General features: G+C 58.4%; 51 protein-coding genes and 1 tRNA gene (2 of these 52 cut by a window edge). 20 read left to right on the forward strand and 32 right to left on the reverse strand.

Annotated elements, in window-relative coordinates:
- From FNT36_RS21275 to FNT36_RS21310, 8 genes are all read right to left on the reverse strand, one after another.
- On the reverse strand, positions 1–283 hold the 5' portion of the coding sequence (locus tag FNT36_RS21275; protein WP_144851907.1) for a YybH family protein. 218 nt of this gene lie to the left of the window's left edge; only the first 283 of its 501 coding nucleotides appear in the window; its start codon is at positions 281–283; the stop codon falls past the left edge of the window.
- A 99-nt stretch (positions 284–382) separates the two neighbouring features.
- Complete coding sequence (locus FNT36_RS21280) at positions 383–934, reverse strand: glycine zipper domain-containing protein (protein WP_144851909.1); 552 nt, start codon at positions 932–934, stop codon at positions 383–385.
- 145 nt (positions 935–1,079) lie between these two features.
- Positions 1,080–3,419, reverse strand: a complete 2,340-nt coding sequence (pbpC, locus tag FNT36_RS21285) for a penicillin-binding protein 1C (RefSeq protein ID WP_233636126.1) — start codon at positions 3,417–3,419, stop codon at positions 1,080–1,082.
- Positions 3,420–3,512: 93 nt separating this feature from the next.
- Entirely contained in the window at positions 3,513–4,646 is a 1,134-nt protein-coding gene (locus FNT36_RS21290) for a sensor histidine kinase (protein WP_144851914.1), read from the reverse strand.
- 12 nt (positions 4,647–4,658) lie between these two features.
- Entirely contained in the window at positions 4,659–5,108 is a 450-nt protein-coding gene (locus tag FNT36_RS21295) for a response regulator (RefSeq protein ID WP_144851916.1), read from the reverse strand.
- A 4-nt stretch (positions 5,109–5,112) separates the two neighbouring features.
- Positions 5,113–7,428 carry an ATP-binding protein gene (locus tag FNT36_RS21300; protein ID WP_144851918.1) on the reverse strand — a complete coding sequence of 772 codons (2,316 nt, stop codon included), beginning with the start codon at positions 7,426–7,428 and terminating at the stop codon, positions 5,113–5,115.
- On the reverse strand, positions 7,404–7,964 hold the full coding sequence (locus tag FNT36_RS21305; RefSeq protein WP_144851920.1) for a biliverdin-producing heme oxygenase: 561 nt from the start codon (positions 7,962–7,964) through the stop codon (positions 7,404–7,406). Before FNT36_RS21305 ends, FNT36_RS21300 begins: the two co-directional genes overlap by 25 nt.
- Before the next feature lie 122 nt (positions 7,965–8,086).
- Positions 8,087–13,594: an alpha-2-macroglobulin family protein gene (locus tag FNT36_RS21310; RefSeq protein WP_233636127.1), complete on the reverse strand. Its 5,508-nt coding sequence runs from the start codon at positions 13,592–13,594 to the stop codon at positions 8,087–8,089.
- 201 nt (positions 13,595–13,795) lie between these two features.
- Here FNT36_RS21310 and FNT36_RS21315 point away from each other — a divergent pair, with 201 nt between their 5' ends.
- From FNT36_RS21315 to FNT36_RS21325, 3 genes are all read left to right on the forward strand, one after another.
- Positions 13,796–14,704, forward strand: coding sequence for a LysR family transcriptional regulator (locus tag FNT36_RS21315; protein WP_144851924.1), 909 nt, complete (start codon positions 13,796–13,798; stop codon positions 14,702–14,704).
- A gap of 65 nt (positions 14,705–14,769) precedes the next feature.
- Positions 14,770–15,975 carry a threonine synthase gene (locus tag FNT36_RS21320; protein WP_144851926.1) on the forward strand — a complete coding sequence of 402 codons (1,206 nt, stop codon included), beginning with the start codon at positions 14,770–14,772 and terminating at the stop codon, positions 15,973–15,975.
- Positions 15,976–16,068: 93 nt separating this feature from the next.
- Positions 16,069–17,910 carry a polysaccharide deacetylase family protein gene (locus tag FNT36_RS21325; protein ID WP_144851928.1) on the forward strand — a complete coding sequence of 614 codons (1,842 nt, stop codon included), beginning with the start codon at positions 16,069–16,071 and terminating at the stop codon, positions 17,908–17,910.
- A 50-nt stretch (positions 17,911–17,960) separates the two neighbouring features.
- Here FNT36_RS21325 and FNT36_RS21330 read toward each other — a convergent pair whose 3' ends face one another.
- From FNT36_RS21330 to FNT36_RS21365, 8 genes are all read right to left on the reverse strand, one after another.
- On the reverse strand, positions 17,961–19,175 hold the full coding sequence (locus FNT36_RS21330; protein WP_144851930.1) for a tetratricopeptide repeat protein: 1,215 nt from the start codon (positions 19,173–19,175) through the stop codon (positions 17,961–17,963).
- Between the two features lie 29 nt (positions 19,176–19,204).
- Positions 19,205–20,221 (reverse strand): tetratricopeptide repeat protein, encoded by a 1,017-nt coding sequence (locus FNT36_RS21335; protein WP_144851932.1) that lies wholly within the window; start codon positions 20,219–20,221, stop codon positions 19,205–19,207.
- Positions 20,222–20,225: 4 nt separating this feature from the next.
- On the reverse strand, positions 20,226–21,581 hold the full coding sequence (locus tag FNT36_RS21340) for an ATP-binding protein (protein ID WP_144851934.1): 1,356 nt from the start codon (positions 21,579–21,581) through the stop codon (positions 20,226–20,228).
- A 59-nt stretch (positions 21,582–21,640) separates the two neighbouring features.
- The gene (locus FNT36_RS21345) at positions 21,641–21,907 is read right to left on the reverse strand and encodes a DUF167 domain-containing protein (RefSeq protein ID WP_144851936.1); all 267 of its coding nucleotides are present in this window, start codon (positions 21,905–21,907) and stop codon (positions 21,641–21,643) included.
- Between the two features lie 50 nt (positions 21,908–21,957).
- The gene (locus FNT36_RS21350; protein WP_144851938.1) at positions 21,958–22,716 is read right to left on the reverse strand and encodes an endonuclease III domain-containing protein; all 759 of its coding nucleotides are present in this window, start codon (positions 22,714–22,716) and stop codon (positions 21,958–21,960) included.
- A gap of 65 nt (positions 22,717–22,781) precedes the next feature.
- On the reverse strand, positions 22,782–23,798 hold the full coding sequence (locus tag FNT36_RS25695) for a hypothetical protein (protein WP_233636128.1): 1,017 nt from the start codon (positions 23,796–23,798) through the stop codon (positions 22,782–22,784).
- A gap of 98 nt (positions 23,799–23,896) precedes the next feature.
- The gene (locus FNT36_RS21360; protein WP_144851940.1) at positions 23,897–24,307 is read right to left on the reverse strand and encodes a response regulator; all 411 of its coding nucleotides are present in this window, start codon (positions 24,305–24,307) and stop codon (positions 23,897–23,899) included.
- A gap of 127 nt (positions 24,308–24,434) precedes the next feature.
- Entirely contained in the window at positions 24,435–25,946 is a 1,512-nt protein-coding gene (locus FNT36_RS21365) for a sensor histidine kinase (protein WP_144851942.1), read from the reverse strand.
- Positions 25,947–26,105: 159 nt separating this feature from the next.
- Here FNT36_RS21365 and FNT36_RS21370 point away from each other — a divergent pair, with 159 nt between their 5' ends.
- Positions 26,106–26,936 carry a TrmH family RNA methyltransferase gene (locus FNT36_RS21370; protein WP_144851943.1) on the forward strand — a complete coding sequence of 277 codons (831 nt, stop codon included), beginning with the start codon at positions 26,106–26,108 and terminating at the stop codon, positions 26,934–26,936.
- A 19-nt stretch (positions 26,937–26,955) separates the two neighbouring features.
- Here the strand turns inward: FNT36_RS21370 and FNT36_RS21375 are convergent, their stop codons facing one another.
- Positions 26,956–27,561, reverse strand: coding sequence for a Crp/Fnr family transcriptional regulator (locus FNT36_RS21375; protein WP_144851945.1), 606 nt, complete (start codon positions 27,559–27,561; stop codon positions 26,956–26,958).
- Between the two features lie 167 nt (positions 27,562–27,728).
- Here FNT36_RS21375 and FNT36_RS21380 point away from each other — a divergent pair, with 167 nt between their 5' ends.
- A complete protein-coding gene (locus FNT36_RS21380) occupies positions 27,729–28,295 on the forward strand; it encodes a hypothetical protein (protein WP_233636129.1) in 567 nt (188 codons plus the stop codon).
- A gap of 62 nt (positions 28,296–28,357) precedes the next feature.
- Here the strand turns inward: FNT36_RS21380 and FNT36_RS21385 are convergent, their stop codons facing one another.
- Both FNT36_RS21385 and typA read right to left on the reverse strand, forming a co-directional pair.
- Positions 28,358–28,867, reverse strand: a complete 510-nt coding sequence (locus FNT36_RS21385; RefSeq protein ID WP_144851947.1) for a DUF6630 family protein — start codon at positions 28,865–28,867, stop codon at positions 28,358–28,360.
- A gap of 130 nt (positions 28,868–28,997) precedes the next feature.
- Positions 28,998–30,809, reverse strand: coding sequence for a translational GTPase TypA (gene typA, locus FNT36_RS21390; RefSeq protein WP_144851949.1), 1,812 nt, complete (start codon positions 30,807–30,809; stop codon positions 28,998–29,000).
- Positions 30,810–31,013: 204 nt separating this feature from the next.
- Here typA and msrB point away from each other — a divergent pair, with 204 nt between their 5' ends.
- Positions 31,014–31,580 carry a peptide-methionine (R)-S-oxide reductase MsrB gene (gene msrB, locus FNT36_RS21395; RefSeq protein ID WP_144851951.1) on the forward strand — a complete coding sequence of 189 codons (567 nt, stop codon included), beginning with the start codon at positions 31,014–31,016 and terminating at the stop codon, positions 31,578–31,580.
- Positions 31,581–31,651: 71 nt separating this feature from the next.
- Positions 31,652–32,005, forward strand: a complete 354-nt coding sequence (locus tag FNT36_RS21400; protein ID WP_144851954.1) for a hypothetical protein — start codon at positions 31,652–31,654, stop codon at positions 32,003–32,005.
- A gap of 103 nt (positions 32,006–32,108) precedes the next feature.
- On the opposite strand, the gene FNT36_RS21405 is transcribed toward FNT36_RS21400, so the two are convergent.
- The gene (locus FNT36_RS21405; RefSeq protein ID WP_144851956.1) at positions 32,109–32,810 is read right to left on the reverse strand and encodes a hypothetical protein; all 702 of its coding nucleotides are present in this window, start codon (positions 32,808–32,810) and stop codon (positions 32,109–32,111) included.
- Between the two features lie 251 nt (positions 32,811–33,061).
- On the opposite strand from FNT36_RS21405, the gene metG reads away from it, so the two are divergent.
- Positions 33,062–35,104, forward strand: coding sequence for a methionine--tRNA ligase (metG, locus tag FNT36_RS21410; RefSeq protein ID WP_144851958.1), 2,043 nt, complete (start codon positions 33,062–33,064; stop codon positions 35,102–35,104).
- 88 nt (positions 35,105–35,192) lie between these two features.
- On the opposite strand, the gene pth is transcribed toward metG, so the two are convergent.
- From pth to FNT36_RS21425, 3 genes are all read right to left on the reverse strand, one after another.
- Positions 35,193–35,759 carry an aminoacyl-tRNA hydrolase gene (gene pth / locus FNT36_RS21415; protein ID WP_144851960.1) on the reverse strand — a complete coding sequence of 189 codons (567 nt, stop codon included), beginning with the start codon at positions 35,757–35,759 and terminating at the stop codon, positions 35,193–35,195.
- Between the two features lie 255 nt (positions 35,760–36,014).
- Positions 36,015–36,587: a 50S ribosomal protein L25/general stress protein Ctc gene (locus FNT36_RS21420; protein ID WP_144851962.1), complete on the reverse strand. Its 573-nt coding sequence runs from the start codon at positions 36,585–36,587 to the stop codon at positions 36,015–36,017.
- A gap of 101 nt (positions 36,588–36,688) precedes the next feature.
- A complete protein-coding gene (locus FNT36_RS21425; protein WP_144851964.1) occupies positions 36,689–37,618 on the reverse strand; it encodes a ribose-phosphate pyrophosphokinase in 930 nt (309 codons plus the stop codon).
- An 877-nt stretch (positions 37,619–38,495) separates the two neighbouring features.
- Here FNT36_RS21425 and FNT36_RS21430 point away from each other — a divergent pair.
- From FNT36_RS21430 to FNT36_RS21440, 3 genes are all read left to right on the forward strand, one after another.
- Complete coding sequence (locus FNT36_RS21430) at positions 38,496–39,341, forward strand: chromate resistance protein ChrB domain-containing protein (protein ID WP_144851966.1); 846 nt, start codon at positions 38,496–38,498, stop codon at positions 39,339–39,341.
- A gap of 98 nt (positions 39,342–39,439) precedes the next feature.
- Positions 39,440–40,291 (forward strand): DUF2490 domain-containing protein, encoded by an 852-nt coding sequence (locus FNT36_RS21435; RefSeq protein WP_144851967.1) that lies wholly within the window; start codon positions 39,440–39,442, stop codon positions 40,289–40,291.
- Positions 40,292–40,715: 424 nt separating this feature from the next.
- A complete protein-coding gene (locus FNT36_RS21440) occupies positions 40,716–41,009 on the forward strand; it encodes a hypothetical protein (RefSeq protein ID WP_144851969.1) in 294 nt (97 codons plus the stop codon).
- Between the two features lie 138 nt (positions 41,010–41,147).
- Here FNT36_RS21440 and FNT36_RS21445 read toward each other — a convergent pair whose 3' ends face one another.
- From FNT36_RS21445 to FNT36_RS21455, 4 genes are all read right to left on the reverse strand, one after another.
- Positions 41,148–42,779, reverse strand: a complete 1,632-nt coding sequence (locus FNT36_RS21445) for an AAA family ATPase (protein ID WP_144851971.1) — start codon at positions 42,777–42,779, stop codon at positions 41,148–41,150.
- Positions 42,780–43,478: 699 nt separating this feature from the next.
- The gene (locus FNT36_RS21450; RefSeq protein WP_144851974.1) at positions 43,479–43,832 is read right to left on the reverse strand and encodes a site-specific integrase; all 354 of its coding nucleotides are present in this window, start codon (positions 43,830–43,832) and stop codon (positions 43,479–43,481) included.
- A gap of 23 nt (positions 43,833–43,855) precedes the next feature.
- Positions 43,856–43,984 carry a hypothetical protein gene (locus FNT36_RS25865; protein ID WP_262712189.1) on the reverse strand — a complete coding sequence of 43 codons (129 nt, stop codon included), beginning with the start codon at positions 43,982–43,984 and terminating at the stop codon, positions 43,856–43,858.
- A 100-nt stretch (positions 43,985–44,084) separates the two neighbouring features.
- Positions 44,085–44,157 (reverse strand) — tRNA-Gln (locus FNT36_RS21455).
- A gap of 229 nt (positions 44,158–44,386) precedes the next feature.
- Between FNT36_RS21455 and atpD the strand changes: the two genes are divergently transcribed.
- The 7 genes from atpD to FNT36_RS21490 all read left to right on the forward strand — a co-directional run bounded on the left by atpD (position 44,387) and on the right by FNT36_RS21490 (position 51,387).
- Positions 44,387–45,889 (forward strand): F0F1 ATP synthase subunit beta, encoded by a 1,503-nt coding sequence (gene atpD / locus FNT36_RS21460; protein ID WP_144851976.1) that lies wholly within the window; start codon positions 44,387–44,389, stop codon positions 45,887–45,889.
- Between the two features lie 116 nt (positions 45,890–46,005).
- Complete coding sequence (atpC, locus tag FNT36_RS21465; protein WP_144852524.1) at positions 46,006–46,248, forward strand: ATP synthase F1 subunit epsilon; 243 nt, start codon at positions 46,006–46,008, stop codon at positions 46,246–46,248.
- A 166-nt stretch (positions 46,249–46,414) separates the two neighbouring features.
- Positions 46,415–47,539 (forward strand): AI-2E family transporter, encoded by a 1,125-nt coding sequence (locus FNT36_RS21470; RefSeq protein ID WP_144851978.1) that lies wholly within the window; start codon positions 46,415–46,417, stop codon positions 47,537–47,539.
- Positions 47,540–47,584: 45 nt separating this feature from the next.
- Positions 47,585–48,727, forward strand: coding sequence for a trans-sulfuration enzyme family protein (locus FNT36_RS21475; RefSeq protein WP_144851980.1), 1,143 nt, complete (start codon positions 47,585–47,587; stop codon positions 48,725–48,727).
- Positions 48,728–48,906: 179 nt separating this feature from the next.
- Complete coding sequence (locus FNT36_RS21480; protein ID WP_144851982.1) at positions 48,907–49,857, forward strand: DoxX-like family protein; 951 nt, start codon at positions 48,907–48,909, stop codon at positions 49,855–49,857.
- 55 nt (positions 49,858–49,912) lie between these two features.
- On the forward strand, positions 49,913–50,593 hold the full coding sequence (locus FNT36_RS21485) for a DUF4166 domain-containing protein (protein WP_144851984.1): 681 nt from the start codon (positions 49,913–49,915) through the stop codon (positions 50,591–50,593).
- A 47-nt stretch (positions 50,594–50,640) separates the two neighbouring features.
- Complete coding sequence (locus FNT36_RS21490; protein WP_144851986.1) at positions 50,641–51,387, forward strand: fatty acid desaturase; 747 nt, start codon at positions 50,641–50,643, stop codon at positions 51,385–51,387.
- Positions 51,388–51,391: 4 nt separating this feature from the next.
- Here FNT36_RS21490 and FNT36_RS21495 read toward each other — a convergent pair whose 3' ends face one another.
- From FNT36_RS21495 to FNT36_RS21505, 3 genes are all read right to left on the reverse strand, one after another.
- The gene (locus tag FNT36_RS21495) at positions 51,392–52,546 is read right to left on the reverse strand and encodes a DegT/DnrJ/EryC1/StrS family aminotransferase (protein WP_317129626.1); all 1,155 of its coding nucleotides are present in this window, start codon (positions 52,544–52,546) and stop codon (positions 51,392–51,394) included.
- Between the two features lie 77 nt (positions 52,547–52,623).
- On the reverse strand, positions 52,624–53,325 hold the full coding sequence (locus FNT36_RS21500) for an acetyltransferase (RefSeq protein WP_144851988.1): 702 nt from the start codon (positions 53,323–53,325) through the stop codon (positions 52,624–52,626).
- Between the two features lie 44 nt (positions 53,326–53,369).
- Complete coding sequence (locus tag FNT36_RS21505; protein ID WP_144851990.1) at positions 53,370–54,686, reverse strand: ammonium transporter; 1,317 nt, start codon at positions 54,684–54,686, stop codon at positions 53,370–53,372.
- A 236-nt stretch (positions 54,687–54,922) separates the two neighbouring features.
- On the opposite strand from FNT36_RS21505, the gene FNT36_RS21510 reads away from it, so the two are divergent.
- Positions 54,923–55,159, forward strand: a complete 237-nt coding sequence (locus tag FNT36_RS21510) for a hypothetical protein (RefSeq protein WP_144851992.1) — start codon at positions 54,923–54,925, stop codon at positions 55,157–55,159.
- 77 nt (positions 55,160–55,236) lie between these two features.
- Here FNT36_RS21510 and FNT36_RS21515 read toward each other — a convergent pair whose 3' ends face one another.
- Both FNT36_RS21515 and FNT36_RS21520 read right to left on the reverse strand, forming a co-directional pair.
- Positions 55,237–55,542 (reverse strand): hypothetical protein, encoded by a 306-nt coding sequence (locus FNT36_RS21515; protein WP_144851994.1) that lies wholly within the window; start codon positions 55,540–55,542, stop codon positions 55,237–55,239.
- A gap of 132 nt (positions 55,543–55,674) precedes the next feature.
- Positions 55,675–56,898, reverse strand: a complete 1,224-nt coding sequence (locus FNT36_RS21520; RefSeq protein WP_144851996.1) for an S-adenosylmethionine:tRNA ribosyltransferase-isomerase — start codon at positions 56,896–56,898, stop codon at positions 55,675–55,677.
- A 127-nt stretch (positions 56,899–57,025) separates the two neighbouring features.
- On the opposite strand from FNT36_RS21520, the gene FNT36_RS21525 reads away from it, so the two are divergent.
- Positions 57,026–57,671: the start of a peptidylprolyl isomerase gene (locus FNT36_RS21525; RefSeq protein ID WP_233636130.1), read on the forward strand. The gene runs 1,412 nt beyond the window's last position; 646 of the gene's 2,058 nt are visible here — the first part of the coding sequence; it begins with the start codon at positions 57,026–57,028; its stop codon lies off the right edge, out of view.

Raw genomic sequence — 57,671 nt, forward strand, 5'->3', positions numbered from 1 at the left:
TGGTATTGATAGTGGGAGTAATCCACTTGTTGGTGATTTCTGACTTTCCACTAAAGTGGGTTTCACCTTGCAGAAACTGCGCATCGTCGGCTAGCAGCGAAGTCGCTTTGGCGGCGTCCTTGCTATTCCAGGCACCTAGGAACTGCTGGTCGAGCTCGCTCACGCTCACGTTGCCAGTGGTAGTGGTGGCAGCGCCAGTGGCACTTACGCTGTCTTTGTTGGTATTGCCAGAGCACGAAGCCAGCAAAGCGGCGGCGCACACCAGCGACAAATAAGATTTCATAAAAGGGGTTTTGGGAAAAAAATAGAAGAGGCGAGAAGTACGAAAAACCCAGGCCGGTGGACCTGGGTTTTTCGTACTTTAATTAAACTCAGGCTATGCTTACCAGCTTTTGCGCCGCACCTCGGCGGTTGGGTAGGCGACATCGCTTTGGCCATACTGCGGGTTGGGCATGAAGCCCGAAGCTACCATGGCATTCGGCTCGGTGCTAGGTGCCAGGGCTTGGGCACCGGCCACACTAGCCGCGGCTAACGTGGTAGCACCCGCCACGCGGCTAATGCTACCGGGGTTGCTAGCTACCGAGCGGTGCTCGGCAGCGGCGGCCCGCTCAGCGGCGTCAGCCCGAGCGTTGGCGGCCGCAATGCGGCGGTTGGCGGCAGCGCGCTCAGCGGCCAGGGCGGCAGCTTTCTTACGCTTGTTATCAATGTGCTTGCCTACGCCGTAGCCAACGCCAGCGCCAGCTACCCCACCGATGGCGCCGCCTACTACGCGGTTGCGCTTATTAATAAGGGCACCACCTAGGATACCGGCTGCGCCTCCGATAGCGGCGCCTTTGCCCTGCGGGCTCCAGCCGCGCTGGGCCTGGGCTTGATGGCTATACACGAAGCTGAACAGCAGCACCGGAACGAGAAATAACCAAGAAGTACGTTTCATGGGAAGAGTAGTGGGAAGCTGAAAGGAAAGTCAGAATGATGATAGGTGTTTTACAAGCACTGTGCCAATTACGACTTAGGTCAATAACTGGTTTGCGGAGACCAACTCGGCTCTATGGCAGCGAGCAGGCAAGTAGCTAGCGGCTTTACAGTTGGCGCACTAGCACGCGCACGTCTACATTGCGGCCATGGTCGTCGGCGCAGGAGATTTTGACCTCACCAGTAGGCGGCCGAAAAAACACGCGCTCCGTAGCGTTGGCCGCGCGCAAAAACTGGTCGTTGACGTACCAGTACACCTGACGCACTTCGGCCGCGGCGGCGCAGCTTAGCAATAGCTGCTGGTCGGCGGCATCGAGCACATACTCGGCGTGGGCGGCCGGCGAAGTAATGGCAAGCGGAGCCGCTGCCTCGGAGCCATCGGTGCTGCTGCCGCGCACGAGGCGGCAAGCGGGGTTGTGGGGCGGCAGGCGGCGGGTGGGTTGGCCCTGGGCTTCGCGGTAGGCTAGCACCTCGGGCAGCACATTGGGGTACAGTGCCCGCCGGTAGCCGACGGCGGGCACGCAGGCGCGGCAGTAGCTAAAGGTGCCGTCGGCGGCCACCAGTACTTCCTGCTGGTGCTGGCAGCGGTGGCTGGTAGAGGCACCAGGCAGGTAATAGTCAATGAGCTGATTGTCGCAGTGCTCGCCGGGTACCAAGCCGGTTTCGGCGCATACCAGTCGAAAGTCGAGGCTGGCTGGCGGCGCAAACCACTCATTGCTGGAGTTATAGGCCAGCGCATTGAATAAGTCGAACAGTAGCGGCGAGGCTACATCGGCGCCGGTGAGGGCCGGGCTACCCTGCCCACTAAAGTTGCCTACCCACACCCCAATGGTGTAGTCTTTATTATAGCCAATGCTCCAGGCGTCGCGGCGGCCGTAGCTGGTGCCGGTTTTCCAGGCAATGCGCGGCAGATGGCGGCTGCTGGCCGCATCTACAGGCAAGTCGGGCCTGGTACGTTGGGCCAGAATGTCGGTGAGCAGGTAGGCGGACGCTTCGCTAAGTAGCTGCCTAGGGCGTGCGCTCGCACCTACAGCGCCTTGAGTGGTGGTTAGGGCCGGCGGCGTCCATCTGCCCTTAGTGGCCAGCGCCGAGTACAGCCCCGTTAGTTCTTCTAGTGTGGCGCCGCAGCCTCCCAAAATGGTACTCAGGCCCAATCTAGGAGCATCGCGCGCCACCTGCCGGAAGCCCGCTTGCCGCAGGGTACTTGTGAAGGCTGGCACGCCCACTTCCGACAAAACCCGCACGGCCGGGATGTTGAGCGAGTAAGTCAGCGCTCGTTCCATCGTCACCTCGCCCTGGCAATGCTTGTCGAAGTTTTCGGGCCGAAAGCCCTGAAAGTTGGTCGGCACATCGGGCAGTACGGTTTTGGGCGTGAGCAGGCCGCGGTCGAGGGCCAGGCCATAGAGCAGCGGCTTTAGCGTGGAGCCCGGCGAGCGCACGGCTCGCACGCCATCGACCTGCCCGCTGCTGCCTTGGTCGCCAAAGTCGGCCGAGCCCACGTAGGCCTCCACAGCGTGGGTGCGGTTATTAACTACTAGCACGGCCGCTTGCGAAATGCCCAGCGTGGCCAGGCGGCGCACGTAGTTGCGGGCCAAGTCCTCGGCCTTGGCTTGGGTGGCCGGGCGCAGCGTGCTATGGATGAGCGGCGTGCCAGGCTGCGCCTGCACCAGTCGCCGCGCCAAGTGCGGGGCTAGGGTAGGGGCGGGGTGGCGCCGCGCATCTAGGGGCTCTAGTAGCGCGTCGGCAATGTCTTGCGGCGGAAAAAGATGCTCCTGCCCAAAATACCGCAGCCAGCGGTTGCGCTCTTGTAAAATCTGGTCATTATTTCGGCCCAGCACCAAGCCGCTAGGTCGGTTCGGAATGATGGCCAGCGTCACGGTCTGAGCCAGCGAGAGGTAGTGAGGCGGCTGCTGAAAATAAAGCAGTGCCGCCGACTTCACGCCCTCGATGTTGCTGCCGTAGGGCACTAGGTTGAGGTAAAGCTGCAAGATTTCAGCCTTGCTATAGTGCGCTTCTAGCTGCGTGGCGCGCAGCATTTCGAGCAGCTTATTGCCGAAGGTGCGCTCCTTAGGCTCGAGCAGGCGTGCCACCTGCATGGTGATGGTGCTGGCCCCAGTGGTGCGGCCGTGGCCTAGGAGGTTGCGCCCCGCTGCCTGCACCAATGCCACGGGGTTCACCCCAAAGTGGTAGCGAAAATACTGGTCCTCCTTCGCGATAATGGCTGTTTGCAGCGCCGGCGTAATCTCGGGCAGCTCCGTCTTCATCCGCCACTTTTGGGTCGGGTTGAGGTAGGCGTGCAGCACGGTGCCGTCGTGGGCTAGCACCAGCGGCGAATATTGTGGGGCTAGCGGCAGCGGAAAAAGGCGGTCGAGCACCAGTGCCAGTAGGCCCAGCAGCAGTAAGCCACCGCCTAGCTGAAGAAACCACCGTTTTCGTGCGCTGCGCATCCTCAAAAATAAGGGGCTGCCAGCGCGAATACGGCATATTTTGGCCGCGGCCGACGTCTTAATTACTGATAGCTGCGGCCTGGTTGGTACGCGCTATTTTGCCGGCCCTAGGTGCACCCGGAACGTAGTGCCTTGGCCTTCCTCACTTTCCACCTCAATGTGGCCTCCCTGGGCCTGTACCAGCCGGTTGACCAAAAACAAACCAACCCCAGTGCCCTCGGCCGCGGTCGGGTGGAAGCGCCGAAATAGCTGAAACAGCTCAGCTCCGTGTTGGTCTAAATCGAGGCCTAGGCCATTGTCTTGCACCTCCAGCACGGGTTGGCTCGCTGCCCAATACGAGCGAATGCCCACGCGCGGAACCCGCTCGGGATGGCGATACTTAATGGCATTAGCAACCAGGTTGAGCAAGATGGTGCGCAGGTTACTGCGCACACAGGGCATTTCGACTAAAGCACCGAAGTCGAGCTCAATGACTGCTTGGGTATCCTGCACTTGCGGGCGCAAGGCTTCGAGCACATCGGCGGCCAGCTCGGGTAGGGCCACCGGCTCGGGTGCCTGCTCGGTGGGCTGGCGGTGCTCTTGCACCACGGTGGCTAGGTCGTCGATGGTGGTGCTCAGCGCGTGCAGCGACTTACCCATGTAGTGCAGCAGCTGCGCATCGGCGGGGTTCGCGAAGGTCGCAGTTCGGCGAATTTCTTCGTACAGCCCGCGCAGGTTGTTTACTGGCTGGCGCAAGTCGTGCGAGGCAGCGTACACAAAGTTGTCGAGGTCTGCATTGGTGCGGGCCAGCTGCTGGTTGGCCGCTTGCAACTCGTGGTGGTAGGTGGCTTGGTACTGGCGCCACTCGTTTTTCTCGATGGCATGGCGCACTGTTTTGCCCAGTAGCTCGCGGTCAAAGTGGCCCTTTACTAAGTAGTCGAGGGCGCCACTGTTGAGGGCACGCACGGCCAGCGCCTCGCTGCCACTGCCTGTTATCATCACGGCGCACAGGCCATTGGCCGGGGCTAGGTCGCGCAGCTGGCCTAGGAGAGCCAGGCCATCGGTATCGTGCAGGTTGTGGTCGAGCAGCACACAGTCTGGCTGCAATTGTTGGAATAGCGCTATGGCCTCCTCGCCCGAGGTAGCTTCATGCAGCTCTAGGCGCTCTTCTTCTGCCTGAGGTTTCAGGTAGCGCTTGTAGAGCATTCGGTCGTGCTCGTTATCATCGACCAGCAAGATTTTCTTCACCGCAGCCAGCAACTAAGAGTGGAGCACGGGTAATTCCGATACTCCCAACCAATAATCAATAGTAAGCCGAATTTTTTCTTCTAGCTCGCTATAGGAGATGGGTTTGGTCAGGTAGCTGTTGGCCCCCAGGCGGTAGCAGTCGTTTACATCGCGGCTGCTAGAAGAGGTACTGAACATGATAACTGGGATGTTATGCAGGTGTGGGTCGTGCTTTACAATATCGAGCACCATGCGCCCATCTGTACCGGGCATATTTAGGTCGAGCAGCACAATGGCGGGCAGCGTTTTGGGCCAAGCGGGGTGCTTGCCATAGCCCTGTAAGTATTCCAGGGCTTGATCACCGTCGGCGCAGCGCAGCACGGGGTTTTGCAGCGCATACTTGCGAAAAGCCCGGCCTAGGGCCAGGAAATCTTCGGCGCTGTCTTCCACCACCAGGATAGGCAGGAGAGAGTTGTTAGACACGTCGCTAGGTAGGTTTAGGGATTGAGAAATAAAAGGTAGCTCCTTGGCCTACTACGGATTCCACCCACAATTCGCCGTCGTGCTTTTCTATCATTTTGCGGGCAATGGCCAGGCCGGCTCCCGTGCCACCGCCAAACTTGTCTTGCGCGTGCAGTCGCTTGAAGATGCGGAAAATGCTTTCGTAGTGCCGTGCGTCAATGCCAATGCCATTGTCCTGCACGTAGAAAACGTAGTAATCAGCAGGGTTGATGGCTCCGCGGGGGCCCACCTTGCCCGCCGGGGCCTCGCCTATTACCACCAGCTTTTCGGGCTTGTCGTTGTATTTTAAGGCGTTGCTAATTAGATTATTAAACACCTCGCTCAGCCGCGTAGGGTCGGCCATGATAGTAGGCAGCGGGTGGCGCACCTCCACGGTAGTATTAGTTTGCTCGAGGCGGGGCTGTAATAGCTCGCATACCTCGGCTACCACTTGGTTGAGGTTGATGGGCTGCAGCTCTAGGTCGAGGCGGCCTACGCGCGACATCATGAGCAGCGAGTCGATAAGCGATTCCATGCGCTGGCTTAGGCGCACCAGCGTTTGCAGCTTGCTCACGCCCTCCTCGTCGAGTAGCTCGGCGTAGTCTTCGAGCAAGAAAACCGAATAATTGTGAATGCCCCGCAGCGGCTCCTTCAAGTCGTGCGATGCCACGTAGGCGAAGGAATCCAGCTCGTCGTTGCTGCGCGATAGCTCGGTGTTGAGGCGGCTGAGGCTGGCGGCGCGAGTTTGCAGCTCATTGAAAATCTTAAGCCGCACATCGGCAATGTGCAGGCGCAGCTCTTTGGCCGCTTCCAGCTCCAAGGGCTGCCAGGCTAGGGCGGTGTTCTCCACTTCCTGGCTCCAGGCCGCAAATGACTGCCTAGGCGACAAGAAAACCTGGCCGTCTTCCATTTTCTCCACCTTCTCGTTTTTGCCGGCCCAGTTCACGGTTTGCAGCCGCTCGGGCCTGAACCAGAAGATGTAGTCGCCCGGCTCTTGGGCCAGCGTAATGGCCAGAATGCCGCTGGCCGTGGCGCGCAGGGGGCGTCCTGCCGGGTTGAGCCGGGCATACGAATCGGTATGAAAAACGTCTTGCGGAGCGCGCACTTTCAACCAAGCCGCCAGCTCTCTTATTTCGGAGTCAGTAGGAGTGTTGCCTAGGGTAATTAATTCGCCTTCAAACAGAATGGCTGCCCCACCGCAGTCAAATACATCGAGCAGCGTAGTGTGCTGCTTGTACAAGCCTTCGAGGAAATTGGCTTGGTGGCTCACCTGCTCAAATAGCCTCACCTGCGCCTGCTGAATACGCAATTGGTAGGCGTGCTGCTCAAGCTGCTCCTTAGTACCTAGCAGCGCCGAAAAGGTCTTGCCGATGAAGAGGCACATTTCGCGTAGCTCGTAGCTCACCAGGCGAGGGCTGTCGTGGTGGCACATTATCATGCCCCACAGCCGGCCATCTTGGATAACCGAAATGGTCATGGTGGCCGCCACGCCCATGTTTTTGAGGTACTGAATGTGGATGGGCGACACCGAGCGCAGCACTGCGTACGTCATGTCGGGCGGCCGGCCGGTGCTAGGGTTGCGCACTGGCACCAGTGGCGCAGGCGAGTAGTCGACATCCGGAATAAAGCGCAGCCAGTTTTTGAGGTACATGGCCCGCGCCTGCTGCGGAATATCGGAAGCTGGGTAGTGCAGTCCCAGTAGTGGGTCAAGGTCGTCGCGCTTGGACTCGGCTATCATCTCGCCGCTCTCGTCGGGCGCAAAGCGGTACATGCCCACCCGCGCAAACCCCGTAAGGGCGCGCACCTCTTCTACAGCGTGCTGGCAAAATTCGAGCACGGTCGAAGCCGTCAGCATCTGGCTGAGCGTGGCATTGAGGGCGGCTAGGTCAAGCGGAGTAGCTTCCTTGTCAGCCACGGGCTCAAACTCGAGCCACACCAGCCCATCGTAGCGGTGCAGAATGAGCTTGAACAAGGGCTTGCCCGCCACGTAGTCGAGGCGCACCCCTAGGAGCTTGGCTGCCTCCGTGAGAGTGGGCCACAGCTGTGATACCTCGGCCATCTGGGCAGGGTTGAGCAGGCGCTCTAAGCCCTTGCCTAGTAGCTGGTCGACCGAAATACCGACGTGAGCTTCTACGTTGTCACTGACTTGTACTATCTGCTTCGAGGCCTCGTCGAGGCACAGCACAAAGCCGTAGGGCTGCACCAGTCCCGGAATATGGATGGGCTCACGGTCGCAGTTGGTGAGGGTAATAGGCTGGCCGAAAAGATTCTCGTCGGTCAGGCTGACGGCTGGTTGAGCCATGCGTCTAGTTTTTGAAAAGTAAGGCTGGCCGACTGCACAATTTCGGCCTGGTTCTCTGAGGTAGCTTCCCGGTCTAGGAGCTGGCAAAACTCTTTCCACAGCGGCCCGGTTCGCTCGGCGTAGCCCGAAAAATACGAACGCAACGGAATGTTAACCTTAGCCAGTTGCCGCGCTATCACCTGCCCACCCAGCGTCGAGCCCTCCATCACGTACATAGCGCCCAGCAGCCGCGGCCAGGTATCTAGGGGTGGCATATCGGAGCAAGTAGCTATTCCTGAGGCCGAAAGATGTAAGTCTTGCAGAATAAGGTGTGCCCGCTGGCGGGTATTGATTTCCCATTCTGGCCCTAGGTCCTGCTGCCGCAGCCGCGCCTCGTAAGGTGCCAGAAAGCCATACATCTTAGCCAGAAAATGCTTCGCAACGGCCTCCGTAATAGTGCCAGCCGTGAGCTGCTGATTGAAGGTGTTCTGCTCTAGATGGTCGTGCGCAGGTCGGGTTTCGAGGCGTAGCGCCTGTAAAATGGGTGAAGGAGACATAATAACGAAAATACGAACGTGGCCTTACGCCAACGCCTTCGCCTCGGCTCCCTTTTGCAAAAAGCAAAGAGAACCAAAACGAAGGCGTTGAGAACCAAAACGAAGGCGTTGGGGCCAAGACGCTACCGCACGCGCACTACGCCGGCTCCGTTATACGAATGGTATTCCGCGTTATACATGGCATCGGCGCTCACTGGCCCCAGCTTAAACGTGCCTTTCGACACAGCCCGCGCCAGGTAGTAGAAGGTCTTGGGCGAGGTCGAAGCCGTGGTGAAGAGGTTAATGCGGTCGTCGCGCACGTCGAGGTAATCGGGCGTGCTGGCGGCTTCCGTGCCTTTCACCTCGCGCTGCGGACCTAGGCGCGGGTTTTCAATCTCGAGGCCGGCGGGCAGCAGGTCGGTGATGGCCACGTTCTGGACTTCGCCGGCTGCGTCGGCGGCTTGCAAGGTTATTTTCATTACCACTAAGTCGTTTTGGCGGATGCCGGTGGGCGAGATAGGCTGGCCGTCGCGGTTCAAAAACTGGCGGCGCACTTTGAGGTAGCTGTCTTCCTCATGCACCCGGCCGCCGGCCGAGATACCTTCCATCTCCCAGAAGTAGTAGAGTTGGCCCGCGCCGATGGCTTTGAGCAGCAACTGGTAGTTAGCCACGTTTTGCACTGTCAGGTCTTTGCCATCAAACTTACCCAATTGCTTGCCGGCCGCCGACAGCGTAGCCGTGACCGTACTGGCGCGAGCGCGGCGGGCGATTTTACCCAACGATAGCAGCGCAAATGCCGATTCCTGGGTATTCATGTAACGCTCGGCCTTCACCTGCCGGCTTAGCTGCCGGGCTATGCTTGCCACTTGCGGGTTGTTGGGGTCGGCCTCAAACAAGGCATTGAGGGCCAATGCCTCGTCGCGGATGGGCGACGAGAACGAGCCGTCCAACTCGCGGCGGGCCTTCTCGGGCGTGAACTGCCGGGGCAGTATCTCCTGGAAGTTCTTTTGCTGCCCGCCTAGGGCGTAGGTGCAAGCCAGCAGGAAGCGCGCATCGGCAGTGAGCAGTGGGCGGTTAGCCTTGTAGTAGTTGAGAGCTACGGCATCTTGGCGGCCGGCCAGGGCCAGCACGTAAAGCGAATATGTGATTTCGCGTTTAGCAATGTTGCGTTGCCGGGCGATATTGTTGGCGTCGAAGTAATAATATAGCTCTGTCTCGCGCTGCTTGATGCGGAACTGCATATAGTTCAGCACCTTGTCGAGTAGGTTCTTATTTACGGCGAAGCCGGCTTGCTTGGCTTCGAGCAAGAAGTGGGCAGCGTAGGCCGTGGCCCACCAGTTGTCGTAGTCGCCGCCCGGCCAGTAGCTGAGGCTGCCGTTGTAGAGCTGCATGCTCTCGATTTTGCGAATGGCCTCCTGCACGTGGTAGTTAGGGTTGTATCGCTGCACGTGCGGGCCGGGCTTCTGGTTGAGCGTGGCCGCCAAATCGCCGAAATACAACTGCGGAAACGCTGCCGACACGGTTTGCTCGAGGCAGCCGTAGGGGTATTGCAGCAGGTAATCAAGGTTCTTGGAAAACTGCGTAAGCGGCGAGCGGCTAAGCAGCATCTTGCTCCGCAACGAGGTAGGTAGGAAGTCAGTCCGCAAATCGAGCGTAGCTGGCGAGCCGGCCGTGGCATCGCCGCTGCCAGTGCGCTTTTCGAGCGGTGCAGCGGGGCGAACGGGGATTTCAATAAATTCAGAGAAGGTTTCAGTTGAGCCTTTCACTCCAACTGCGACAATCTTGATGCTTCCGTTACCAATAGTTTGCTTAGCACCGATGTGGAAAGTGACTCTGCTCTCTTGATTGGGAAGTAGTGGCACAGTCAATTCCTCAACTTTTGCTACGGGTATTGACGACTCAGCAGAAACGAGTGGGCCAGTAAGTTGCTTGGTGACTTTGACAAAAATTTTATTGCTCGTCGTATTCGTCAGCGTCACCGGTACGTCAATCGTATCGCCGGGCGACATAAACCGTGGCAGCGCCGTGCTGATTACCACCGGGTCAGCCACCTTCATGGTCTGCTCGGCGCTGGCAAAGGCGTCGTCTTTGTAGGCCACAGCCATCACGCGCAGCGCCCCGCTGAATTGCGGTAGCCGCACTTTATACTGTACTAGGCCGTTGGCGTCGGCAGTCAAAATGCCGCTCCACTTGGCCATTAGCTTCACGCGGCGGCTGGGCACGGGCGTGGTGCGGCGGCCTAGGTCGCCGGCGTCGCCGCCGCTGCTGCTAGTGCCCAGTTCGGGCAGCAGGAAGGGGTAGATGTCGAAGGCGCCGACTTCAAGCGCCCGCTTCTGGTAGAAGTAGGCGTGGGGGTCGGGCGTGCGGTAGTCTTTGCGCTGCAAAATGCCCTCGTCTACCACCGCCAGCGTTACCTGGGCGCCGGGCGCGGTGCGCACCTCTATGGTCTGGAACACCTGCGAGCGGCTTTGCGCGGCGGCTTTCAGGGTGAGGGGTAGGTGCGTGCTGGACTTCTCCACCGTCAGCGGCACGAAGCCCCGTGCCACCGTCAGGGGCAGCGAGTTGTCGGTAATGGACCGGATGGCGGTGGCCGTAACGTAGATATTCGGCACGTGCCCGCCGCGAATGGGAATGCTCACCCGCGCCGATTTCTGGTCGGTATCGACGTAGAAATGGTCGAGCACCCGGTTTCGCTCCACCGTCACCAGAATGCGACCGGGGAAGGGCGTTTTCAGCAGTAGCTGGGCCGTTTCGCCGGGCTCGTACTTAGGCTTGTCGGCCTCGATGATTACTTCGCCTTCGTTGTTGACTTCGAACGAGTTACCGGCCGTGTCGCCGCTGCCGTAGGCGTAGAAATACTCGGCCACGTAGCTGCTCGCCTCGGGCCGCATAATGCGCACCTCGTACTCGCCCGAGTATTGCGGCCGGAAGCTGATTTTGCACACGCCGCTTAATTTCATCTGCTTGCTCAGCAGCACTTCCTCGCGCTTTTGTGAATTGTAGACGTAGCGGTCGCCCTGGCGCTCCAGCACGGTTTCCCAGAGCTTGCGCACGATGGTGACCTGCGCGGTGGCCGCCGTGGGCTTGCCCGTCGGCGTGAGGGCCACGAACAGCATAGGCACATCCTGGTGCGTGCCCACTAGGCCACCGATTCGCTCGATGCCAAACATAGCCTTTTGGGTCTGCACCTCGAAGGTAGCCAGGCGGTTAACTGGCCGGCCGGTTTCGTCGAATATCGTGGCGAAGGCCGTGCCTTGCAGCGTGCCCATGTCGCGCACGTCGGGCAGCACGTAGGCGGCCGTGCCGCGCCCAGCGGCGTCGGTTTCGCCCTCGCGCCGCTCGTGCGGAAACTGTTCGGCTAGGTCAGCCAGCGCGCTGCGCCCGCTGCCCGCCTGAATATCGAAGTTGTAGCCAGGGTATTCCTTAGCCGAAAATGACTTGGCTTTCAGCGAAAATTCGACCTCGAACTTGCGCCCCGCTGCTGGCGGTCCAAAGAGGTTCAGAGCCGTGATTTTGGCGTTCACCGTTTCGGTCGGGTGCACCACAGCGGGCGCGGCGGTTACAGTCACTTTCAGCCGGTCGGGGATGAATTCTTCCACGCTCACCTGCCGCGAGGTCAGCAACACGTCGTTGCCGGTCAACACCTCCAGCGTGTACAGCCCAGTCATGATACTGGGTGGTAAAATGAAGCGCGACGCCACTGCGCCGGTTGCGTTCAGGCGCTCGCCTAGGTTCACGTATTCCTTGCCGGTGGGCAGCAGCAGCCGCACCTTAATGGGCAGGCCCGCTGGGGGCGTGCGCCAGTCGTCGTTGCGTAGTACGGTGTTGGTATAAATGGTGTCGCCGGGCCGGTATAGGTCGCGGTCGCCGTACATAAAGGCCTGGTAGTGAGCCGCATTACTAGTCAGTCCGCCCACCTCGAAGCGCGAGGTCTCGACCCGTGTTTGGGGCAGGTTGATAAACGAAAAATCGGCGTCCTTTACCACTGTCACCATGCCTAGGCGCAGGCGCGAGCCGGCCACGCTGTCGTAGCGGGCCACGCCCTGGCCGTTGGTGGTGGCGGTGCCCATCACCTGGTTGCTGGTGCTAATAAAGCGCACTGTGGCCCCGCTTATGGGCTGTGCCGTGCGAATGGAATTTAGGAAAACTACCGCATCGCCATCGACATTTTGCCGCGCAATCAGCCCTAGGTCGGTCAGCGCCACCAGCTTTTCCTCACGCAGCCACAGGTGCTCGGTGTCTTGCACGCGCACCACGTAGAGGCCTTTTAGGGGCGCGTTAAATTCTAGGTCTTTGAGATTGAGGGTCAGCAGGTGCAGGCCGTTTTGCTTTTTGAGCGCCGCTGTGGTGTAGGCGCGCGTGAAGAGCACGTCGCCCCGGTTTTCGAGCTCGTAGTATTGGTAGCCATTGCTGCCACCATCGTTGTCGGGGTCGCCGTCGCCGCTGTATTCGCCGCCTTCTTCGCTCTCACCGTCATTGCTGTTTTCGTAGCCATACTGCTTGCCACCGCGCAAAAAGTCCTGCACGTTGCTGGCGTACACTTTGGCCACGGTAACCTGCACTTTTTCTACCCCGCTCAGGCGCAGGCCTAGGTTGCGCGCGCCCATCGAGCTGAGGTACATGGCCTTTTCGGCACTGGCAAAGCTGATGCTGGGCTGCGTATTGGCAAAACTCACGCCCTGGCTAAATCGCTCGATGAGCCGCCCGCCTAGCGCCCCGCGCACCCCCGGCTCGATGATAATCTGGTATTCCTTACCTATCTCAAACCCCCCGCGCAGCAGCAAGCCACTCTCTTGGGCTTCAATCGAAAACGCTACCTGCGGCTCCACTTTCAGCAGCGGCTGAATATCGGCCACCGATACTGGCTGGTTGGTGAGCAGGCTCACCACCGGCTGCCCATCGAGCACCGAGCCGGTTAGCTCGCTCACTTGCAGCGTCTCCTGCTCGGGCACCATGGCCGAGGCCGTGAGCGGCGCCGTGGTAGCCTGGCTGCCGGCCACCGCCTTCAGTCCCGGCGCCACTGTGAATTGCAGCGGCTCACCGGGCTTCACCTCTTGGTTGATGGTGATGCCGAGCGTTTTATCGGGCTCTACGGCAGTGAGGGAGAACGCCACCGGCCGGCCGTTCTGGCTCAGCGAGAGGCGCGGGCGCAGGTCGGCGGGCCGCACGGGGTAGTTGAACAGCACGTTGGCCCGCAGCTCGGCGGTGCCCACGGCCTGCTCGCTGCGCCCGTAGAGCACCTGCGCGCCACCTAGGGCCACCAGCGGCGTGTGAAACTTAGTGCGGTCGAGCGTCAGTTTTTGCTTGCCCGACGGCAGCGTGGCCGGCCGCAAACTGGCCGCGAATATCGTGCTCGGCCGCAGCGGCTCGTAGGGCGAAAACACCAGCTCGCGTCCCTCATTGGCCCACTTAAACTTGCCCCGGATGGCGGGCTCAAACTGCACGTAGCGGGTGGTGTCCCACTGGCCCTCGGGCGTGGCCGGCGCCACCGGCTCATCGAAGGCGAAGGTGATGTTCTGATACGGGTCGATTTCCTCGCCCTCAGCGTTGGTAGCGGTGGTTTGGGTTTGTTCCTGGTCGGCTTTTTTGGAGCAGGAAAAGGTGGCGAACAGCGGCAAAAGCAGCAGCGGCAGCAGGCGACAGAGGCGCATAAATGGGCCGGGAAAAACGGCGCAGAAAGGTAGGAAGCGGCTGCCCAAAATCACGCTTTTTTCATCACTTATGGCCATATATAATGTAGCTCGAATGCTAGGGACTGATGGGCCGGAAAGACAGCCCCGCGCGGTGCTGCTACCCGCCCCTAGGCCACGCGGGCGGCGCCTTGCCGTTTCTTTGAAGAAAAAACCAGTTGCATGCTGTCGCACCCTCACGAAGTATTTCTCGAAGTGGCCCAGCGCTTGAGCTTTACCAAGGCCGGGCAGGCGCTGTTCATCAGCCAGTCGGCGGTGAGCAAGCAGGTGAAGGCGCTGGAAGAGCACTACCAAACGGGCCTTTTCGAGCGCCTAGGGGGCAGCGTGCAGCTCACGCCGGCGGGGCAGAAGCTCTACCAAAAGCTCTTGCAAGCCAAGCAGCTCCAGCAAGAGCTGCAACAGGAAATGAGTGAGCTTAGCCCCGGCTTTGCGCCGGCCGTGCATTTGCTCATCGGGGCCAGCACCACCATCTCGCTCTACGTGCTGCCGCCGGTGGTGGCGGCCTACCTGCAGCAGCACCCGCAGCACCAGCTCAGCCTCAAAAACCGCAACAGCGACAACATACTCAAGGCGCTGCTAGAGCACGAGATTGAGCTCGGCATCATCGAGGGCATTCATAAAGTGAGCCGCGTGACCTACACGCCGCTGCTCACCGACGAGGTGGTAGCCGTGTGTGCGGCCAGCAACCCCCTAGGTGGCCGCGAGCTGGCCACCGCCGACTTGCTCAGCATCCCATTAGCACTGCGCGAGGTGGGCTCGGGCACGCTGGCTGTGCTCGAAGAAGCTCTGGCTGCGCAGGGCATCAAGCTGGCGGCGCTGCCGGTGCGGGTGCGCCTAGGGGGCACCGAAGCCCTCAAAAACTTCGTGCGTATCGAGGCAACTTGTCTGGCTTTTTTGCCGCGCCAAGCTGTGCTGAAAGAGCTGGCTACGGGCGAATTGAAAGAGGTTAAAATCAAGGATTTGTCGCTGTTCAGGCAGTTCAATTTTATTCAGCGCAAGGGCACCGAAAACAACGGCCCGTACCGTGAATTTTTGCGTTTCACCCAGCGCTACTATTCCAGTAAGGAATAGGCTATGCGAAAACTCCATTTCGCTAGGGCATAGCTGCGCGTATAGCACCGCCAGAACTTTGCCCCATGAACCTGACCGTCGCCCCGTCGCTTTCCCGCATCCACAGCCTGCACTGCGCCCGCTGCCACACGCCCTACTCGCCTTTCGAATTGCAAAGCGTGTCGGCCTGCTGCCAGCAGCCCCTGGTGGCCGACTACGACCTGCACTACCCGCCCACGCCCGCCGAGGCCATCGACCAGGCTGACAGCTCGATGTGGCGCTACGGCGCGTTGCTGCCGTTGCTGGCAGAAGCCAACAAAGTGACCCTAGGCGAAGGAATGACGCCGCTGCTACAACTGCCGCGCCTAGGTAGCAAATACGGCTTCAGCGCACTCACGCTCAAGGACGAAGGGCAAAACCCGACGGGCTCCTTCAAAGCCCGCGGCCTGAGCATGGCCATTTCCAAGGCTAAAGAGCTGGGCGCGCAGGGCTGCATCATTCCCACGGCGGGCAATGCGGGCGTAGCTATGGCTGCCTATTGCGCCCGCGGCGGCCTCAGCGCCACTGTGGTAATGCCGCGCCACACGCCCGAGGCGTTTAAGGAGGAATGCTACTGGTACGGCGCCCAAGTCGAGCTGGTCGATGGCCTCATCAACGACTGCGCCGCCCGCGTGCGCCAGCTCAACGCGGGTGGCGAGCTGCTCGATATCTCGACCCTCAAGGAGCCCTATCGCCTCGAAGGCAAGAAAACAATGGGCTATGAAATAGCCGAGCAACTCGGCTGGCAACTGCCTGATGTGCTGCTCTACCCCGCCGGCGGCGGCACTGGCCTCATCGGTATTTGGAAAGCCTTCCAAGAAATGAAAGCGATGGGCTGGCTCGCGCCCGAAACTGCCTTGCCGCGCATGGTGGCCGTGCAAGCCGAAAATTGCCGCCCACTCTACGATACCTACTTCGGCTACCAAGCCAATAGCCTGAACTACAATGGCCGCCCTACCCTCGCCAACGGTCTAGCCGTGCCGCGCCCCCTAGGTGAGCCATTGATGCTGGACGTGCTGCGCGAGTCGCAGGGCACAGTGGTGAGTATCAGCGAAGAAGGCATGCTGGAAGGTATGCGTGAGCTAGGCCAGCAAGAAGGTCTCTTCGTGGCTCCCGAAGGTGCTGCTGTGTGGATGGCTGCCCGCCAGCTACTCAGCACCGGCTGGCTGCGCGCCGACGAGCGCATCTTGCTGCTCAACACCGGCAGCGGCCAGAAGTACATGAGCAACGTGGCCGGCCGCGCCTGGGCCTAGGTGCCGTAGCGCGGACTTTGCAGGCCGCACGCTGATACGCTCGGCACTCGCAGACTGAAAGTCCGCGCTACTGCCCGGTACCTTTGCCGGCCCATGCGCATCCTGCACGTCCTTTCTGCTAATTTCTTTGCTGGCTCAGTAGCCTACGCGGTGGCCTTGGCCGAAGCCCATCGCCACCAGGGCCATCAGGTATGGCTGGCTTCGGACGCGGCCAACTTGCCGACGGCGGCTACGGTGGTGCAATTGCCTATTAGCCAGCGCAAGTACCGGCAGCGGTGGCACAATATCCAGGCTTTGCGCCAGCTGATAAAGACGCACGCTATCGACGTAGTGCATGCCCATTCGCGGGCGGCGAGTTGGGTCAGCTATTTTGCCGTATGCGGGCTGCCAGTGCCGCTGGTAAGCACCGTGCACGGGCGCCAGCATTTACACACTTCTACCTCGCTCTTCGATGTGTATGGCGATAAAGTCATCGCCATCTGTGAAAACCTGGCCGAGCACCTGCGCACGGAGGTGAAAATGACGCCTAGCAAGCTAGCCGTAGTGCCCAATGGTATAGCTTTCGCAGCCTTAGGTGCTCAGCCGCAGGAAGAAGCAGCTGAAGTGTCACGCCTAGCTTTCATCGGTCGTTTCAATGGCCCCAAGGGTGAGCAAGCTGCGGCGCTGTGCGTGCACGTATTTCCGCCGCTGCTGCGTGAGCACACCGACCTGCGAGTGGCCCTCATTGGGGGCGAGCTCGATTACTTGCCCGCCGCTGGCAAAGCAGCCCTAGGTGCCTTGCAAACCGAATTTGGCGAGCGCATCGAAGTAGTGGGCTTCACCGACGACGTGCCCGGCTGGCTCGCAAAAACGGACCTCGTCATTGGGGCTGGCCGCGTAGTGATGGAGGCGCTGGGCGCGGGCCGGGCGGCCCTAGCCCTGGGCGAAGCCTGCTACGCCGGCCGCGTGACGGAGGCCAACTACGCTGCGGCCGCCGCGTCCAACTTTGGCGACATCCTGGCGCAGCAAGGGACGCAAGCTATTGACTGGCAAGTGATATTGCAGGATGCCCGGGAATTTTGGCAGCAGCCTAGTCGGGTTGCCCCGGCCTTGCAACAGCGCGTGCGAGCCGACTATGACCTACCCACCATCGCGGCGCGGATCCTAGGGGTATACGAGTCGGCACGCATGAAGAAAGCAGTGCCCAGCTTCATCCCGGTGCTGATGTACCATAAGATTCCGGACGCGCCACTGGCTTCCAAGCATCAGATTTTTGTGACCAAGGAAAACTTTGCTAAGCACTTAGCATACTTCCAGCGGCAGAAATTCACACCGATTACGTTTCGCGATTATCAGGAGTTTGCTAGTGGGCGCCGGTCGCTCGCCGAGTTCCCGCGTCGGCCCATCATACTCACTTTTGATGATGGCTACGTTGATAATTATACCAATTTGCTTCCTTTGATGCAGCAGGCGGGCTACCGGGGGATACTCTACCTCCTGGGTGATTTTGGGGTGCGCTACAACTACTGGGATGTAGAAGCCGACCCCACCGAGCCGCGCGCCGATATCATGGACGCTGCTCAAAAGCAGGCGTTTGTGGCGGCCGGCTGGGAAATCGGCGCGCATACTATGCACCACCCCAAGCTGCCGGAGCTATCACCTATGGAATCCGCGGCTGAAATTCAACAAAGCAAAACCGCACTCGAACAAGCCCTAGGTACCGAAATCATCTCCTTCGCCTACCCCTACGGTGCCCTCACCGAGCCAATAAAAGCGCAGGTAGAGCAAGCGGGCTTCAGCTATGCCGTAGCCACTGACACCGGCGGTATGCACCTAGAAGATGACCGAATGCAGATTTTTCGGGTCAATATGTTTCCGCACGAAACCACGAGCAGCCTCTTCAAAAAAACCGCCCCCTGGTACCGCCGCTACTACCGCTGGAAGCGTGGCAAGTAGCCAAAAACGTGCGGCGTATAGTAGCTACCTAGATTCAGCAATGCCTGAGGCTAGCGTAAAGCGAAAATCCAGGTATAGGCTAGGGTGCCGAGTAAAAAGGCCATAAATAAGAGGTTGGTAAAGCCGCCGCCTATACCGGCTAGCTTTAGCACCACACTGAGCACGCCGCAAGCCGCCAGCGCCCAGCCAGCCCAGCGTGAACGAGCCTGCTGCGTGGGCTGATGCCCCAAGCGCTCGGTGCCCACCAACGGAAACAGTAGGCCTAGTGCCACGAAGCAGAGGCTAGGCAGTCCTGCCACGGTGGGCAGCGCCAAGGCAGCACCACCCGCCACCGCCGCTACCCCAAGCAAGAGTAGGAAGTGGTTGGAGTGCCGGCGCTGTGCTTCGCTGAGGGCGTAGCGCCCGTAGCGGTTGAAGCGCAATAGCGACTCGAAGAGCACGTCGCTAAACCAACTGAAGTAAGCAAATGCCAGATACAGCGGCAGCAGCGGCCGCACGAAGCGGGCCACCACCCACGCCCCCAAAAATAGCCCTTGCCGCAAGCCAGCACTGAGCGAATTGGTCCAGTACATAAACCGCATAAAGGTGCGGTAAATCCAGTAGCGAGCTTTGAGTGCCTCTACCAGCCCAGCGCGAGCGTACTCCGACTCAGGGTTGAGGCGCAGCGCTTCCTGGAAGTGACCTAGGGCCTCGTGCGAGCGGTTGGTTTCGAGCGCTACCCAGCCGGCTTGGGCTTGCACACCACTGCTTTCGGCGCCGTAGCCCAGTGCCTCGTGGGCGGCCTGCGCGGCCTCGGCTCCTCGGCCCTGGCGCGCTAGGGCGCGGGCCCGCAGGCTGTGCAGGCCCGCGTGCTCGGCATCGAAGGTGAGGCCGGTAGAGGTGGCTTGCAGGGCGGCCTGCCACTGGTTGCTTTCGAGCCGTAGGCTCCCTAGTAGATGGTAGTAGTCGGCATCGGTAGGGTCGAGGGCCAGCGCCTGGTTCACGGCCGCCAGGGCCTCCTTGGAGCGGTGTTGCCGGTGCTGGGCCAAGGCCAGGGCATAGAATGCCAGGTCATATTCGGGGGCTAGGTGAATGGCCAACTCGGCTTCCTGCTGCGCCTCGGTGGGCTGGTCGAGGTCGAGCAGGCACAGCGCCAGCAGGGTGTGGGCCACGGGCTCGTGCGGGTCGCGGGTGAGCTGGCGGCGCAGCTCATCAACGGCCAGAGCAGGGCGATTTTGCTGCATCAGCAGCTGCACGCGGGGCAGCCAGGAGGTAGAATTATCCAAGACAAGTGAAGTAGAAATAAAGACCTAGGTTAGCGCGCCGGGCGTTTATTAGCCAATGCTTTTATGAATGCCACAACCGGCACAATGAGCACATAAGGCGGTAGCTCAAAGGCAATAGCGCAGTACGTGAACCCAAATATTATGGCGCCTAGTAGGCTAATAAGCAAGATTTGACGAGCCTTAGCGCGGCGCTCGCCAGGCAGGGGGCGTTGCAGTGGGTCGTGCCGGGTGCGCCACCAAGCTACCCCCCAGTACAGCGGCGTAGTGAGCGCGGCCACGAGCCCCTGCCAGCTATACGGTGCCCCGCGCTCTAGGCGCCGGCGCCGCTGCCGATGCAAGTGCAGCAGCCACTTGGGCCAGTGCTGGCGGCGGCGCGCCTGGCGCAGCAGAGGCACTAGCTCGGCGCTGGTGGTAGGCGCCAGGCGCAGGGCCTCGCTGAGGTGGGTATTGGCGGCGTGGGGCTCATAGCGGCGCAGCAGCAAGCGGCCGCGCCACGTGTGCACCAAGGCGCTAGTAGGAGCCAGGCGCAGCAGCAAGTCAAAGTCGGTATCATCAGCAGCGGCGTACTCTAGCTTATCAGCAGCTACGGCTCGCCACAGCAGGCAGTCGGGGTGGCGGGCGTGCACGCGCAGGCCTGCCTCGGCACTAGCCACGGCAGCAGCGGGCTGGTGCTGTAAGTAGTATAGCTGAGCTAGCAGGCCATGGTAGCTGGCATCGAGTGGGTCGAGGCGCAAAGCTTCGCTGATGGCCTTAGTGGCTTTGTCGAGCTGGCCTTGCTGCCCGCGTACCTGCGCCAGCGCGGCAAACGCCTGGGCAGAGTGGGGCGCCTGTGCCACGGCGGCATGAGCAGTTTCGGCCGCCTCGGCCAAGCGAGCTAATTGCCGTAGCGCGGCAACGCGCGCCAGCAAGGCAGCTAAATCGGACGGGTCAGTTGCCAATAGCTGAGCCGTTAGCTCCAGCGCCGCGGACGGCTGGCGCAGGCGCAACAGTTGCCAGGCATAGTCCGCATCGCGAGTCGGGGCCGAAGAAGATGCTGATGCCGCCACAGTGCTACTTGCCGTCTGGCTTTTTCACGCCTAGGTACGTCAGAATGTCGTCGTAGAGGCCGCCCTCGTTTGAATACAGCGCATAGTTGCGGGCTGTGGCAAACCACTCTTTGGTGCTGGGCTTTACCTGTTGCGTAGCGCCCAGCAAGTCGCTCTGCTCGATGGGCAAAGGCCGGCCGGCGCGCATCGACTCGCGCAGGCGTGTGTCTACGGCGCCATCCACTACCGCCTTGAGGTCGGCCCCGCTGAGGCCAGCGGTGCGGGCAGCTACGGCGGCAGGGTTCACGCTCGGGGCCAAGGGCTTACCCTTGAGCAATATCTCTAGAATGCTGGCGCGGGCGGCCTCGTCGGGCGGCGTCACGAGCACTATCTTGTCGAAGCGGCCGGGGCGCCGAAAAGCGGGGTCTAGGTGCCAGGGGGCATTAGTAGCGGCCATGATGAGCACGCCCTCGTTGGACGCCGACACGCCATCGAGCTCTTCCAAAAACTGATTGATGACGGTGCGACCAGCGCTCTGGCGCAGGTCGTGGCGGTTGGCGGCTAGGGCGTCTACCTCGTCAAAAAACAGTACACACGGCGCCTGCGCCCGTGCCAGCTCAAATAGCTGGTGTAGGTTTTTCTCGCTATTGCCGAGCCACATATCCAGGATTTCAGCAATGCCTACGCTCAGAAAGCTGGCCTGCACCTCGCCTGCCGTGGCGCGGGCCAGGTAGGTTTTGCCGCAGCCGGGTGGGCCGTATAGCAGCAGCCCGCCGCCGCTGGCCTTACCGTAGGCTTTGTAGAGGTCAGGAAAGTGCAGCGGGTGAATAATTTTCAGCCGTATCTCGTCTTTCACCGCTTCCATGCCGCCCACTTCAGCAAAGTTGATGCGTGGCTTTTCAAGTCCTAGGATACTGGCCTGGTCAAAGTTCTTAGGCTCGTTGGGGTTGTTAGGTCCGCTGGCGGGCACCCGGCGCGGGGCACTGGCTTGCAGCTCTTGCGCCAGTGTAGGGTCGGCTAGGCCAACATCGAGGCGCAGAGCCTGGGCGTAGGCATCGCGGGCGGCCTCTGGCTGCTGAGTAGCGTGCAGGAGGCGGGCATGCAGCAAATGCGCCGGCCCTAGGTCGTCGTGGTTGGCCAGTACTTCCTCCACTACCACGAAGGCGGCCGATACTTTACTCAGCGCTAAGTAGGCTTCGGCTAGGCCCAGTTGCAAGCCAGGGTCGGTAGGGTGGTGGCGCAGCCCTTCGCGGTATAGCTCCTCGGCTTGCGGGTGCTGGCCAGCTTGGCGCAGCAGGCCGCCCACATGCAAGCGCAGCGGCAGGTTGTCAGGCGAAAATTTGAGGGCGTCGAGCAGCGGTTGTAGCGTAGCGTCGGGCATAAAAAGGAAGTCAATAGCTGCCTGCGAAAGTACGGCCGCTACCCTTCGATTCCGCTCACCTAGATGCGATATTGGGCTAAGATGGCTGCTCCGGCTTCTTCGCTTAGGCCACTTATCTCAAGTTTTTTAAATGGTGCCGTGTGGCCGCTGAGCAGCTGCACGCTGCTTTTCGCTACGCCAAATACCTCGGCCATAAAGGCCAATAGCACTGCGTTGGCTTTGCCATCTTGCGGTGGGGCTGCTAGGCGCACTGTCCAGCGCCCGTCGGGGCCGGGCAGCAGCTGGTTCTGGCGGGCATTAGGCTTGGCGTGCAAGTGCAGGGTCATGAAGAAATAAGACGCACAATTTAGTAGGCTATACCGGCGAGCAAAGTTGCCTAGGCTTGTGGCTTTTTGCTCATCACGGCTTGCCCATGCGGGCACACGTCCAGCATCACGCAGCGCTCGCAGGCGGGGTTGTGAAAGTAGCAGCACTTCTGGCCGTGGTACATCAGCGCTTCGTGGTGGTCGTATACCTGTTGGGCTGTCCAGTCGGGTGGCAGCAGGGCTGCGAGTAGCGCGTGTGCCGGGCCTTCGCCCACCTTCGGCCCGATGAGGCCTAGGCGCTGGGCTACCCGGTGGTGGTGACTGTCGACAGGCATGGCCGGCAGGCGCAAGCAGCTAAATAGCAGCGTGGCTGCACTGGTCTTAGGTCCTACGCCGCTAATGCTTTCCAGCCAAGCCCGCGCCTCGGGGATGGGCCGCTCGGCCAGAAAGTCGAGCGAGCACGGCGGTAAGTTTTCGTCGCCACAGCGGCGGCTGATTTCGCGCAGTACTTCCTGAATGCGGGGCGCCTTTTGCTCGGGCCAAGTGCAGGCGCTCAGGGCGCGCTGCACGTCGAGGGTGGGGGCGTCGCGCACTTCTTCCCAGGTAGGGTAGGTGGCGCGCAGCTGCTGGTAAGCGCGGTGCGAGTCGGCATTTTTGGTGCGGTGCGAGAGCAAGGCGCTAATCAACTCGCTCAGCGGGTCCTTGGTGCTGAAAAACAGAAAGGGGGCTCCATACTCAGCACACAGCCGTTGGTGGGCCAGCAACGCCTTGGCTTGGAGCGCGTCAAAATCGGCGGAGGGGAGGGCTGGGGCAGCGCGGCGAGTGGGCATGAAAAAAGGTACTGCAAACCGGGCCGTGGGGTTCGCAGTACCTTCTAAGGAAAGGCTACTTCGTCTTAGCGTTGCCCGCTATTATACAAGGCAATGGCTTGCCGCTGAGCGGCAGCTTGCTTGCTTTGGAAGATGAGCGGCACGATGAGCACCGGAATGGCGGCGTAGAATAGCGGCGAGATGCCGGGGTTATTGGGCCGCACCGATTGCACCAAGCCTGCTACAAGCAGGCCGCCGCCCGCTACGTAGGCCGCGATGATTGATTGCCGGTAGCGGCGGGCATTGTTCAGCAGGGCTTGCGCGCCGGGGTTGTCGGCCGTGGCCACGGCGAGGTTGCGCAGGTTAAGATTCTGCACCGGGCCATTGTCCTTCGAGAAATACTCCGTCTTAGTAGTGCGGTAGCCGCCGTAGGGGTAACCCCCAAATGGGTAGCCGCCCATGCCGCCATAGCCAAAGCCACCGTAGCCCATGCCCATGCCATAAGGCGAAGAGGCATACGACGTGTTATAAGTGGCATACAAGCTGATACGACCGGTTTTCTCGCGGCGTAGTGTCGTTTCGCGGTTTGAGCGGGGCAGCGTGGTGCGTACGTAGTGGCCGCTCTGGTCTTCATAAAAGCCTACATCGGCTAGGTCTATCCGCTTCTGGCCATCCAGTAGCAAGTGCGAGTGCCCAAAGAGTGGCGACTTCACTTCGACATCGTACACACTATACACCTGGCCATTTTTGAGGCCCACTTGGTAGCGGTTAGGGCGGGTAGAGCCCGCCATCTCGTAAGGCCGGCCAAAAGGGCTGTTTGATTGCGACTGCGGCGGGGTGGGAGCGGCAGGCGGTGGGGTGGGGGCACTCACCACCGGAGCCGCCTGGCGGGTAGAGTCGGCCCCCGTGGCAGCAGCGGCTGGAGCTGGTACCGCGGGCGCCGGCACTGCTTCTAGCTGTTGAGGCGCTGGGGCGGCCGGCCGGACAGCCGGCGTAGGCATCACCGGCGCACCACCGAGCTGGCGAGGAGCATCTTGGGCCGAAGCCGACAAGCTGATGGCGCCCACCCCTAGGGCCAGCGCGGTGAGAAACGCGGATTTCATGCAGCAAATAACTACTAAACTGGTTAATGGCAACCAGCTAAGCTGCCAACGAATGCACCTAGGGCAAAAGTGCCTGCGTTGGGTTGCCGCTAAGCTGCCTATTTCAATAATTTTTCGAGCAGACTCAGGCTATCCACCAAGTCATGGCCTGACTCCATATCGAAGGGCTTTAGGATGTAGCCGCTCACAGCGAGCTCGGCGGCGGCAGTGCGCTCGTGGGCCATGTCCGAAGTGGTGGTAACGTACACCGGAATATCGCACAGCGTAGGCGTGGCCCGTATTTCGGCCAAGAATTCTAGCCCATTCATGCGCGGCATGTTCAGGTCGAGCAAGATGAGCTCGGGCAAGGGCTCAAGAGGCGGAACCCCGGCGCGGCCCAGCAGCATATCCAGCGCCTCCTCACCGTTGAAAGCGGTATGCAGCTGGTGCGGTACGCTGAACTTGGCAAAGGTCTTTTGCGCCGTCATCGTGTCAAAAATATCGTCTTCAACTAACAGAACTGAACGCATAGCGACAAAGTAAAAAGGTAGGTGTGAGGGACCGATGAGTGGACAGGAATAGAAAACTACTTATAAAGTAAGCGCAACGCTGCGCTTGCAATAGCGCGTGGTTAATCAGGTTATAAACTAGTTGAAGTTACTTGATTTTTACGAGCGCCGGCCCTTTGGGCCAAGTAAAAATAAAGGTGGCGCCCTGCCCTAGGTCCGATTCGACGTGGATACTGCCCTTGCGGTCGTCGATAAGGCGCTTGACGATGCTCAGGCCAATGCCAGTGCTTTCGGCAGTGTGGCGGTCGCGCAGGGTCTGGAAGAGCAAAAAAATCTTTTGGTGATGCTCGGGCGCTATGCCAGGGCCATTGTCCTGCACCCGAAATTCGTAGTGGCGGCCAATGTCTTGGCAGCTCACGCGCAGCCGCCCAGTGCCGCCAGGGCCGTGGTACTTCACGGCGTTGCTGAACAGGTTGGTAAAGACTTGCTGCAAGCCTAGGCGGTCGGTTTGGAAGGTGGGCAGGCCCGGCGCCAGCTCCAGGGCAAAATCGGGCGGCACTACCAAGTCGGCTACATCGCGGGTCAGCTGGGCCACGTTCACTTCTTCGGCCGGGGCCTCGGTGCGGCTGGCGCGAGCATAGGCCAGCAGGCCATTGATGAGGTCGTCGAGGCGACCTAGGCGGCCCTTCATCTGGTCGAGATACGTGAGCAGGGCGGGCGAGAGGTCGGCGGCCTGCTCGTCTTCTATCCACCGCACAATGGTAGAGAGGCCGCGTAGGGGAGCTTTCAAGTCGTGCGAGGCCACGTAGGCAAATTGGTCAAGCTCTTGGTTTCGCTTTTCTAGGGTGCTAAAAGCATCGTCCAAGGCCTGCGTCATCTGGTTGAGCAGCGTGGCCAGCGAGCCAAGCCGGTCTTGGCCACTGTCAACAATCTTCACTTTGTAGTCGCCCTGCACTACCTGCCGGGCCAGGTGCTCGATGCCCTTGATGCGCCGCGCTGTGTCCAAGTTCACTCGCGTGAGTTCTAGGCGCAAGTGTTCGTTGGCTCGGAGCTCGCCAGAAATACGGCGAAATAGCCATAGTACAATGATGATAGCCAGCACCGCCGACACTACGATAGCTAGCGGCGCTAACCACTGAAACAACTGCTGCCGCTGGTTGCGCACCCGCAGCAGGCGCTCTTCGTACTGGCGCAGGCGCAGCACCACGCCCTTGAAAACGCGCAGCGGCTGCTGCTCGCGCAGCAGCAACGCTTGGGCAGCTTCGGGCGAGGGATTATAGGTCTTAAATAGCTCTAGCTCTTCTTCTTGTCCTTCGATAAGTTGGCGCAAGGTATCGGCCCGCGCATGCTGCAAGCGTCCGTCGGCCACCAGCCGTTGTAAGGTGACGGCCTTACGCTGCATCAGTAGAGCGTTGCGTTGGTAAAGGTCGAGGTAATAGGGGTCACCCACCAGTAGGTAGCCCCGCATACCGGTCTGCGCGTCGCGAATGGCCAGGCGGACATCATCGGTTTGCTGCAGTACTTGGTATGAGTGGTCGACCAGGGAGGTGTAGTGACTCAGCTGCCGGATGGTGACAAACGCCATAATGGACGTGGCCACCAGCGCCGACAAGGCGATGGCGAATCCTAGTAAAATCTTAGTATTGAGTCGGAGCGCCAAGCGGTTGAAGCGAGTAGAAAAGGAAAAGAAGTAAGCAGCACGCGCATGATGCCCGTTGCAACGCTTACCGGGGTACTTGCCGGCACGAAGGTAGAAACACCGAAAAGTGAAAGTAGCATTTTCCCACTGTGCTATTTTCTCTTTGCCTACCTTCGTCCTATGTACGCCGCCCGCCCCGCTCAGCCCGACCGCATCACCAGCCTGCACAATCCACGCATCAAGGAAGTACTGCGCCTGCAAGACAAAGCCGCCGAGCGCCGCCGCCAGGGCATAACCTTAGTAGAAGGCTACCGCGAGCTAACCAATGCCCGCCAAGCTGGCTGGCAGGTAGCCACGCTGTTTGTGTGCGAAGAGCTAGCCGGCCCGGACCTGAGCCAGCAACTCGCCGAGCCCGCCCGCCTCGTGCCACGGCCCTACGAGTACCTACCCGTGAGTGCAGCTGTCTTTGCCAAGCTAGCTGTGCGCGAGCGCTCCGATGGCGTGCTGGCCTTGCTGCGCACCCCCCGCCGCACCCTAGCCGACTTAGTGCTACCCGAAAACCCGCTGGTGCTTGTACTCGAAGCCGTGGAGAAGCCCGGCAACCTAGGGGCCATCCTGCGCACTGCCGACGCCGCGCCCGCCCACGCCGTGCTGGTCGGCGACCCGCGCACCGACCTCTATAACCCCAACGTCATCCGGGCTAGCCTAGGGGGCATTTTTACGGTGCCCACCGTGGCTGCGCCGATGGTTGAAATCTTAGCTTTCTTGCGCGAAAAAAGCATCCGCACCTTTGCCGCAGCCCTCGCCGACGACGCTAAGAGCTACACTGCCACCAACTTCAGCGGCCCCACGGCGCTGGTGCTCGGCACCGAGGCCGACGGCCTCACGCCCGCTACCCGCCAGGCCTGCGATGAAACCGTTATCATCCCTATGCGCGGCGTGCTCGACTCGCTCAACGTGAGCGTGGCCGCCGCTGTGCTCACTTTTGAGGCCGTGCGCCAGCGCGGGTAATACGCTAGCGGAAACTAAATCAAACGTCCGAGCTCTTACCTAGCTGCGCCCGAATACGGCTGAGCGACGGCCCTTTAATGCCCAGATAAGACGCAATGTGTCCTAGCGATACTCGGTTGGTAACGCCCGGAAGCTGCTCAAGCAGCGTGAGATACCGCTGTTCGGCCGACTGAAATAATAAACCCTCAGCCTTGCTTTGCTGGAAAACTAAATACTGCTCGGCCAGCCGCCGTCCAAACCGCTCCCAGCCATGCGAGAGCCCATAGAGGCGGTGCAGCTGGTCGGTCGTAATCACTAGCAGCTCCGCATCTTCTAGGGCGGCAATGTAGTAGGGGCAGACCTCGCCGGTGAGCAGGCTCTTGAGTGAGGTCAGAAATAGCCTTTCTGGTATGAAGGCCATGTTATGCTCTTCGGAAGTAACTGGGTCTACGTAATAAACCCGAAAAAGCCCGCTCACGATAAAGCCAACGTGTCGGCACACCGAATTCCGGAAATTGAAAAATTCGTTTTTCGCAATGCTACGCAGCGTCCAGGCTCCCTCGGCGAGGCGCAAATCGTCTTCGGAGAGACCAGCAAACGCTTGCAGGTTTTGGGCAAGTAGCGAATGAGCAGAATTGGGTAGCATAGACAACTGAGGAGAGGGCCACAACGTGGCTATAACCAGCGAAGGGCTTGAAAGTCAACCGGCACTATTTCTAGCAAGCCGAATGCTTTTTAACCTAGGTAAAAAAGTGGCTTAGCACGCGCCGGGACCTTTGTGCTATCATCAATCACTGCACAAATCCCCTTCTCATGCAAGCCTCCACCAATCCTTTTCGCGTGGCAACTAATGCGCATGCCTTGCGCACGCTGTATTTCGTGCGCGCCGCGTTTTCCCTTATTTGGGTAAGCCTGCTACTTGTTTTTGTTAAATCGTCGCCCACCATCACCGGCTTCCTATTACTGCTTTATCCAGCTTGGGATGTAGCTGCTACCTTCTTTGATATCCAAGCCAGTCGGGGCACGTCCTCCAAGCTGCCGCAGTACGTCAACATTGTCATTGGTGTCCTCACCACAGTTGCCGTGGGCGTTGCCCTCAAGCAGAATGTGCCCACCGTACTTCTCGTTTTTGGGACCTGGGCCATCATCACCGGCCTCATTCAGCTCACGCTTGGCCTAGGTCGGCGGCGCACCCTCGGCGGCCAATGGCCGATGATACTGAGCGGTGGGCAATCAGTTATCGCGGGGGTGTCCTTCATTGCTATGGCCCATTCGCCTACCATAGGCATTCTAAATCTGGCTGGTTATTCCGCTTTTGGGGCGCTTTACTTTCTGCTGGCGGCCTTTCGCCTAGGTAAGGCGCAAGCCATCCAGCAATAGAAAGGCTATTGAGAGACTAACTGTAGCTCCGGCGTCAGCACTTCCTGACGCCGAAGCAGCAGTTAGTAGACTGTAATTCCAAACCCCAGTTCTTTGGCGAGCTGGCGCGTTTGTTCGGTTTGCTCGTCGGCTACCACGCTCAGCGCATGCGAGTCGCTATCCAGCGTCAGTAGCACCAAGGCTAGCCCTAGGGGCTCCAACGCATCTTGTAAAGCATCGAGCGCTTCGGGGCCAGTAATAGCGCGGCGAGCGAACGAAGGCTCTGCAAGTCGCTCGGTGCGGCCTTGCTGCGTTAGAGTCTCGTTGAGGCCATAGGTGAGGTCATCCACTGAGTCTTTCCAATCAGCTTCCCACAGCAATTCCTCACTCAGCAGCGCATCAATCAGGGCTACGTCGCGCAGTTCCTGCGCGGGTAGCTTGGTTTCGATGCCTCGCTCAGCCAACTCCTCGGCATACTCAGCTTGGTACGCAGCAGGGTCTTGTAGCACTAAGGTCAGCCGCTGGGTTAATCGTTGGGTAGCGTCCGCGTCCGCGAGGCTAAAAAGCTGAATGAAGGCAGTCAAAGAATCCATAAGAGTAAATAACTAGTAATGCTGTAAAATAAAGAAAGGCTGCCCGAGAGCAGCCTTGCTTTATCTCTCGCGAAGTCAGCCTGCATAGCAGGCGGATTCGCGAAACTTATTTAATCCGCGAAATCTGCGGTTAGTCAGCCGACTTGGCGTAGCGTAGGCGCTCGTTTTCGTCAAGCAGAATCTTGCGCATACGTACCGACTTCGGCGTTACTTCCAGGTACTCATCCTTCTGGATGTATTCCATAGCCTCTTCCAGCGAGAACTGACGCTTCGGAACGATTTTGGCGTTTTCATCCGAGCCCGAAGCACGCATGTTGGTCAGCTTCTTGCCTTTCTGAATGTTGATAGTCAAGTCGTTGGGGCGGGTATGCTCACCGATAACCTGACCAGCGTACACTTCCTCGCCTGGGTCCACGAAGAACGAACCGCGGTCCTGCATCTTGTCGATGGTGTAGGCGGTGCCGGGGCCGGTTTCGAGCGAAATCAGCGAGCCCGAGATGCGGCCCGGAATTGGGCCTTTGTGCGGCTCGTAGCTGGCAAAGCGGTGGTTCATGATGGCCTCACCAGCGGTGGCAGTTAGCACGTTGTTACGCAGGCCAATGAGGCCACGCGACGGAATGCTGAACTCCAAGTGCTGCAAGTCACCCTTCGGCTCCATGATGGTCATTTCGCCTTTGCGCATGCTCACTAGCTCGATAACCTTACCAGCGGTTTCTTCCGGCACATCAACTACCAGCAGCTCTACAGGCTCAAGGCGGTTGCCGTTGTCATCTTCCTTGAACAGCACCTGGGGCTGGCCCACTTGCAGCTCGTAGCCCTCGCGGCGCATCGTTTCGATGAGTACCGACAAGTGCAGAATGCCGCGACCAAATACGAGGAAGGTGTCTTCCTTATCGGTCGTTTGCACGCGCAGGGCCAGGTTTTTCTCGGTTTCCTTGAACAGGCGGTCACGCAAGTGACGCGAGGTCACAAACTTACCTTCCTTACCAAAGAACGGCGAGTTGTTGATGGTGAACAGCATATTCATCGTCGGCTCGTCGATGCTGATGCGCTCAAGAGCTTCCGGGTTATCGGCGTCGGCCAGCGTGTCACCGATGTCGAAGCCTTCGATGCCCGATACGGCACAAATTTCGCCGCTGCTTACCGATTCTACCTTGTTGCGGCCGAGGCCTTCAAACACGTGTAACTCGCGGATTTTTACTTTCTTGACGCTGCCATCAGCCTTCATCAGGCTCATGTTAGCGCCCTCTTTCAAGGTGCCGCGGTGTACGCGACCGATGGCGATACGACCCACGAACGACGAGTAGTCGAGCGAGGTAATCTGCATCTGGGGCGTGCCCTCGTTTATGGGCGCTGGCGGAATCGACTCAATCACCGCGTCGAGCAGCGGAATGATGTTGTCGGTTTTTACTTTCCAGTCGGTGCTCATCCAGCCTTGCTTGCTCGAGCCGTATAGGGTCACGAAATCAAGCTGGTCTTCGTTGGCACCTAGGTTGAACATGAGGTCGAAAACCTGCTCGTGTACCTCGTCGGGGCGGCAGTTTTCCTTGTCTACTTTGTTCACTACCACGATAGGCTTTAGGCCGAGGCCAAGGGCCTTGCCTAGCACGAAGCGGGTCTGAGGCATGGCGCCCTCAAAGGCGTCCACGAGCAGCAGTACACCGTCGGCCATCTTCAACACGCGCTCTACCTCGCCGCCGAAGTCGGCGTGACCAGGAGTGTCGATGATGTTGATTTTTACGCCGTTGTAGCGCACCGATACGTTTTTAGAAACGATGGTGATGCCGCGCTCGCGCTCTAGGTCGTTGTTGTCGAGGATAAGGTCGTCGAACTGCTGGTGAGCGTCGAAAATCTTAGAAGCGTGGATAATCTTATCCACCAATGTCGTCTTGCCGTGGTCAACGTGGGCAATGATGGCGATATTCCGAATGTTCTGAGTCATACGTAAGTTTTTGCGGCCGCAAAGGTACGGATTCTCAGGCACAAATCCTGCATCCGCATAATTATCTAGTTATTACCTGGCTATAATACAGACAGTTTTTGAGTGTATAAAATTCCGATTTTTCTATTTTCGGTAAGCGCAGCGCTACATCCGAACGACTTAGTTTTCGCGTTTGTTAGCTAGTCAATTACCACCTTATTAGCTATGCGCCTCTCTTTGCTTTCGTTGCTGCTAAGCTCGCTCGCCTTCACACCAGCTTGCTCGCAAACCCACACCGACCAGTCTAAAACCGTAGCGGCAGTGCCCACCGGCCCCAAAGGAGCCACTGTTACCACGGCCAAATACCCGCAGCCACAGCCCGTGACAGGCAAGCCCGGCGAGTTTTCGGTAGTAAAATCGGATGCCGAGTGGAAGAAGCTGCTGACGCCTGCGCAGTACTACATCCTGCGCCAGGAAGGCACTGAGCCGCCATTTCACAATAAGTATTTTGATAACCACGCCGCCGGTAGCTATTACTGCGCTGCCGACCACAATCTACTATTCTCGTCGGCCACCAAGTTTGAATCAGGTACCGGCTGGCCTAGTTTCTACGCCCCGGCCACCGATGCCAGCGTAAAAGTGAAGTCCGATAAAAGCTTTGGCATGAGCCGCGACGAAATTGTGTGCGCCAAGTGTGGCGGCCACCTAGGTCACATCTTCGACGATGGCCCCAAGCCTACCGGCCAGCGCTACTGTATGGACTCCGACGCCATGCTGTTTGAGAAGAAATAAGTCCAACTCGGCGCTTCGAGTTGCGTTTAAAGAAGGCGGCCCACATAGGGTCGCCTTCTTTGTTGATAATCATGTTATTCCGTTCTTATCTACGCTTGGCTTGGCTAGCTGGGCCCGCGCTATTAGCAAGTTGCACTGCCACCGAGCAAACCGCCGAAAATGCCGCGCCTCGCAGCATCCCGACTGAAGTAAACTCGGACGCTGACCGCCGCGCCATTTACCAGTCGAACGGCACCGTTAGCCGAGCTGGTGCACCCGTGCCTGATGCTACACCCAACGTGATGCGCCTGGGTGAGGAGGCATCGGACATCAACCGTACCAAGCGCCCCGAAACGATGAACACCAACGATGCCAACCTCACGACGCCCGAAACGCGCCTGCGGCGCATCGACCAGTCTATTGCCGACACCCTGCGCCGGCCTTAGTGCCTAAACAAACCAATGCTGGCTACCTAGGCGCTTAGATTTCCCACTGCGGAGCCGAGCGCCTAGATGGCCAGCATTGATTTATACCGGCCTAGAACTTAGACTATACGTTGTCTATGGCCACGCCATCGTTAGCCGTGGCGGTTGGCGTGCTGAGGTCGGAAGCGCCTTCTGCCACTACGGTATCGGCGGCAGCGCGCTTGGAGCGGCCGGAACTGCGGCTAGTGCTGGCAGCAGGGGCGGCGCTAGCGGCCGGCTTGCGAGTGGCCGCAGTAGCGGCGGGGCGGCTGCGTTTGTTGGCAGCCGGTACTTCTTTGGGCTCGGGGGCAGTTTTGCTCGTGGCGGTTGCCTTCTTAGTGCTGCTTTTGGGGGCTTTGCTATCGGTTGGCTCTGCTGCGCCAGCATCATTGGTGCTGGGGGCGGGGAAGCTAAGGTCGGTGCTGCGGCCCGGCGCCACGGAGTCGTAGTGCCGCACTATGGTGTGCAAAGCTTGCTCAAACATGCGCTCGGTGTCCACGTCGAGGCGGCGCGTGGCTTCCTTCACTACCTCTTTCAGCTTGGCCTTTGTTTCTTTGCGGATGCGAGCGACCATTTCACTCATGCGCGCATCTAGTTCTTTCTGCAGCTGCTTGGCCGCCGCTTTAAGCGTCTCTTTCTGGTTAGCCTTCTTCTCGGTCCGGCTATCGGTAATGGTTTGGCTGGCGCGGCGGCTGGCCTTGTCGGCCTTGCGCTGGGCTTTTTCCTGCGGTGTGCGCTTGGGAGAGGCTACTGCGTCAGCAGCTTCGGAGTTAGTTTTTTTTGCCATGGGTAAAGGTGAAATGGGAAAATAAACGCGGTGAAAGTTGACTCAAATTGACACCCCACGCCCCATGCAAATAGTTGATTTGCAAACGGCGCCGGTGGTTAAGTTGTTAGCTGCTACGCTCTTCGCCCTAGGTGGTTTTTTACTTGAAATAATTTTCGCAGCGAGTATACTTAATTATCGTCAGCAGTGCTAATTAAACTGCGCACTAAGTAATACGGCGCTTCGCTCAAGAAGTACTACAGTTGTTTACAATGAACTCATTGCCAGAACGCTATACGGTTACCGCGGCCCTGCCTTATGCCAATGGCCCGGTGCATATCGGCCACCTAGCCGGTGTTTACTTACCGGCCGACATCTACGTGCGGTACTTACGCGCCCAAAACCGTGACGTAAAATTTATCTGCGGCTCCGACGAGCACGGAGTTCCCATTACTATTCGAGCTCAGAAAGAAGGCGTTACGCCACAGCAAATTGTCGATAAATACCACAAGATTATTGGCGATTCCTTCCGCGAGTTCAACGTGTCGTTCGACGTGTATTCGCGCACGTCTTCCAAGACTCACGCCGAGGTTTCGAGTGAATTTTTTAAGAAGCTGTACGAGGAAGGCAAATTCATTGAGCAAACCACGCAGCAACTCTACGATGAGCAAGCCGGCCAATTCTTGGCCGACCGCTACGTGGTAGGTACCTGCCCCAATTGCGGCAACGAAAATGCCTATGGTGACCAGTGCGAGCGTTGTGGCACGTCGCTCAGCCCTACGGAGCTAATTAATCCGCGCTCGATGCTGAGCGGCAACACGCCTGTGTTGCGCGACACCAAGCACTGGTTTCTACCCCTCGACCAATACGAGCCCTGGCTGCGCGAATGGATAATCGAGGGCCACAAAAACGATTGGAAAACCAACGTGTACGGCCAGTGCAAATCGTGGATTGACCAGGGCCTGCACCCCCGCGCCGTAACCCGCGACCTCGATTGGGGCGTGCCCGTGCCAGTGCCCGGCGCCGAAGGCAAGGTGCTGTACGTGTGGTTTGATGCGCCCATTGGCTACATCTCGGCCACCAAGGAAGGCTTCCCCGACGAGTGGCAGAAATACTGGCAGGACCCCGGTACCAAGCTGGTGCACTTCATCGGCAAGGATAATATCGTATTCCACTGCATTATTTTCCCGGTAATGCTGCAAGCGCACGGCGATTATATTCTGCCAGATAACGTGCCCGCCAATGAATTTTTGAACCTAGAAGGCGACAAAATCAGCACCTCGCGCAACTGGGCGGTGTGGCTGCACGAGTATTTGCAAGATTTCCCTGGCCAAGCCGACGTGCTGCGCTACGTGCTCTGCGCCAATGCGCCCGAAACCAAGGACAACGACTTCACCTGGAAAGACTTTCAGGCGCGTAACAACAACGAGCTGGTTGCTACCCTAGGCAACTTTGTGAACCGTGCCGCCGTGCTCACGCAGAAGTTCTTCGAAGGCAAGGTGCCTGAGCGCGGCGAGCTAATCGAGATTGACGAAGAGGTTTTCCGACAAGTAGATGAGTTTCCGACGCGGGTAGGAGAGCTAATCGAAAACTACCGCTTTCGCGACGCGCTGGCCGAAGTGATGAACCTAGCCCGCGTCGGCAATAAGTACCTGGCCGAAACCGAGCCCTGGAAGCTCATCAAAACCGATGCGGCGCGCACCGGCACTGTACTGCACGTGGCCCTGCAAGTGGCCGCCGCGCTAGTGCCGTTGCTCACGCCTTTCCTACCTGAATCGGCCGAGAAGTTGGCAAAAATGTTGAACTTCCAGCCTGGGGATTGGCAGAGCGCGACCCGCGCCGAGCAGTTGCCCGCTGGCCACCAGCTGCAGGAACCGGCGTTGCTATTCGCTAAAATCGACGACGCGGTGGTGAATGCCCAGGTGCAGAAACTCCTCGATACCAAACAAGCCAACGCACTAGCTAACGCACCCGTCACGGCGGCAAAAGAGAACGTAAGCTTTGAGGAGTTTGGCAAGATGGACCTGCGTGTGGGTACCATTATCGCCGCCGAGAAAGTAGCCAAAACCAAGAAGCTACTCAAGCTGACCATTGATACGGGCCTCGACCAGCGCACCATTGTGAGCGGCATCGCCGAGTCGTTTATTCCGGAAGCACTAATTGGGCAGCAGGCGATGGTACTGTTGAATTTGGCGCCCCGTGAAATAAAAGGTATTCAAAGCCAAGGCATGCTGTTGCTGGCCGAAAACGCCGATGGCAGCTTGGCCCTGATGCAGCCTGGTGCCGCCGTGCGCAACGGTAGCAGCATCTTATAGCAACCATAGATAGCCCATTGAAAACGGCTGTCATGCTTCGCTTGCGAAGCATGACAGCCGTTTTTTGCGTTCACGGACTAACCTTTTTTTATTTGACATTCACCACGTTCATTGCTCGCTCTAGACCCATCGCGCCGAAAGCCAGCACCGCCTCGCCGGCCTTCTCAATGCGTAGCGGCAAGTCAATTTGCTCGTCGGCCGAAAAGGGGTCGAGTACGTAGTCAACTTGGCGTCCTTTCGAGAAATTAGCATCGACCCCAAAGCGTAGTCGGGCGTATTTATCGGTGCCTAGGGTGGCTTGGATGTCTTTCAAACCATTGTGTCCGCCTGCCGAGCCTTGGCCTTTCAGGCGCAGTTTGCCAAAGGGCAAGGCTAGGTCGTCGGTCACGACTACCATATTATCGACCGGAATCTTGAGTGCACTTAGCCAATGCTGCGCTGCCTTGCCACTGAGATTCATGAACGTAGTAGGCTTTACCAGCACATAGGTGTGGCCTTTGCTCTTAAACTCGGTAGTGAACGCGTGGCGACCTAGGGCGAAGCGCGGCGCCCCAAATTTTTCAGCCAAGTAATCGGCAACCATAAAGCCAATGTTATGGCGCGTGTCGGCATACTCAGGGCCGATGTTGCCTAGGGCAAGAACCAAAAAGACCACAGATTCTAATTGATTAAACGGATTTCGCAGCTACGCCCGCCGCGGCAGGCTGACTAGGCAAGCTAGCTGCTTTCTCCGGGTAGTTGATGTAAGATATAGTAGGTAAGGCCACCACTAAAGCCAAAAGAAAAAGGCTGCTTTATAAAGCAGCCTTTTTCTTTGCAAAACAACGGATGAAACCGAAATCAGCCAGCTAGTCAGCCTGCCATAGGCAAGTGTAGCTGCGAAATCCGTTTAGCCCGTTATAATCTGCGATTAACGGTTAGCGGCCATTTCGCCTTTCAGTGCACGCGGGATGGTGACAGTGGCGATGGGAGCCTGGGCGTTGGTGAGGATAGTGTAGTTGTTGGTTTGCACCGCGCCTACTTTCACCGACTTACCGAGCTCTAGGGTGCTGATGTCAACTTCTACGTAGTCGGGCAGGTTTTCGGCCGTAGCCTTCACCTTCAGCTTACGCAGCTTGCTGGCCAGCTTGCCACCAGCGAGTACGCCCGGCGATACGCCTACGTATTTCACGGGGATATCCATTTTCACTTCTTTGCCTTCCTGCAGCTCCAGGAAATCAACGTGCAGCAGCATTTCGTTGACGGGGTGGAACTGAGCATCCTGCACGATGGCGCGGTAGTGCGTGCCTTCCACGTTCAGGTCCACGATGTGGGCCTCGGGGGTGTACAGCAATTCGCGGAACAGGATAGCGGGCACCGAGAAGTGCACTGCTTCGGCACCACCGTATAGTACGCAAGGCACTTGGGCATCTAGGCGCAGTGCCTTGGCGTCCGTCTTGCCGAGATTCGCTCTTTTAAACCCTACAATCTCCAGGCTTTTCATAAAAGAAGTTGGTTTGGAATGAATTAGCCGCCCGGCAACCCTTGCCGAAACGGGCCGCAAAGGTACAGCTTTGGGGCGGCAAAAGCAAGGCTGTGCGCTAGTTAAATAAACAGCGAGCTAATGCTGTCGTGCGTTACGACATTGCGAATAGCAGCCGCAAACAGCGGCGCCACCGAAATCACCCGAATCTTGTCATTCGCCTCGCGCTGTGGAATTGTGTCGGTCGTAATCAGCTCCGTGAGCGAAGAGGCACGAATGCGCTCGTGCGCCGGGCCGCTCAGCAGCGGGTGCGTGATGACGGCGCGCACCGAGCGGGCCCCACGCTCCATCACGAGGTCGGCGGCTTTGCAAATGGTACCGGCCGTGTCCACCATATCATCCACAAATACGACGTCCATACCCTTTACGTCACCGATTACTTGCATCGAGGCGATTTCATTGGCCCGCAGGCGCATTTTGTCGCAGACCACAATTTCGGCGCCGAATTTCTTGGCGTAAGCGCGCGTCCGCACCACGCCGCCCACGTCGGGCGAAGCGAAAATCAGGTTTTCGAGGTTCAAGGACTTGATGTAGGGCGCCGTGACAGTGGCCCCGTCGAGGTGGTCTACCGGAATATCGAAGAAGCCCTGAATCTGACCAGCGTGCAGGTCGCAGGCCATGAGGCGGTCAGTGCCTACGCTCTGGATGATGTTTGCCACCACCTTGGCCCCAATGCTCACGCGGGGCTTGTCTTTGCGGTCTTGGCGGGCATAACCCATGTAAGGCATCACGATGTTGACCTTGTGGGCCGAGGCCCGTTTGCAGGCGTCCACCATCAGCATCAGCTCCATGAGATGTTCGGAGGGCGGAAAAGTGCTCTGGATGAGGAACACCTCGCAGCCGCGCACACTCTCGTTGAAGCTAGGGCCTAGCTCATTATCCGCAAAGCGCTGCACGGTGAGGTCGCCCAGCGGCTGCCCGTAACATTTAGCAATGTGGTGGCCCAGCTCCTGCGAAGCAGTGCCGGCAAATATCTTAACAATGGGTTCCATCGATGTGTAGGGCAAGTGGCAGCTTGCCGTAATAAATGTTGAAGAACAGCCGGAAGCCGGTACGGCGAGTAGTGGCTTGCCGCGCCGGGGTAAAAAGCGAAAGGCGCCGGCTTACTCCCGAAGGGGAGAAGCCAGCGCCTTTGTAAAAATCGCAGGGTAGGGTAGTCGTAGCGAGGCATTGCTGCCACAACATTTCCCAAGGTGTAAAGCAAGTCCGTTGCGGCAGCCTGCCCGCCGGGTACTCCGTGCGTGCCCAACTACTAGGGTCGGGCATTCCGGAAGCTAAGGGCTGCGGCGGCTGCTTACTCATACGGTCGAAACTAGGCAGGACTACCTGACGGCAGTGGTTTGCGCCTGCAAAGTTGCGATAGGTTTAAGGAATTGCGGTGGAATAAATGCACAACTGCCAAAAATTAACACGTCGGCTAGGGCTACTGAAGCAGCTATAACCTTCTGGTTGGGGTGGGTACCACTGGCGGGGGGCCTAGGTATGCCCGCGGCGAGCGATATTTTCAAGCACGTATTGACTGGCCTTGCGAACCCGAATAAAAACGTCTTCTGGGTTCTCTTTTTTGCAAGAAAACAAGCTCAGGCAGGCGCATAAACGAAGCAGAAGAGGTCCCATCTTAGACTACTGGTAAAGGGAGTCAGGTTAGGGAGCTTTGGCAAGGATAGGAAGGATTACAACGAGAATGAAACTTCGATAATGCGCCGTCAGGAATGCACCCTGTACCTAGTCTATACAAGAATGGTAAAAAAGGCCCCCAAAACCTGCGTTTTGGGGCCTGCTGGCGGGGTAGTATTCTCAGTAAGCCACAAAAGACCTGTTTTGTGGAGTAGCAGGGTGAGCCTATTGCGACTAAGTTAGTATGACCTTATGCAATGGATTACACGTGAGCGGCCCAAGATTGACCGCCTAGCCTGCCCTTGGCTCATTTTGCGCTTTATAGACCCCGCAGCTCAAATTCTCTACGTCCCAGCTGAGCAGGTACTGCCTATTGCCCAACAGCTCGGTGCCATCCCTTTTGATGTAGCCGGCGTGGAGTTTTCGCACTATGGGGCGGCATGCACCTTCGATTATTTTCTGAAGAAGTATAACCTCACCGACCCCGCCCTACATGCGCTGGCCCCGATTGTGCGCGGAGCGGATACCGACAACCACGCGCTGGCCGCGCAAGCCGCTGGCTTGTGGGCTATTTCAGCAGGGTTAGCGCAGAACATTCAAGATGACCAGCAATTACTGCAGCAAGGCCGGGTGCTGTATGACGCCCTCTACACCTGGGCGCAGCAGCTGCAAGGCCAGCCCCATACGCAGCAACCCGAAGAGCAACTGCTCGTGCAGGTATATACGGCCTACCTCCAGCGCACTCAAGACCAGAACGCTCCACCCCCGGCCTGGGCCACGCAGCTACGCGAGCTGATTCAGGACCACCTCGATACTAACCTGAGCTTGCGCCTGACCCAGGCCGCCGATGCGCTGCAAGTCAATCCTACGTACCTCTCGCGCGAGTTTGCCCGCTACTTCGACAACCTCTCGTTTGGCGAGTATATCCGCAAGCTGCGTATCGACAAGGCATTGCACCTACTGGCTACCACGACGTACTCGATGGGGGAAATTGCCTACCTCACGGGCTTTTCAGACCAGAGCCATTTTACGCGCATCTTCAAGCAGCACACGGGACAAAGCCCCGCGGCGTACCGCAAGAAGCCGCCGCGCAGGTAAAGATTATACCAACGAGAAAATTCGTTCTATTTTCTCGTTGGCGCAGCTCCTAGCATTGCCGTCAGTTTCGCGTGTGCCTAGCGCGGGATTGTTAACTAATGCATTTCGCTACCTCTACCTTCGCCCAACGCGCTAGTAGCGCTGCGCGGCCCCGCGTTTATCGCTATTTCCACTCCTTAGGCTACTGGGGCAGCTGCCTGCTGCTCGCAAGCCTACTCGTTGCCACGCCTACTTATGCGCAAAAGCAACTGGTGCAAGAGCGCCAGACGTGGCTAGGCGTATTCAACCAAACTCGCTTTTCCGACCACTGGGGCCTCTGGGCAGAAGGCCACCTGCGCCTGCACGACCAGTACGTGCACGAGCTATTTCAGACCGTGGCCCGCGCTGGGGTAACCTATTACCTGACCGACGAGGTGCGCTTGACCGGCGGCTACGCGTATGCCTACCTCTACCCCGATGGGGCGCGCACCGTGGGCCAGCCTGAGCACCGGCCCTGGCAGCAAGTGCAGTGGTTTACCAAGTTTCCTAAGGCCCGCCTTATGCAATGGGTACGCTTGGAGGAGCGGTTCCGCCAGCAGGTGGTCGGCACCGACGAACTAGGCTCGAGCTTTGACTTCAACTACCGGACTCGTTTCAATACGGCCTTGTTTCTGCCCCTCATCCGCAAGGCGTTTGAGCCCGGTGGGCTACAGTTCTTGCTCAACGACGAAGTGATGGTCAATTTTGGGGAGCGAGTGCGCTACAACTACTTCGACCAGAACCGGCTATTTGCGGGCTTGGTCTACCAGGTGAGTAAGCAGGCACAGGTGCAAGCGGGCTACATGTATCTGTTTCAGCAGCTACCCACTGGCGATAGCTACCGCAATCAGCACACTATCCGCCTTTTTTACTTTCACAACTTAGACCTGCGCAAGCCCGCAGCGGCCCCGGCTACCCTAACGCAGCCCTAGGTGGCACTCAACCTACTAATGGGGTTCAAAATGCTCTTCTGTTTAGAACGGTATCCTAGAGCCATACCAGCTAGCTATTCGGTATCATGCACTAGACAAGAAACGAGTCGCCCGCTTAAAGGCAAGCCTGCTAGGCGCCCTGCTCGGAGCCAGCACGAGCTAGGGCGCTCGGAGAACCTGACTTTATGTGCTTTGTGGGGCCCGGTCGCCGCCGGGGCAATGATAGTAAAAGCCGGTTGGTGCCCCTTGGCTAAAAAGACCTATTAGTAATGAGTGATTGCTAGTGATGTATTGCTATTGTCGCGTTAAATAAAACGAAAGCCCCGACCGATGAACGGCCGGGGCTTTTTGCGTCTAGCGCCTTGTTGCTAAACCTAGTACAACAAAGTTGTGCCAGCTTGCGGCGCTGCCTATATTGGTAGCCGTGAAGCACTTTCTACTCTCTTGTTGCCTGCTGCTCGGCTTTGTGCTTGGCGTTACCATCCTGCCGCCGTTCCCGGACCTAGCCGCCACTGCGCGACCGCGGCGGCTGGCTCGCCCCGCGCCCCTCACTGATACGGTGTACGTGTGCCAGGGCGCCCATGCCCGGCTCTACCATTGTAGCCCCACCTGCGCGCAGCTCACGCGCTGTGGGCACCCGGTGCAGATGCTGGAGGCGGCCCAGGCCAAACGCTGGGGCCAGTGGGCGTGCCAGCAGTGTCTTATCCGCTTGGTTTGAGCGACCCTAGGGCCCTAAGTGTCGAAACTGTGTAGGCGAGAGTATTTAAAGTGCTACTAAAAAAGGTGTATAAAATGTAGAAATAAAGGTGGCGTGGTAGCAAGAAAAAGCCCCGACCTAGGTCGGGGCTTTTTCTTGCTACTTGAGAAATATCTCTCTTCTGAGTTCTCGATAGACAATCGTTTCAGGTGTTACTCGAGGCACTAAATGCTCCCGCATGAAGGCATCGGCATTTAGTCCAATCTGGTTGACGCTTAATATGCGTTTCGCAGCAACACGTATATGCTCTGCTGTTGATTTCCAATCATCGGTAGGGTTGCCACGAGCAATACTTTCTGCTAGAAAGCGCTGCTTCTCAGCCTGCAGGCTTGGCCACAATCCTGCTTTTTCCTCATGAGTGCAGAATTTTTCTAAAATCTCGTCATCAAGTAAATAAGCCTCAAGATGCCTTTTTGCAAGAATTCGATTTCCTTCAGCAATGACTTCTAAACGTTCAGATTCTGTGCAATCGTCTCGGTCCACAATGAATGTGGTGTTAACGCTTGGTAGAAATTGACTAAAAACACCTGATAGCAAAGCAGCTTTGTCTTTTACTTCATTGCTACTACCCACAGAAAGAAAAACAGTATCAGGATATTCATTTGCGAAAATTGCTGTATAGCAGCGTGCATCAAACTCTTTTTTCTTTCTGCCATTAGGGTCTCCTTCGCAAAAGAAAATTTGGGCAGGCGCGACTAGTGACGCTAGCTCACCTATTGTATTTGAGAAATTACGTTGCCAAAATTGACGGTTTGTGATAGCAGGTTTGAGGACCACCGGTTGGTCAAAATCGTGTCCCCCAAAATCTAAGAAAGCAACAGTGCCTGGGTTATTCTCCTCTAATTCTCTAGCTTTTCGCATCATACCTGCCGAATGAGTGGCAACCCACAATTGTGATGTGCCAGGTAGTGTATTATATAATTCAGCTAGTAGCGCCGAATGAATATTAGTATTTACATGTACTTCCGGCTCGTCTATGCAATAGATGGTATTATCAAATACTTCGGATTTAATTACAAAGTCAAGGACTAAATCAAAAGCTGCCTTTTCGCCAGCAGATAAATTCTGATATGCCCAGTTTTTGGATGAGCCTTTTTCGAAGTAGAAAGAACCATTAGACAATGGATTGCCGAGACTAATCAGCTTTGCATCGGGTAATACTCTAGCGAATGAATCCCCTATTCTTCCAACTATCCGCTCTCGTAGTTGGTCCACTGTCTCAGTATTATGACCGTCATGAGCAAAAACATCCTTGATAGTTTGTGCTATCAAACGTTCATAATTATTTGCAACGCGACTATCTAAAGCCATTAAATGTATCGGCCTTGACTTGTCTGCCTCCATAGGACCTTTGTTGCTCAAGGTTGATACTGTAAATGCAGCTTCATAACGATAACCTGTCCTAATATAGAATTTGCGCTCATCTTCTTTAGTTGGGGAGCGCCAATCAAAGTCGTTTGCGTCGTGAAAATTGACGGTTACTCTACCCTGTTCAAATAAGCCCCAATAATCAGAGTTTTGTATGACGCCTGCTTTGTCATAGTAGCCAGAAGCAGGACGGTATATACCACCTACTACTGAAGCAAGGCTGTTGAACCCATCTAAAACGGATGATTTGCCAGAGCCATTAGGTCCAACTAGCATAACTAGCCGGACAGTTTCAGGAATGTCCGTAATAGTCAAATTAGTAAACCTTTTGAAGCCCAGTAGGTGAACGTTTTTAATTTTCATATTACAGTTAGTTAGGGTAGGAGATATATAAGAAAGCTCGACTAACCGGCCGGACTTTTTGTATCATATCAGTAGTACCTAGGATACCCAACCGCCGGGCCTCAGCGAGAATCAGCATACGCACCAGCCCTGAATTCTTCAATCCTCGTGCATTTGCCACCTCGCGCTCAAGTGCAGTAATAGCTCTCGTTGCTACTAAGTAAGCTTAGCTTAATTAACATATAAAAGGGCGGTCGCTACGATAGGTAGTGACGGCCCCTTTCTAAGCTGCTGCTAGTGAGCAAGCGAACGCTGGAACTGCGCCACAACGTAAGCACCAGTTAGGTACTGATAGCCTATTAGCTCCCACCCTTTACTACTTAGGTAATTGAAAGCCTGTGACTCCGAGTCAAAAGAGGCAACCTTCGTAGCCTCTTCCGCTAAGCGACTGTCTGCCAGGGGAGCCTTTTTAGACTCCTGCCCATACGCCATCGCAATTGATAGTGCCCGGTCAGAACTCGCCCGTAGCGATATATACAGGCGGCAGAACTGTTTGGGCTGGCTGTTGGTCGTGCCGGGGGTAGCCTGGGCGAAGACTGGAGATGCAGCGCTGGTGGTAAGCAGCAAAGCAAACGCGAGGTGTTTGAGCATGAGGCATGAAATGGGTGACGTATCAAAAATAGCGGGTCTGTCCCTGCGAGATAAGGCGTTAGCTGCTCACTAGGTAGTGAATCGCGGGGCCTTCCTCGCTGCAATCGCCGCCCGCTTCATGTCGCCGTCCACGTGCACGTATTTCCTCGTGGTCTTGCTGTCTTCGTGGTCTGGCAGCTTCTGCAATACCTCGGCCTTGTCCCCGGCCCGCCCGACGTTGGTGGCGAAGGTCTCGTGGTCCACGTAGTAGGGCAGGTGCGTAGGTAAGCCCAGCGTCAGACCTAGGCGCTGAAGTAGGCGATTAGAATATTGGTCGGTGTATTTGTAGAAGCCGGGCAGTTCGTTCTCGCGCCGGGCATCCCCTAGGTAGCCGATGGCCCGCGTAGTGAGCGGCAGCATGTCGCGCGTCTTCTTGTGGGGCAAACGCCGGTAGCGTCGTCGAAGAGTTAGGGCCACCAGCTGCTGTTGAGCCTGATAGGGTAGAGCACCCGGTTGGTAATTGGTTGCAAGCGCCGCAGGTAGGTGCCATTCTGCTTGGCCGGTTTTTGCAGAATAATCTTGGCGGAATAACTCACCGGGGTAAACGCCAAAATGCCAATAACCCGAAAACGGCCTCCGCTCAATCTGAGCGGAGGCCGTTTTCGGGTTATTCAGCGGCACTATTGTGTGCCTAGGTTGTCCGACCAGGGCTCGAACCTGGACTTTCTTGAATCAAAATCAAGCGTGTTGCCGGTTACACCATCGGACAAGGTCCCTAGAGCGATGTGCTGTTCGGGGCTGCAAAGGTACAAAAAGAATGATACGAGGCAAGAGGTAGGTCAAAAATTTTTAAAAAAACTTTGTGAACGGTTTCTGAAGGCTGTTTTAGGAAGGGTGGGCGTGGGTAGCCAACCTAGGCGCTGCACAGCTTTGAAAAGCCCCGTTTTGAGCGTACTTTTGCACCCTCAAAACGTATTAACTTAGTAAAACAAAACCAAATGGCGAATTCGGGCAAAATCACCCAGGTTATCGGCCCCGTGGTGGACGTGAGCTTCGCGGGCGAAAGCGACCTCCCCAACATCTTCGATGCGCTGGAAGTAACCAAAGACAATGGCCAGGTGGTGATGCTGGAGTGCCAACAGCATTTGGGCGAAGACCGGGTGCGCACCATCGCCATGGACTCGACCGAGGGCCTGACCCGTGGTGCTGCTGTACGCAGCCTAGGTCACGCCATCACGATGCCTACCGGCGACGGCGTGAAAGGCCGCCTGTTCAACGTAATTGGCCAGGCTATTGATGGCATTCCGCAGCCCGTGAGCACCGGCGGCCTGCCCATCCACCGCAACGCGCCTGCCTTTGAAGACCTCGCTACTTCGTCAGAAGTATTCTTCACCGGCATCAAAGTAATTGACCTGCTCGCTCCGTATGTGAAGGGTGGTAAAATTGGTTTGTTCGGTGGTGCCGGTGTAGGCAAAACCGTACTGATTCAGGAGCTTATCAACAACGTAGCCAAGGCCTACTCGGGTCTGTCGGTATTTGCTGGTGTAGGTGAGCGTACCCGCGAAGGCAATGACCTGCTGCGCGAATTCATCGAAGCCAACATCATCCGCTACGGCGATGCCTTCAAGCACTCGATGGAAGAAGGCGGCTGGGACCTGAGCAAGGTGGATATGGCCGAGATGGAAAAATCGCAGGCTACCCTCGTGTTCGGCCAAATGAACGAGCCCCCCGGAGCCCGCGCTCGCGTGGCCCTGTCGGGTCTAACGATTGCTGAGAGCTTCCGCGACGGCGACGGCACCGGTGCTGGCCGCGACATCCTGTTCTTCATCGACAACATCTTCCGCTTCACGCAGGCGGGTTCGGAAGTATCGGCTCTGCTGGGCCGTATGCCTTCGGCCGTAGGTTACCAGCCCACGCTGGCTACCGAGATGGGTGCCATGCAAGAGCGCATCACCTCGACCAAGCGCGGCTCGATTACTTCAGTACAGGCCGTGTATGTGCCTGCCGATGACTTGACTGACCCGGCTCCGGCTAACACCTTTGCTCACTTGGACGCTACGACGGTATTGAGCCGTAAAATCGCCGAGCTAGGTATCTACCCAGCTGTGGACCCGCTCGACTCGACCTCGCGCATCCTCGACGCTACCGTACTCGGTGCTGAGCACTATAACACTGCCCAGCGCGTGAAGGAGATTCTGCAGCGCTACAAGGAGCTGCAAGACATTATCGCCATCCTAGGTATGGACGAACTGTCGGAAGAAGACAAGCAGACTGTAAACCGCGCTCGCCGCGTACAGCGCTTCCTGTCGCAGCCCTTCTTCGTGGCCGAGCAGTTCACCGGCCTGCAAGGTGTACTGGTTGACATCAAGGACACTATCAAAGGCTTCAACGAAATCATCGACGGCAAGTATGACCACCTGCCCGAGTCGGCCTTCAACTTGGTGGGCACCATCGAAGATGCTGTAGCTAAAGGCGAGCGCCTGCTGGCTGAAGCCAAGTAAATCGTATGTCATGCTGACGAAGGAAGCATCTTATCACGGCTGCTTTCGTCAGAAATTAGTAATCCGAGCCTTGCGAACGTGATAAGATGCTTCGCAAGCTCAGCATGACAGAAGCAATGCATTTAGAAATCATCACCCCCGACCGCAAGGTATTTGATGGCGAAGCTACTTCGGTGCGCTTTCCGGGTACCGATGGGTCGTTTGAAGTGCTCAACAACCACGCTCCGCTGATTGCGGCCCTCAAAACGGGCGACGTGATTGTGACGGGTGCGGGCGGCGGCACGTTTCACATTGGCGGTGGCATCGTGGAGGTGCTGCGCAACAAAGTGACTGTGTTAGCTGAGTCGGCATCGGCCTAACTTGGCTTAAGCCTTAATAAGTAAACTGCGGGAGCGCCCGCGCTGGCTTCGGCTGGCGCGGGCGCTTTTTTGCTACCTAGGGCCCGTCGTTTTGGTGCGTAACTCAGCCATACGTGGAGTTTTTTCGTTCAGCGACTATTACTCCCTTTTTACTGGCCTTTGCGCAATGTCGCTTCCTGCTGAAACCAATATTTACACCCCCCGCCAGCGTTACCTGCTGCTTATCGCCACGCTAGTTGTTCTTGGTGCGCTAGCTCTGTACGGGATGCTTGGTTACCTCACCGCTTTCCTAGGGGCGGGTATCCTATATGTAGTGCTGCGGCCGTGGTTTACGGCGCTGGTGCACAAGCGCGGCTGGAACCGCACACTGGTGACGGTGCTGCTGCTCATATTCGCAGTGGTAGTGCTCATTATTCCCTTTTTTGCCCTTACCTCGCTGCTCATCGACAAGGTGCGGATAGTAGCCCAAAATACCGACCAGATTCTGGCGACGGTGCAAGGCATTGAGCGTAAGCTGGGCGTGCAGGTGACGCAGCAGGCTCAAGTGCGCCAACTCTTGCAGCAGGGCGCTGCCCGCGTTAGCCAATGGATACCAACGCTGGCCAGCAGCGTGCTCAATGTCATCGTTATCGTGGGCCTGATGCTCTTCACGATGTATTACCTATTTATGCAGGAAGAGACCTTCCTGGCGGGCCTGCGACGCTACTTGCCCTTCCGCGAAAAGACGCTGGACGAGCTCAGTGAGTCGTTGCGCAACAACGTGAATGCCAACGTACTGGGGCAAGGGGTAGTAGCCTTGGTGCAGGGCTTGTTAACAGGCCTGACGCTGTGGATATTCGGTGTGCCATCGCCAATGTTCTGGACGGTAATCGCGTTTTTTATGGCATTTATCCCGGTGCTGGGTACCCCGCTGGTGTGGGGCCCGGCCGCCATCTATCAGTTTACCCAGGGGCACAATGGGCAGGCCATCGGTATTTTGGTGGTAGGTGTAGTGGTGATTATTAACGTGGATAATCTACTGCGCATCTGGATGGCCAAATACATGGGCGACATCCATCCTTGGGTAACGCTGGTGGGCCTGACCCTAGGCGTCGATATTTTTGGTATTGTAGGACTAGTTATTGGGCCGCTGCTGCTGTCGTACCTCATCGTGCTGATGCAGGTGTTTGCCCGCGAAAACCGGGTACTGCTGCACCTAGTGCCCGACACGCTGACCGGCAAGGCCGAAGAAATAGTGGATGAGTCGGTAAAAGTCCGAACTGAGGCCGAAGAAATTCGCCGCACCCAGTAGGCAAGCGTGGGAGCGGCAGTAGTCTGGCGCTACCTTCGCCCTGCTATGGACCTGACCTCAATACACCCGAAAGTTACCCCCATCTACCAAACATCGGTCTTCAAGTTTAGCTCGCTGGCCGAGCTAGAAGACTACTACACCACGCCCGGCCGCAAGGGCCTCTACGGTTACTCGCGCTCCGAGCACCCTAATTCGGACGAATTAGTGGCCGAAGTGGCTCGCTTGGAGGGCGCAGCGGGCGGCGTAGCTACTGGTGCCGGTTTGGCTGGCTTGCTGGCAGCCGTGCTGGCTACCTGCCAAGCCGGCGACCATGTGCTGTGCCCTGCCGAGCTGTACGGCGGCTCGGTAGTGCTGCTGTCGCAGGAGTTGAGCCGCCTAGGTATCGAAACGACCTATGTGCCGCTAGCACAGCTCTATGACTTGGCCCAGCACCGCAAGCCCAACACCAAGCTGGTGCTAGCTGAGGTGCTTAGCAACCCCTTGCTAACCGTGCTCGATGGGCCTCGCCTGGCGCAAGCGTGCCGCGAGCAAGGTATCAAGCTGCTTATTGATAGTTCGTTTACTTCACCCATGCTGACGCGCCCGCTTGACTGGGGCGCCGATATGGTGTGGCATTCGGCTACGAAGTACCTGGCTGGCCACTCTGATGTAACAGCTGGCGTGGTAGTGGCCAACGACCCGGCCCTCAATAAACGCCTGCGGCAAGTAGCTACTAACCTAGGGCTGATGCTGGCCCCGCTGGATAGCTGGCTGGCCGTGCGGGGCCTCAAAACCTTGCGGCTGCGCATGCGGCAGCATTCGGAAAATGCGCTGGCTGTAGCCCGCTTTCTAGCCAAGCACCCGGCCGTGGCGGAAGTTTTTTACCCTGGCCTCGAAACGCACCCCGGGCACGACCTAGCCGAAGCACAGCTGCTGAATGGCTTGTATGGCGGGATGCTCTCGCTGCGGCTCGCCAACGATACCGTGGCGGCGGCCGATGACTTTGTGCAGCGCACCAAGCTGTTTCCGCTGGCGCCCTCACTGGCGGGGGTGGCTTCGTCGTGCTCGTACCCCACAGCTACTTCGCACCGCGGGCTCAGCGAAGAGCAGCGCCAGGACCTAGGTATCACACCGGGCGTGCTGCGCTTGAGCGTGGGCATCGAGGAGCCAGCCGAGCTGCTGGCTGACCTAGGGCAGGCGCTGGATTAGCGGGATAGCTACTGGTTGCTACGCCGCCGCAAGCGCCCTACAGAAAGAGCAGGTAAACGTGTGTTGGAGCCGAAGGCTAAGCACACGTTTACCTGCTCTTTCTGTAGAGGTAAAATGCTCTGATTATTATCATAATGTCTAGGGTTTGCTGCGCAAAATCGCTACCTTTCGCACGCGTTATGAAAAACCCGCCCATCTACGTAGAGGCTCGCATTCGGTGCCCGTTAGAGGCTCTTTGGGAGCACACCCAGCAGCCTGAACTGCATCAGCAGTGGGACTTGCGCTTCACCGAAATCGAGTACCTGCCGCGGCTTTCGGCCGCCGAGCCGCAGCAGTTTTTGTACGCTACGCGCATCGGGTTTGGCCTAGGGGTAGCGGGGCGGGGCGAAAGCCTCGGCACCAAAGAAAAAAATGGGGAGCGTACCTCAGTACTCAAGTTTTGGTCAGAGGAGTGGGTATCACTCATTCGCGAAGGCGCGGGCTTTTGGAAATACGTGCCAACGGCCGATGGCTTGCGGTTTTTTACGAAGTATGATTACCAAACGCGCTTTGGGTGGGTAGGGCAGGTGCTCGACCGACTGGCGTTTCGGCCGCTTATTGGCTGGGCTACGGCCTGGAGCTTCGACTGCCTACGGCTATGGCTCGAAACTGGGCAGCGGCCTGCTTTATCGCGGCGCTTGGGCCTGGCCGACTGGCTAACGCGGGCTACCCTAGGCGTGGTGTGGGTATACCAAGGGGTAGTGCCAAAGCTGCTTTACCCTGATACCGGTGAATTGGGAATCTTGCATGGCGCCGGCTTTTCAGCCGCGGCGGCCCACCGAGTAGCGGCTGGGGTAGGCGTGGCCGAAATCTTGTTTGGGCTGCTTTTTTGGCTAATGCCGGCCCGGCGGCTGCGGCCAGTATACTGGCTGCACATGATAGGGCTGCTGGTGCTAGGTGCCGGAGCCTTGTTTAGCCAGCCGGCCGTGTTCGTGGCGCCCTTCAATCCTCTTACGCTCAATCTGGCTCTTGTGGCGATGGCGGCCGTGCGGCTGCTAGTGCCCGAAGACATAGTACCGAGTGCCGCTAGGTGCCGGCGCCAGCCACCTAGGGTCGAGCGCGTGGTGGCCCATGCTCCGCAACCGGCCTGACCTGTTTTAGCTGCTGCGCTCACTGCCTTATTGAAAAGACCTACTTTTTGCGACTATGCCGTCCATCTACCAGCAGCAATTGGGTGCTGACTTTGCCAAGCTGCACCCGCGTATTCAAGAGCGTCTTGCATTCAGCAGCCACGATAACCGGGCGTTTGTGGGCGAGGGCACAATGGCTCAGGTGTGGCACGGGCCATTCTATACCCAGCCGTTTTTGCGTGTTGGGCTGCTGCGCAATATTATGTTTCCCGAGGCGGGGCGAGATATACCATTTCGCATCGAAAATTACGCCTACCGCGACCCGATGGGCCGCGAAACGGTGACTTGGATTCGTCGCTTCAGCTTTCCGCGGCACGTGCGCTGCTTCGACGCTACCATGATTCGTAGCACCAGCCGCAACTGCATTGTGGACTACCTAGGCACCCACCAGCACCTGGCCGTCGACATTGACCTGGCCGTGACCGAGCGGGGCGGCCTGCGACTGCGCTCGGGCGAGCAGCGCTTTTATGAAGGCCCCCTCAACTTTCGGTTTCCGATGCTGCTATCGGGCCTGGCCGAGGTAGAAGAGTGGTACGACGATGCGGCCGACTGCTACCGCATTCAGGTAGAAGTGCGCAACAAAGTGTTCGGGAAATTATTCGGCTACCACGGCTCTTTCCAGCCAGCCTGGCGCGAGCTGGCCCCGGCCGACATTCCGACTTATGCGCTGCCGGTGCGGCACGAAAGCCGGGAGTAGGGTGAATAACTTAGTAAGCTATTGTATTTCAATTTATAATAATCGCTATGGATTTTCAATTAACACCCACACAGCGGCGCGTAGAGCTGGCCCGGCCCTGGGTACTGCTGGGTTTGTATATCGCCTTGGCACTAGCAGGCTGGTGGTGGCTGGCCGCACCGCTGGTAGTAGTGGTGTGCTTGGCCGCCTTTGTACAGATGCACGATACCATGCATAACGCCCTAGGGCTCTCTAAAGCAGCCAACAAGCGAATACTAAGCCTGAGCGGCCTGCTCATCTTGAAAAGTGGCCACGGCCTACAAGTGACGCACCTGCGCCACCACGGCCGCTGCCTTACCGAAGCCGACCCCGAGGGTGCTCCCGCCACCTGGAGCTTTGGCCGGGTGCTGTGGCAAGGGCCTTGGCACACGCTGATGCTACGCCGCGAGGCCCTGCGCATTGCGCCCAACACCAAGCGTATTCAGCTGCTCGAAACGGGCGCGACCCTGGCGCTGTTGGTGGGCTTTGTGGCGTTGTATTGGCTTACGGGCTCGATGGTGGGACTAGTGTACTGGGGCGTGGCGTTTTTGATGAGCGCCACCATGCCTATTTGGGCTTCTTATGTGCCGCACCATGTATCGTCGCGCAATCCGGTGGCACGCACGGCCGCGGCGCTGGCGCAGGCCTGGACGCCCATCACGGCCTCGTTTGCCTTCCACCACCTGCACCACCACTACCCTAGGGTGCCCACGGCGCTGCTCTATCGCGCCGCTACCGAGCTACCTCCGCCGCCTGAGGAGGCGCACCATCATTAGCCGCCTAGGCTGCCAAGCCCTCGCGCAGGGCCTTTGCTACGCGCCGTTGGTCGTCGTCGGTCATGGCCGTGCCGCTGGGCAGGCACAGGCCGCGGGCAAATAAATCCTCGCATACTGCGCCGCCATACATAGGCGCGTCAGCAAACAGCGGCTGCTGGTGCAGGGGTTTCCACAGGGGGCGGCTCTCGATGTTGCGTGTTTCGAGGTGCTGGCGTAGGCTTTCGGGAGTGGCGCTGGTTTGGCTAGCGCCGTCCTTCGGTTCGGCGGGGTTGAGCAGCACGGTGGTTAGCCAGCGGTTGGCGCGGCTACCGGGCAGCTCAGTAGCGGGTGCCACAGAGAGGCCGGGCAAGCCCGCTAGGTTTTCCTTGTACCAAGTAAAAATCTCACTGCGGCGTTTCACCCGGTCCTCTAGCAATTCCATCTGGCCCCGGCCGATGCCAGCGAGCAGGTTGCTGAGGCGGTAATTGTAGCCTACCTCTGAGTGCTGGTAGTGTGGGGCGGCATCCTTAGCCTGCGTAGCCCAGAAGAGGGCCTTGGCGGCGTAGTCAGCGCGGTTGGTCAGCAAGGCGCCACCGCCGCTAGTAGTCAGTATCTTATTGCCGTTGAAGCTGAAAACGCTCACCTCGCCAAAGCTGCCTAGCGGCCGGCCCTGGTAGCGCGACCCTAGGGCCTCGGCGGCGTCTTCAAGCACCGGTAAGTCAAACTCTTGCGCGATGGCCAGCAGCTCATCTAGCTTGGCGGGCATGCCGTACAGGTGCACCAACAGCAGTGCTTTGAGCTTTTTGCCTTTACTGAGCCGGTCGGTGATGGCCTCGCGCAGGCGCACCGGGCACATGTTCCAGGTGTCGGCTTCACTATCCACAAACACCGGTGTAGCGCCGCAATAGCCAATGGGGTTGGCCGTGGCCACGAACGTAAACGACGGGCACAGCACCTCATCGCCCGGCCCCACGCCTAGCAGCCGCAGCCCCAGGTGAATAGCAGCTGTGCCCGAGTGGAGCGCCACCGCGTGGCCTACGCCCGTGAAGGTGCACAAATCGGCCTCGAAACCGGTCAAATTGGGCCCAGCCGGCGCTACCCAGTTGTCTTCCACCGCTTTGTGCAGGTAGTTGAGCTCGTGGCGACCTAGGTGCGGGGGAGAAAGGTAAATACGGTCCAAAATCAAGCAGTAGGAAGCAACGTGCAGTCTGATAGCCTAAACGTATAAATGAAGACGCTAGGCCACTCGATAAGTACTTATTGCTCGTTGATAATTGCGCGGGCAGGCACGCCCACGGCCGTGACACTAGCAGGCAGGTCGCGTACCACTACGGCCCCGGCGCCCACGGTGGTGCTAGCCCCCACGCGTACCCCTTGAATAACAGTAGCGTTGGTGCCCAAGTACACGCCGGTGCCGAGCCGCGCTGCGCCGCTCACATTGGCGTGGGGCATCAGCGAGCAGAAGTCCTCGAGCACTGCGTCGTGGCCGATGGTGCAACATAGATTAAGGAACACAAACCGCCCTAGGGTAATATCGCACGTGAGGATGCAGCCCTGCTGAATGATGCAGCCCGCGCCTAGGGTTACCCGCTGTGACGGCGCCAGCCGCACCCGTGGGTGCACTAGCGCTGGAAACGTGAGCTGCGGCGACGTAAGCCGCGCCACTACGGCGGCGCGGCTGGCGCTGCTGCCCACGGCCACGGCCACGGCCAGCGGCTCTTGGGTTTGGTTGAGGTCGTGGGCGGTGCCTAGGTAGGGGAGGCCCGCCACCGTGGGCGTGGCGGGTGGCTGGTCGTCGTAAAAGCCGCACACGTCCCAGTTGGCCCCGGCCTCGTTGAGTTGATTGAGCAGTACTAGCACCTCGCGCCCTAGTCCGCCCGCCCCAAAAATGACGAGTGGCTGCGGGGCCGCTGATGGCCGCTCGCTAGGGTGGTAGTCAGAAAAAAATAACTGGGTCATGACTGGCAAAAGAAAGGGGCGCCAGTGGCCCCGCCACTAGGCAGCTAGGCCACCAAGATGGTTTCGCCATGCTGGCTGGTATCGAGGCCATGCGCCTCGTTTTCAGCATTTACCCGAATAGGCACAATCAGATTTGTTATCTGATACAGCACCCATGAGCCCCCAAAGGTAAATACCCCCACGATAAGCAGTGTAAGTAGGTGGTAGCCTAGCAGTGCCGGCCCGCCGCCCGTAAACAAGCCACCTTTCTGAGCAAACAGCGCCGTGGCCAGCATGCCCACGATGCCGCCCACGCCGTGGCACGGAAATACATCGAGGGTGTCGTCGAGGGTTGTGCGGTTTTTGAGAATAACGGCCCCAAAGCTTACGCCCGAGGCTAGAATGCCGATAGCCAGCGCCGGCCCGTAGCTAACGTAGCCCGCCGCGGGCGTGATAGCCACTAGCCCTACCACGGCCCCAATGGCCGTACCCATGGCCGAAGGCCGCTGCCCGCGGGCCGACTCCAGCAGCATCCAAGTGAGCATAGCTGCCGCCGAAGCTAGGTGCGTGGTGAAGAACGCCTGCACGGCCGTCGTGTTAGCCCCGAAAGCCGAGCCCGCATTGAACCCAAACCAGCCAAACCACAGCAGGCCGGTACCTAGGATGACGAAGGGCACATTTACCGGCACGTGGGCGTGGCCGTCGAGGTGCACCCGGCGCCGGCCGATAGAGATGGCCCCCGCCAGCGCTGCAAAACCCGCCGAGATGTGCACCACCGTGCCGCCCGCGAAGTCGAGCACACCCCATTTGGCCAGGAAGCCGTCGGGGTGCCAAGCCCAGTGCGCCAGTGGGCAATAGATGAGGATGCTAAACAAGCACATGAAAATGAGGTAGCCCCAAAATCGGATGCGCTCGGCAAAGCCACCACTGATGAGGGCTGGCGTGATAATGGCAAACTTGAGCTGGAACGCGGCAAATAAAACGAACGGCATGGCTGCCCCTAGGCGCGGGTGCGGCGCCGTGCCCACATTGTTGAACATGAAGAACGTGCGCGGGTCGCCAATCACCCCTCCAATATCATCGCCGAAAGCCAGCGAGAAACCTACCACGTACCATAGCACCGAAATGATACCTAGGGCAATAAAACTCTGCAGCATGGTCGAGATAACGTTGCGCCGGCTCACCATACCCCCATAAAAAAACGCCAGTCCTGGCGTCATAAAAAGCACTAAACCCGAAGCCGTAAGCATCCAAGCAATATCGGCGGGCTGGAAGGCATTGGGTGCTGCCTCTGGGTGGTGGTGAGGCAAGAACGCAGCCGCTCCGGCCAACGCCAAGAGCAACACTAGTGATAAACGAGCTAAAAGGACTGTGCGCGGCATAAATACAGTTTTTCTCAATATGACCTGCGCGAAGATAGTGCCTAGCTTTATTTTCGACGCTTATTTGCTAGAGCATGCGTTTTTTTAGGGCTGATAGCTCAATATTTATTATTTAAAACCAACGCTTACGTATAAAATCAAGAGGAGCTTGAGTTAAATCATGAGTAACCCAACTAAGTGCATTGGTGTACTAACGGCTACAGCGCATTCACTCACCAAACCGCTGTGTTACAGCAATGACTCATAAAACAAAATGGTTGGTACTAGCCCCCACGGGGCTGCTAGTAGTAGGGGCCGGCGCATGCCTCATCAATTGGGCCGGTAACCTGAAAGAAAAAGGCGAGCCTACTGCCAAGTGGGTAGGCGCTGGTACGGTAGCCCTGGTCGTGTTCAATGCGGGCCTCAGCTTATTTGGGCACGGCGTGAGCGAAAGCGTATTATATCAGCTTAAAGAAAAACCCGCTGACCAATAAGCTAGGAGTAGCACCTAGGCCACAACAAAAAAGCCCCGACCTCGGTCGGGGCTTTTTGTATTTTAGAAGCGGGTAGACTACTCCGACTTGGCTTCCATTTTTTCGGTGCCTTCTACAGTCTTTTTGCCTACTTTCTGGGTGGTGCGCTTTACAGCCTTAGTGCCCTTTTTGGCGCCGTGCTTGATTTTGCTACCAGCCTTTTTGGCTACGTTGCCAGCTGCATCGGCCGTATTTTCGAGGGCTTGGCCTACGTTGGTTTTGCCAGTTTTAGTAACAACTTTTTTCGTGCCATTGTCACGCACCTTTACTTCCGTTTCAGGAGTTTGGGCAAACGAAGCAGTGGTGAAAGCACAGGCGGCGAGGAGCAGAATTGCGTTTTTCATGGTTGAGAGGAGGGTAGAATTGTAGTTCCTGGGCCTTTTACGCGGCCCTTTACCTAGGGTTGTCCAGGTTTAACAGATGAGGTTAACCCTATTTAATCTTAGGAATACTCAAAGCCCATGCCAAACCTTTCATTAGCCCGGCAGCAGCAGCGAACTATCGCCGTAGCTCAAGAAGCGATAGCCGTGCGCTAGGGCATGGTCGTACACCGCACGCCAGCCCGGGCCTAGTAAAGCACTCACTAACAGCAATAACGTGCTTTCGGGCTGGTGAAAGTTAGTAATCAGTCCTTGCACCAATCGGAACTGATAGCCCGGTGCAATGAGCAGCCGCGTGCTGGCTTCCAAGGTATCGGAGCCTTGCTGCTCGAGGTAGGACAGCAGCGCTTGCAGCGCTTGCTCGGGCGCCACACTGGGGGCATCCTCATAAGGCTGCCACTGGGTTACGGCCAAGGTAGTTTGGTCGGGCTGCTGCACCAGCCCAGCCCCAAGCCAATACAGGCTTTCGAGGGTGCGCAGGCTGGTAGTGCCCACCGCAATAACTGGGTGGGGCCGGTGCGCCAGCAGCTGCCGCAACAAGCTAGCTTGCACAATAATAGGCTCGGCATGCATGGGGTGGTCGGCCATCGTCTCGGCCTTGACGGGCTGAAATGTGCCTGCGCCTACGTGCAGTGTTACCTGGCCTAGGGCGGTGCCGCGCTGAGTTAGCTCCTGCAGCAGCTCGGGGGTAAAGTGCAGGCCGGCGGTGGGGGCCGCCACGGCACCCTCGTGGGCGGCATACACGGTTTGGTAGCGCACGGCATCGGTAGCAGTGTCGGGGCGGTGCAGATAGGGCGGCAGGGGCAGGTGCCCAGCGGCGCGCAGCACTTCGGCAAAGGGTAGCGAAGCTGGCTCCCAGCGAAAATCGATGAGGCTCTCGCCGCTTTCTTCTACGGCCTGGCGCTCGGCCCATAGTGTAGCGGGCCGGCCCGCAAATGAGAACTCCAATGTTACGGGGCCCTCCTTCCAGCGGCGGCCATTGCCCACGAGGCAGCGCCAGGTGGCAGCGCCCGTTTGCTGCAGCGCTGGCTCGAGGGCGCGGTGCGGCGCCACTGGTTCTAGGCAAAACAGCTCGACCGCGCCACCCGTGGGGCGCTTGGCCAGTAGCCGGGCCCGCACCACCTGGGTATCGTTGAAGATGAGCAGTGTGTGGGGCGGTAGCTCGCCGGGGAGGTCGCGAAAGGTCTTGTCGGTGATGGTGCCCGCCCGGCTCACCAGCAGGCGGCTGGCGGCGCGGTCGGGCAGCGGCTCGGGTGCGATGCGGGCCGCGGGCAGGTCGTAATGGAAATCCTGAATGCGGAGCTGCTGCGGGGAGGGCATGGAAAAGCAGAAGAGAGGAATAATAAAAAACGACTACAAAGGTCGGACTGCGCACGAGGCTTTACGGCCTGCTTGCGATAGAATGAGCAGTTCCCGTTCTTACTTGCAGCTTCATCTTGTGCCTGCTATGCGTTCGTTTTACTTCTTCCTGCTTGGTTTACCGTTGCTTACCCAAGCAGCGGCCCCGCCCGCGCACCCCTATGCCGATGCCACGCGCCGGCGCATTGCCACTGCCCAGGACGAGCGCAAAACCGCCGAGCTGCTGCCCTTCCTCACCAATAAAAACCCTGTCTACCGCGCCGCTGCTGCCGAGGCCCTAGGCTCGGTGCAAGATGCGAAGGCCGTGCCCGCGCTACTACCACTGCTGCGCGATGCCGCGCCCGCCGTGCGCCGCGCCGCTGCCTACGCCCTCGGCCAAACCGGCGACAGCACCGCCGTACCCGCCCTAGGTCAGCGCCTAGCGCAGCCCGAAGCTGACGCCCTAGCCCGCCGCGCCACTTTTGAGGCCCTAGGGCGCTGCGTGACCAAGCGCTCGGTCAGCCAGCTATGGACCATCCGAGTGCCCGGCCCTGACAGCGCCGCTGCGCCCGGCCGCGCCTGGGGTTTGTATCGTGCCGCCCTCCGCGGCCTAGTCCCGGCCGAAGCGGTAAGCCAAGCTAGCAAGCTCCTAGGTCAGAAAAACCAAGTGCTGGCGGCTCGAACGGGTGCTTCGGCTGCTTTTACCCGCATGCGGGGCCAGGACTCTACGTTGGCGCGGGTGGCGCTGCCTGTAT

This window comes from Hymenobacter setariae, assembly GCF_007713685.1.
GTDB lineage: Bacteria > Bacteroidota > Bacteroidia > Cytophagales > Hymenobacteraceae > Hymenobacter > Hymenobacter setariae.

Coding starts and splice junctions, on each gene's coding strand:
- FNT36_RS21280 (WP_144851909.1), bottom strand. CDS start 934: ATGAAACGTACTTCTTGGTTATTTCTCGTTCCGGTGCTGCTGTTCAGC.
- pbpC (WP_233636126.1), bottom strand. CDS start 3,419: ATGCGCAGCGCACGAAAACGGTGGTTTCTTCAGCTAGGCGGTGGCTTA.
- FNT36_RS21300 (WP_144851918.1), bottom strand. CDS start 7,428: ATGGCTCAACCAGCCGTCAGCCTGACCGACGAGAATCTTTTCGGCCAG.
- FNT36_RS21305 (WP_144851920.1), bottom strand. CDS start 7,964: ATGTCTCCTTCACCCATTTTACAGGCGCTACGCCTCGAAACCCGACCT.
- FNT36_RS21310 (WP_233636127.1), bottom strand. CDS start 13,594: ATGCGCCTCTGTCGCCTGCTGCCGCTGCTGCTTTTGCCGCTGTTCGCC.
- FNT36_RS21315 (WP_144851924.1), top strand. CDS start 13,796: ATGCTGTCGCACCCTCACGAAGTATTTCTCGAAGTGGCCCAGCGCTTG.
- FNT36_RS21320 (WP_144851926.1), top strand. CDS start 14,770: ATGAACCTGACCGTCGCCCCGTCGCTTTCCCGCATCCACAGCCTGCAC.
- FNT36_RS21325 (WP_144851928.1), top strand. CDS start 16,069: ATGCGCATCCTGCACGTCCTTTCTGCTAATTTCTTTGCTGGCTCAGTA.
- FNT36_RS21340 (WP_144851934.1), bottom strand. CDS start 21,581: ATGCCCGACGCTACGCTACAACCGCTGCTCGACGCCCTCAAATTTTCG.
- FNT36_RS21345 (WP_144851936.1), bottom strand. CDS start 21,907: ATGACCCTGCACTTGCACGCCAAGCCTAATGCCCGCCAGAACCAGCTG.
- FNT36_RS21350 (WP_144851938.1), bottom strand. CDS start 22,716: ATGCCCACTCGCCGCGCTGCCCCAGCCCTCCCCTCCGCCGATTTTGAC.
- FNT36_RS25695 (WP_233636128.1), bottom strand. CDS start 23,798: ATGAAATCCGCGTTTCTCACCGCGCTGGCCCTAGGGGTGGGCGCCATC.
- FNT36_RS21360 (WP_144851940.1), bottom strand. CDS start 24,307: ATGCGTTCAGTTCTGTTAGTTGAAGACGATATTTTTGACACGATGACG.
- FNT36_RS21370 (WP_144851943.1), top strand. CDS start 26,106: ATGTACGCCGCCCGCCCCGCTCAGCCCGACCGCATCACCAGCCTGCAC.
- FNT36_RS21375 (WP_144851945.1), bottom strand. CDS start 27,561: ATGCTACCCAATTCTGCTCATTCGCTACTTGCCCAAAACCTGCAAGCG.
- FNT36_RS21380 (WP_233636129.1), top strand. CDS start 27,729: ATGCAAGCCTCCACCAATCCTTTTCGCGTGGCAACTAATGCGCATGCC.
- FNT36_RS21385 (WP_144851947.1), bottom strand. CDS start 28,867: ATGGATTCTTTGACTGCCTTCATTCAGCTTTTTAGCCTCGCGGACGCG.
- typA (WP_144851949.1), bottom strand. CDS start 30,809: ATGACTCAGAACATTCGGAATATCGCCATCATTGCCCACGTTGACCAC.
- msrB (WP_144851951.1), top strand. CDS start 31,014: ATGCGCCTCTCTTTGCTTTCGTTGCTGCTAAGCTCGCTCGCCTTCACA.
- FNT36_RS21400 (WP_144851954.1), top strand. CDS start 31,652: ATGTTATTCCGTTCTTATCTACGCTTGGCTTGGCTAGCTGGGCCCGCG.
- FNT36_RS21405 (WP_144851956.1), bottom strand. CDS start 32,810: ATGGCAAAAAAAACTAACTCCGAAGCTGCTGACGCAGTAGCCTCTCCC.
- metG (WP_144851958.1), top strand. CDS start 33,062: ATGAACTCATTGCCAGAACGCTATACGGTTACCGCGGCCCTGCCTTAT.
- FNT36_RS21420 (WP_144851962.1), bottom strand. CDS start 36,587: ATGAAAAGCCTGGAGATTGTAGGGTTTAAAAGAGCGAATCTCGGCAAG.
- FNT36_RS21425 (WP_144851964.1), bottom strand. CDS start 37,618: ATGGAACCCATTGTTAAGATATTTGCCGGCACTGCTTCGCAGGAGCTG.
- FNT36_RS21430 (WP_144851966.1), top strand. CDS start 38,496: ATGCAATGGATTACACGTGAGCGGCCCAAGATTGACCGCCTAGCCTGC.
- FNT36_RS21435 (WP_144851967.1), top strand. CDS start 39,440: ATGCATTTCGCTACCTCTACCTTCGCCCAACGCGCTAGTAGCGCTGCG.
- FNT36_RS21445 (WP_144851971.1), bottom strand. CDS start 42,779: ATGAAAATTAAAAACGTTCACCTACTGGGCTTCAAAAGGTTTACTAAT.
- atpD (WP_144851976.1), top strand. CDS start 44,387: ATGGCGAATTCGGGCAAAATCACCCAGGTTATCGGCCCCGTGGTGGAC.
- atpC (WP_144852524.1), top strand. CDS start 46,006: ATGCATTTAGAAATCATCACCCCCGACCGCAAGGTATTTGATGGCGAA.
- FNT36_RS21470 (WP_144851978.1), top strand. CDS start 46,415: ATGTCGCTTCCTGCTGAAACCAATATTTACACCCCCCGCCAGCGTTAC.
- FNT36_RS21475 (WP_144851980.1), top strand. CDS start 47,585: ATGGACCTGACCTCAATACACCCGAAAGTTACCCCCATCTACCAAACA.
- FNT36_RS21480 (WP_144851982.1), top strand. CDS start 48,907: ATGAAAAACCCGCCCATCTACGTAGAGGCTCGCATTCGGTGCCCGTTA.
- FNT36_RS21485 (WP_144851984.1), top strand. CDS start 49,913: ATGCCGTCCATCTACCAGCAGCAATTGGGTGCTGACTTTGCCAAGCTG.
- FNT36_RS21490 (WP_144851986.1), top strand. CDS start 50,641: ATGGATTTTCAATTAACACCCACACAGCGGCGCGTAGAGCTGGCCCGG.
- FNT36_RS21500 (WP_144851988.1), bottom strand. CDS start 53,325: ATGACCCAGTTATTTTTTTCTGACTACCACCCTAGCGAGCGGCCATCA.
- FNT36_RS21505 (WP_144851990.1), bottom strand. CDS start 54,686: ATGCCGCGCACAGTCCTTTTAGCTCGTTTATCACTAGTGTTGCTCTTG.
- FNT36_RS21510 (WP_144851992.1), top strand. CDS start 54,923: ATGACTCATAAAACAAAATGGTTGGTACTAGCCCCCACGGGGCTGCTA.
- FNT36_RS21515 (WP_144851994.1), bottom strand. CDS start 55,542: ATGAAAAACGCAATTCTGCTCCTCGCCGCCTGTGCTTTCACCACTGCT.
- FNT36_RS21520 (WP_144851996.1), bottom strand. CDS start 56,898: ATGCCCTCCCCGCAGCAGCTCCGCATTCAGGATTTCCATTACGACCTG.